This window comes from Streptomyces venetus, assembly GCF_039540295.1.
Classification (GTDB): Bacteria; Actinomycetota; Actinomycetes; order Streptomycetales; family Streptomycetaceae; genus Streptomyces; species Streptomyces venetus.
Genome location: NZ_BAABET010000007.1, coordinates 230,183 through 287,853 on the forward strand (window position 1 = coordinate 230,183; position 57,671 = coordinate 287,853).

The window sequence follows — 57,671 nt, forward strand, 5'->3', positions numbered from 1 at the left end:
TGGAGCGCTACCGCGCGGACAACGGCGACTGGCCCACGTCCGTCGGCCTCTCCCTCTGGGGCACGAGCGCGATGCGCACGGCGGGCGACGACGTCGCGGAGGCCCTCGCGCTGCTCGGCGTCCGCCCCGTCTGGGACGAGGCCTCGCGCCGGGTGACCGGTCTGGAGGCCGTCCCGCACGAGGAACTCGGCCGCCCCCGCATCGACGTCACCCTGCGCATCTCGGGCTTCTTCCGGGACGCCTTCCCGCACACGATCGGCCTGCTGGACGACGCCGTACGCCTGGCGGCCTCGCTGGACGAGCCGGCCGAGGTCAACCACGTCCGGGCCCACGTCCAGGCGGACCTCGCCGCGCACGGCGACGAACGCCGCGCCACCACCCGCATCTTCGGCTCCCGGCCCGGGACCTACGGCGCCGGCCTGCTCCAGCTCATCGACTCCCGCGACTGGCGCACCGACGCCGACCTCGCCGAGGTCTACACCGTCTGGGGCGGCTACGCCTACGGCCGCGAACTCGAAGGCCGCCCCGCCCGCGAGGAGATGGAGACCGCCTACAAGCGGATCGCGGTCGCGGCGAAGAACACCGACACCCGCGAGCACGACATCGCCGACTCCGACGACTACTTCCAGTACCACGGCGGCATGGTCGCCACGGTCCGCGCCCTGCGCGGCACCGCCCCCGAGGCGTACATCGGCGACTCGACCCGCCCCGAGACGGTCCGCACCCGCACCCTCGTCGAGGAGACGTCCCGGGTCTTCCGCGCCCGGGTCGTCAACCCGAAGTGGATCGAGGCGATGCGCCGCCACGGCTACAAGGGCGCCTTCGAACTCGCCGCCACGGTGGACTACCTGTTCGGCTACGACGCCACCACCGGCGTGATCGCCGACTGGATGTACGACAAGCTCACCGAGACCTACGTCCTGGACCCCGCCAACCGCGAGTTCCTCCAGCAGGCCAACCCCTGGGCCCTGCACGGCATCGCCGAACGCCTGCTGGAGGCGGAGTCCCGCGGCATGTGGGAGAAGCCCGACCCGGCGGTGCTGGAGGGGCTGCGGCAGGTGTACCTGGAGACCGAGGGGAACCTGGAGGACGACGGGTCCTGACCCCGGCGCTCACCACCCGGTGCGCAGCACGTGGTTGAGGAGCAGGGCGAGCAGGGCCTGGGCGGTGAGCCAGGCGCGGGGGCGGGGGAGGAGCGCGCAGGCCGGGAGGAGCCACACCGCGAAGGGCAGCCAGATGCGCTCCGTCTCCGCCTTGCTCATGCCGGACAGGTCGGCGAGCAGCAGGGCGAGGAGCGCGGCGCACACGAGCACCGCGAGGCGGACGCCGTCTCGCGGCTCGGTGTGCCGCCCCCTCAGCGCGGCGCCCGTCCGCCGCAGCCCCGCCGCCGTCGCCAGGCCCGTGACGGCCACCGCGCAGGCCAGGTTGGCCCACACCCAGTAGCCGTAGGGCCGGATGCCGCCCGCGCCCTGGTGATAGCGCGTCACCAGCAGGCGGTACGCCTCCCACCAGTCGAACCCGGCGAGCGTGAACGCCGTGGGGACCACCGCCAGTCCGGCGAGCAGCGGCAGCAGCAGGGCGGGGCGCTCCCGGATCCCGTCCCGGCCGAGTGCCAGTACCGCCGCCGCGATCAGCGCGACGAGCGTGAGTCCGTACGACAGATAGCAGGTCAGGCCGAACAGCAGCCCGGACGCGCCGGCCCACCGGAAGGACCGGCCGGTGACCGCCAGTGCCAGCAGCGCCACCGCCCATGCCGCCACCGCGGCGAAGTACGCGTCGGCCGAGGTGCCCATCCACACGGCGGCCGGGGCCAGTACGAGGAAGGGCGCCGCCCGGCGCGCGAGTGCCTCACTCGCCAGGGCGCGAACGGCGACCAGCACGGCCACACAGGCCGTCGCCCCGACGGCGATGCACCAGATGCCGGCCCAGCCCCCGCCCCGTAGCCCGGCCCGGTCGAGCAGAACGAAGGTGAGCGTGGCCGCGGGCGGGTGGCCGGCGACGTGGGCGGGCCAGTTGTCGGGGGAGTCGAGAAGGATGTGCCCGGTGAAGTCCCGCAGAGCCGCCGGGATGTCGTGGAAGCGGTCGATCACCTGGAGGTATTCGTAGCGGGTGGTGAGCCTGCGCGCGATGCCGCGCTGCCAGCCGTCGATCAGCGCGAGGGAGCAGATCCACGCCGTGCCCGTGACCCAGGCCACCGGCAGCAGGGCACGCCAGGGCAGACGGGCCGCGAGGGCGGGCCCGTACGCCACGGTGGCGATCGCGACCAGCAGGGCCGCCGGAGTACCGGGGCCCAGGTGCGGCCCCCAGGAGGCCAGCAGCGGGGGCCAGTCGACGAACAGTGTGTGGCTGGTGTCCTGGATGCGGCGGCCGGCCAGGACGGCCGCCGCCACGAGCAGCGCGGCGGCCACGGCGGCGTACAGGTCACGGCGGAGGGAGCGGGTCACACCGGAACGCTAGGCCGACAGGGCGGGCACGGGCCGCCGTCCGGGCCGGACGTCAGCGTTTCGTCATGGGTCGCGCACGCCTTCCCGGGGTCATCCCGGCCTACCGTCGGGCCATGCGAGACGACCCACGGCTTCCCTCCTCTCCCGGCTTCTGGCGCAGCCCCCTGCGCGGCCCCTGGTTCACCTCGGTGCTGGGCCTCGTCCTGCTCGTCGGCATCACCGTGCTCTTCGTGACGGGCCTGGTCTCGTACGCCGCCTACAACCCAAACCTGTCGCCGGTGAACGACAAGACCCCGGAGAAGGGCATCCTCGGCTTCTACCTCTTCGACTGGCCGACGAACCCGCACTGGCTGTACCGGCTCAACCAGGGCGTCCACGTCACCCTCGGCGTCACCCTGATCCCCGTTCTGCTCGCCAAGCTCTGGTCCGTGATCCCGAGGCTGTTCGCGTTGCCGCCGGCCCGCTCGGTCACACACGCCCTGGAGCGGATCTCGCTGCTGCTCCTGGTGGGCGGCGGACTGTTCGAGTTCGTGACCGGGGTGCTCAACATCCAGCTCGACTACGTCTTCCCCGGCTCCTTCTACCCGCTGCACTTCTACGGGGCGTGGGTGTTCTTCGCCGCCTTCGTCGCCCACGCGCTGCTGAAGACGCCCGTCGTCCTGCGCAATGTGCGGCAGCTGCGGGGGGAGAAGCGAGGGGAGCAGCGGGAGGAGACGAACGACCTGGTGACGCCGCGTCCCGCCGAGCCGACCGTCTCCCGCCGTGGTGCCCTGTGGTTCGTCGGGGGTGGCTCCCTGCTGCTGTTCGCGACGACGGTGGGGCAGAACTTCGACGGTCCGCTACGGCGCACCGCCCTCCTCGCACCCCATGGCGGCGAGGATCCCGGCAGCGGCCCGAACGGGTTCCAGATCAACAAGACCGCCGTGTACGCCGGGATCGACCCGGCCGAGACGGGCGAGGACGCCTGGCGGCTCGTGGTGACGGGGCGTACCGGCACCGTCCGCCTCAGCCGTGCCCGGCTCGCCGAACTGCCCCTGTACAGCTCGGCGTTGCCCATCGCCTGTGTGGAGGGCTGGTCGACGTCGGACCAGTGGTGGCGCGGAGTGCGGCTGCGCGATCTCGCGGCGCTCGTCGGCTACGAGGGCGACCCGCCGGACGTGTTCGTCCAGTCGCTGCAACGGCACGGCGCCTTCCGGAGCGCCGCCCTGAGCGCCGACCAGGTGGCCGACCCGCGTTCCCTCCTCGCCCTGTACGTCAACGGCGAGGAGCTGTCCCCCGACCACGGCCACCCGGCCCGGGTCATCGTGCCCGCGGCGCCCGGTGTGCTCAACACCAAGTGGGTGGCCCGGATGACGTTCGGAGACCTGTGATGCGCCGACCGCGGATCCCCGTGGGGAGTCCCCTCCCACTCCTCCTGCTCGCCTGCTCCTTCGCCCTCACCGCCTATGCCGGGGTGCGGCTGCTCGCGGACGACTGGTTCGGCGTGGCGCTGTGGGTCGTGGGGGCGGCGCTGCTGCACGACCTCGTGCTGCTGCCGCTGTACGCGGCGGCGGACCGGGCGGTCGTACGGGGGTTGGGGGCGCGCCGGGAGTGGGTGCCGTACGTGCGCGTACCGGCGGCCCTGTCCGGGCTGCTCCTGCTCGTGTGGTTCCCGCTGATCAGCGGCGCGGTCGAGCGGCGCTACCGGTCCGCCACCGGACTCTCCCCGGACGGCTTCCTCGCCCGCTGGCTGCTGATCAGCGCCGTCCTCTTCGGTGCCTCGGCGCTGCTGCTGGCGCTGCGGCTGCGCAGGGCGACGAAGGTGCGCCCGCCGGCCGTCCACTGACCGGCCCGCTCCCACCCCCGCGCGTGCCGGAGCAGTGCCGGCGTGCCGAGCCGCGCCCAGGGGAACGCGGCACCGGCGGCCGTGTGCGTGTCGGTGATGCGGACGTGGACGCGTTCGTCGACGTCCGCCGGGGCGGTCTCGGCGATGAGCAGGCCGCCGGGACGCAGGAGTTCGGCCGCCCGGTCCAGCAGGGCACGCGGGTCGCCGCCGATGCCGACGTTGCCGTCCATGAGCAGGACGGTGTCCCAGCGGCCCTCGCCGGGCAGCGCCTCGAACACCGAGCGCCGCAGCGCCTGGCCGCCGAGCCGCACGGTGTGGTCGACGGCGGCCTCGCTGACGTCGATGCCGAGGACGGCCCGGCCCCGGGCGGCGAGTTCCGCCACCAGCCGCCCGGGCCCGCAGCCCACGTCGAGCACGGTCCCCTCGCACCGGTCCAGCACGTCCAGGTCGACGCGGTCGGCCCGGGCACACCAGCGTTCCACCTCCAGCGGCAGCAACCAGCCGTCGGAGCGCCGCAGGAACAGCGGCCCGCGGCCCGCGCGCAGGGCGGCGGCATAGGGGTCGGCGCTCGCCCAGGCCAGGGCGGTGGCGGGCGGGGCGCTCATCGTGCGGTGACCGATGCGCACCGGGCCAGCCGGGCGGCGAACCGGCCGTGCGGGGCGAGGGCGGCGACGGCGTGGGCGTCGGCGGCGGTGTCGACGTCCCGGAGCGGGGGCAGCTCCCGCACCCGCAGCCCGGCCGCGATGAGCCGTTCCCGCTGGACGGCGCCGGTCACCGGTGTGGACATGGGCACGCCCCGCAGCAGAGCGGGGTCGGGAACCGCGAGGCCGAGGGCCCAGAAGCCGCCGTCCTCAGCCGGGCCGAAGCACGCGTCACAGCCCGCGAGGTCCAGCGTGAGCAACTCCGGCGTCACCTGCGGGGTGTCCATGCCGATCAGCAGGGCCGGTCCGTCGCACCGCGCGAAGGCGTCCGCCAGCCGCTCGTCCAGCCCGCCCGCGCACTGCCGCAGGACCTCGAAGCCGGGCGGCAGCCAGGGGCCGGGCTCCCCGTCGAGGACGAGGATCCGGCGGGTGGCCGGGGTCGCCGCGACCACGTCCAGGGTGTCGGCCAGCGAGGCCTCCGCCAGTGCCGCGGCCTCCCCGGGCGTGAACGGCGGGGTGAGCCGCGTCTTGACCCGGCCCGGCCGCGGCTCCTTGGCGATGACGAGAAGCGTGGTCACCGTACGGCCCCTTCCCCGGCCGGGGACTCGGCCAGGACGCGGCTCATGTCCCGTACGGCCTGCCAGGTGCCGCGCCAGGTGCCCGTCACCTTCGAGGTCCCGGTCCGCGGCAGGTACGGCACGTCGTGCTCGGCGATCCGCCAGCCCGCGTCGGCCGCGCGGACGACCATCTGGAGCGGATAGCCGCTGCGCCGGTCCGTGAGGCCGAGCGCGAGCAGCGGCTCGCGGCGGGCGGCGCGCAGGGGACCGAGGTCGTGCAGGCGCAGCCCGGTCCGCCGGCGCAGCATCCGCGCGAGCGCGAGGTTTCCGGCGCGGGCGTGCGCGGGCCACGCGCCCCGCCCCTGCGGACGCCGCCGGCCGAGGACCAGGTCGGCCCCGCCGTCGCGCACCTCGCGCACGAACGGGGCGAGCAGCGCCGGATCGAGGGAGGCGTCGCAGTCGCAGAAGCACACCACGTCCGCGGTGGCGGCGGTCAGCCCGGCGTGGCAAGCCGCGCCGAAGCCCCGGCGCGGCTCGCGCACCACGGTCGCGCCGTACGCGCGGGCGACCCGGTCCGAGCCGTCGGTGGAACCGTTGTCGACGACGAGTGCGCGCCAGCCCGGCGGGATCCGCTCGAGGACCCAGGGCAGGGCCTCGGCCTCGTTCAGGCAGGGCAGCACCACGTCGACGTCAGAAGGAGTCGTCGTCACGGGTCTCACCCTACGAACGCGAATCAGTACATACCGGACTGACGCTCCTTACGAAACGCGGACGTCGGCGACCCGGAGGCGTCCGGGCACGGCATCGCAAGCGGCCCGGTGCCAGGCTGGAGGCATGCAGCAGCCCCATCAGCACGAGGACACCCCCGACGGGCCCCCGCGGGTCCTGGTCGTCGACGACGATCCGACCGTCGCCGAGGTCGTCGCCGGATACCTGGACCGCGCCGGATACCTCGTCGACCGCGCGGACGACGGGCCCACGGCCCTCACCCGCGCCGCCGCGCACCGGCCGGACCTGGTGGTCCTCGACCTGATGCTGCCCGGGATGGACGGCCTGGAGGTGTGCCGGCGGCTGCGGGGGCACGGGCCGGTCCCGGTCATCATGCTCACCGCCCGCGGCGACGAGGACGACCGCATCCTGGGCCTGGAGGTCGGCGCCGACGACTACGTCACCAAGCCCTTCAGCCCACGCGAACTGGTCCTGCGCGTGGAGTCGGTGCTGCGCCGCAGCAGGCCCGCCACCCCCGGGCACCGACTGGGAGCGGCCGGTCTGACCGTCGATCCGGCGGCCCGCCGCGCCACCAAGAACGGCACCGAACTCGCCCTCACACTGCGCGAGTTCGACCTGCTCTCCTTCTTCCTGCGCCATCCGGGGCGGGCCTTCGGCCGCGAGGACCTGATGCGCGAGGTGTGGGGATGGGACTTCGGTGACCTGTCGACCGTCACGGTCCACGTCCGCCGTCTGCGCGGCAAGGTCGAGGACGACCCGGCCCGGCCCCGCCTGATCCAGACCGTGTGGGGCGTGGGCTACCGCTTCGACGCCACAGGAGGAGCCGGCGGAGCCGCCGGAGCAACCGAAGAGGGGTACGGATCGTGAACGACACCCTCCTCATCGCCCTGTACGCCTTCGCCGGCGCGGCGGCCACCGGTCTGGCCGGTGCGGGCGCACTGCGCCTGATCCGGCGCCGCTCGCTCACCGCCTCGCTCGCCGTGGTCGCGGCGGTCGGCGTCGTCGCGATGCTCGCCGGCACGCTCGCCGTCGCCTGGGCGATGTTCCTCTCCGCGCACGACCTGAGCGTCGTCACGACCGTCGTCGCCATGGCGGCCGTGGTCTCCCTGGCCACCGCGCTGCTGCTGGGCCGCTGGGTCGTGGCCCGCAGCCGTGCGCTCGCCGTGGCCGCGCGCTCCTTCGGCGACGGCGGGGCCTTCGCCGCCCCCGAGGGGCCGGCCACGGCCGAACTGGAGTCCCTGAGCCGCGAACTGGCCGCCACCAGCGCCCGGCTCGCCGAATCCAGGGAACGGGAACGCGCGCTGGAGACCTCCCGGCGGGAACTCGTCGCCTGGATCTCGCACGACCTGCGCACCCCGCTGGCCGGTCTGCGCGCCATGTCGGAGGCTCTGGAGGACGGCGTCGCCGCCGACCCCGACCGCTACCTGAAGCAGATGCGCACCGAGGTCGAACGCCTCAACGACATGGTCGGAGACCTCTTCGAACTCTCCCGCATCCACGCCGGCACGCTTCCCCTCGCCCCCACCCGCGTCTCCCTGTACGACCTGGTCGGCGACGCGCTGGCGGGGGCCGACCCGCTCGCCCGGCAGCACGGGGTGCGGCTGGTGGGCGGCCGTGTCGAGCCGGTGCCGGTGGAGGTGGACGGCAAGGAGATGAGCCGGGTGCTGGGCAACCTGCTGGTCAACGCCATCCGCCGGACCCCGGCCGACGGCACGGTCGCCATCGCCGCGGAGCGTTCCGCCGAGGGCGTGGTGCTGTCGGTGACGGACGCCTGCGGCGGCATCCCCGAGGAGGACCTGCCGCGTGTCTTCGACACCGGCTGGCGCGGCACGCACGCCCGGACGCCCCCGGCCGGCGCGGGCCTGGGCCTCGCCATCGTCCGCGGGATCGTGGAGGCCCACCAGGGCCGGGCGACGGTACGCAACATCCCCGGCGGCTGCCGTTTCGAGGTGGTGCTGCCCGCTGCCGCTTCTCTCTGATGCGGGCAGCACCACCGGCTCAAGGGGCTATGCGGTCCGCATCCCGGCCCGCGCGAACTCCGCCATGCCCTCCTCGAACCCGACCTCGGGCTTCCATCCCAGCCCGTCCCGCAGCCGTGCCGAGTCCGCGGTGATGTGCCGGACGTCGCCGAGCCGGAACTCGCCGGTGACGACCGGTTCGGGCCCGCCGTACGCGGCGGCCAGCGCACGCGCCATCTCGCCGACGGTGTGCGGGTCACCGCTGCCGGTGTTGTACGCCGTGAGCGCACCTGTGGGCGACGGGGCCTCCACGGCAGCCAGGTTGGCCGCCGCCACGTCCCGGACGTGCACGAAGTCCCTCCGCTGCCGCCCGTCCTCGTACACGCGCGGCGCCTCGCCCCGGGCGAGCGCCGAGCGGAAGAAGGAGGCGACCCCGGCGTAGGGGGTGTCGCGGGGCATGCCCGGTCCGTACACGTTGTGGTAGCGCAGCGACACCGCCGATCCGCCGGTGCAGCGGGCCCATGCGGCGGCCAGGTGCTCCTGGGCGAGCTTGGTCGTCGCGTACACGTTCCGTGGATCGGCCGGAGCGTCCTCGCCGACCAGCCCGGGGGCGAGGTCCGCCCCGCAGACCGGACACGGCGGCTCGAACCGCCCCGCGTCGAGGTCGGCGACGGCACGCGGCTCGGGCCGGACGACCCCGTGCCGGGGGCACTCGTACCGCCCCTCCCCGTACACCACCATCGACCCGGCCAGTACGAGACGCCGTACGCCTGCCTCCGCCATGCCGGCGAGCAGCACGGCGGTCCCGAGGTCGTTGTGCGAGACGTACTCCGCCGCGTCGGCGACCCCGTCGCCGAGCCCGACCATCGCCGCCTGGTGACACACGGCGTCCACACAGGACAGGGCGCGGCGGACGGCCGCCGGATCCCGCACGTCGGCTCCGGGGTCCTCCCGCACGTCGAACACGACCGTCTCGTGCCCCCGTTCCCGGAGCGTGGTGACGACGTGGGACCCGATGAACCCGGCACCGCCGGTGACCAGTACGCGCATACGGCCACGCTAGGCCCGCACCGGTCCCGGGCCACGGGGCCGCGCCCAGGCGTCATGACTCCGTAAGGTCGTGCACGGTGCGTCGAACCGGGACAAACGGGGCATCACTTGGGGCGCTGCCCCCATGACGACAGCCGCCTCCTCCGGTGACGCCGTGCCAGGGCCTGATCGACAAGAGCCGGGCCATCATGGACGCCGCCGGTGTGACCACCGACGTGATCCGTGCGGTCAACCATGACATCGCGCCCGGCGTCTACCCGGACGTGACCGAGCACGGCTTCGCCACGGACGCCTGGCCGGGCCTGTACGGGAAGGTGATGGCGGCGGACATCCTCGTCCTGGCCGGGCCGATCTGGCTGGGCGACAACAGCTCGGTCACCAAGCAGGTCGTGGAGCGTCTCTACGCCTGCTCCTCGCTGCTCAACGCCAGCTGAACGATCGTGGAAAGTCCCGGAACCGACCAACCTGGGGCACACCACTCCGATAACATGTTCGATCGTGCGACGATCACCTACGAGAGATGATCTACTCACTTAACAACACGCAAACCGAATAAGACAATTGATGCCTATATCCACGCGAATACCCTCGCCGACCAGACGCAGGGGCATACTGTGGGCCGCGGCGGGCGCCGTGGCCCTCGGCTTCCTCATAGCGCTCGAGTTCGTCGCGCGCCACTACGACGTGCCGGGGCCGATCACCCGCCAGGTGCGCGAAGTGATCGTCGCGCCGAAGTCGGGCGCCCTGCTGTACGCCGGCATGGCGTTGATGATGGTGGTGCTCACCTGGCGGCAGCGCTTCGTCGCGCTCGGCATCGCGATGGGCATCGACGTCGTCTTCCAGCTGGTGCGGTGGGCGGCCGGCATCAAGATCACCGAGGGCCACCCCTTCGGCAACGGCGCGTTGTGGGTACTGCTCGGCTACGGAGTCATCGCGCTCACCCGCCGCACCGGCGCGGAACGCGTCCTGCTGCTGAAGGGCGTCGGGCTGGGCCTGTTGCTGGTGGCCGGCCGCAAGACCGGCGACACCTGGCTGTTCATCACGTCCAAGGCCCGCCCGATGGTGCTCGACCAGTACGTGGCGACCGCCGACCAGGCGCTGGGCAACCCGTCGTGGCTGGTGGGCCGGATCGTCATGGCCAGCGGGTCGATCGGCTTCAACATCCTCGACCTCGTCTACGGGCAGCTCGCGGTGGCCGCGGTCCTCGTGGCGCTGTACCAGCTGCGCAACGTGGCGGTCGAGCGCCGCTTCCCGAGCCACCACCTGGTGCGCACCTTTCTCGTGATCGGCCTCCTGGGACCCGGCATCTACATGATCTTCCCGGTCGTCGGACCGATCTACGCCTACGGCACCGGCACCGAGCACTGGGACGGCATGAGCCTGTGGTGGTCGGACGCGCCGGCCACCTCGCACTGGGCGCTGGCCAACCTGTGGCCGGACGTTCCGCCGCCGGCCTACGCCCCGCAGGCGATGCCGTTCGACGGGATCACCCCCCGCAACTGCATGCCCAGCCTGCACACCGCCTGGGCCACCGCGATCTTCATCCACTCCCGCAAGGGCCCCCGCGCCCTGCGCTTCGCCGGCACCTTCTGGCTGATCGCCACGCTCACCGCGACGCTGGGATTCGGCTACCACTACGGCGTGGACCTCGTGGCCGGGGTGGTCTTCACGCTCACGATCGAGGCGGCACTGCGCTCGCTCGAACGCGGCTGGGACCGGTCGGGAACCCGGCTGGTCGCCTACGGGACGACGGTCTTCGGCGCGCTCCTGGTCTCCTACCGCTACCTGCCGACGGAGATGGCCGCACGTCCGTGGCTGTTCGGGCCGCTCGTCCTGCTGGCGATGGGCTCGGTGATCTACGGCTACGTACGGACCATCAACCTGTGGGAGCCGAAGGCCGTACCGGCGCCGCGGTCGGAACCCCAACCGGAACCCGGTCTGGCGACGGCCGAGTGAGCCGGCCCGTCACGGGTACTCCGCCCTCCACGAGGAGAGGGCGGCCATGTCAGGGACCACCGACAACCTCGCCGACGCCGCGGTCGACGTCCGTTTCATCGGCAACGCGACCGTCCTGCTGTCGTACGGGCCGCTCACCCTGCTCACGGACCCGAACTTCCTCCACCGCGGGCAGTACGCCCACCTCGGATACGGCCTGCTGAGCCGGCGCCTGACGGAACCGGCCCTCGACGTGCACGAGCTGCCCCGCCTCGACGGCATCGTGCTGTCGCACCTGCACGGGGACCACTGGGACCGCCGGGCCCGCCGGCACCTGGACCGCTCGGTGCCGGTGCTGACCACACCGCACGCGGCCCGCCGGCTCAGGGTGGTGCAGGGCTTCCGCCGCACCGCCGGACTGCGCGCCTGGCACGGGCTCAGTCTCCAGCGTGGTGGTGCACAGGTCAGGATCACGGCGCTGCCCGGCCGGCACGCCGGCCACGCGGTGCTGCGCGGGCTGCTGCCGCCGGTGATGGGCAGCATGCTGGAGTTCGGCCCCGTCGGGGGACCGGTCCGGATGCGGCTGTACATCTCCGGCGACACGCTCGTGTACGACGGCCTGGACGAGATCGCCAGGCGCTTCCCGGCCGCCGATCTGGCCCTCCTCCACCTGGGCGGCACCACGCTCCCCGGCGGGTTCGTGGTCACCATGGACGGCGCCCAGGGAGCGGAACTGGCCCGGCGCCTCGACCCCCGGCTGCTGCTCCCCGTGCACTACGGCGACTACACGGTCATGAAGTCGCCGCTGACGGCGTTCCTGGCCGAGGCGGACCGCATCGGGCTCGGCGACCGTGTCGTCCACTGCGGCCACGGCCGGACCGCCCGCGTCGCCTGCGAGCCAGGGGCGGCCCCGACGGTCCGGTGACCGGCGAAACGGCGCACTCGGGTATGTACGTGCCCGCCGGCCGCTGCCGGTCGAGGGCCGTATGGGTCCCGTCAAAGGGGCGGGCGTCGCCGTAAGGGAGCCGTCAACGGACGACCGGATCCGGCCACGGAGCGGTTTCCTCGAAGAGTCCGTTGCCCTCCCGAAACCCACTCCAGGAGTCCGCGATGGCCGATCTGGCCTTCGTCGTCACCACGATCGCGCTGTTCGCGCTCGTGGCCTTCGTCGCCAAGGGGGTGACGAAGCTGTGACCGCCGAGAACGCTGTCGGCCTGGTGGTGGCCGTCGCCCTGCTGGGCTATCTCGTCCTCGCTCTGCTCTTCCCCGAGAGGTTCTGAGCGGCGATGAGTCCCGTACTTGCCGGCGTGCTTCAACTGCTCGCCCTCGTGGCGGCCCTCGCGCTCGCCTGCATCCCCCTCGGCGCATACATGGCCCGTGTCTACTCCTCCGACCGGCACTGGCGGGTCGAGAGGTGGATCTACCGGAGCATCGGTGCCGACCCGGACACCCAGATGCGCTGGCCGGCCTACCTGAGGGGCGTCCTCGCCTTCTCGGCGGCCGGGGTGCTGTTCCTCTACCTGCTCCAGCGGCTCCAGGGCGTGCTGCCCGGCTCGCTCGGCTTCGACTCGGTGAACCCGGCGCAGTCGTTCAACACGGCCGTGTCGTTCGTGACCAACACGAACTGGCAGTCGTACTACGGCGAGCAGACCATGGGGCACGTCGTGCAGACGGCCGGTCTCGCGGTGCAGAACTTCGTCTCCGCGGCCGTCGGCATGGCCGTCGCGATCGCGCTGGTGCGGGGCTTCGCCCGATCGCGCACCGGTGAGCTCGGGAACTTCTGGTCCGACCTGGTGCGCGGCACCGTGCGGATCCTGGTGCCGCTGGCCGTGGTGGCCGCGATCGTCCTCATGGCGTCCGGGGTCATCCAGAACTTCTCCGGGATCCACGAGGTCGGCCAGTTCACGGGCGGCTCGCAGCAGTGGAACGGCGGTGCGGTCGCCTCGCAGGAGGCCATCAAGGAGCTGGGCACGAACGGCGGCGGCTACTTCAACGCCAACAGCGCCCACCCGTTCGAGAACCCGACGCCCTTCACCAACCTCTTCGAGATCTTCCTGATCCTGGTGATCCCGTTCGCCCTGACCCGCACCTTCGGGGTCATGGTCGGCTCGGTGAGGCAGGGCTACGCCGTCCTCGCCACGATGTTCACCATCTGGCTGGGATTCACAGCCCTGATGATGGGGGCCGAGTTCGCCCACCACGGCCCGGCGCTCCAGGCCGCCGGTGGCGCGATGGAGGGCAAGGAGGTCCGCTTCGGCGTCGGCTCCTCGTCGATCTTCGCCGTGTCGACCACGCTCACCTCGACCGGCGCGGTCGACTCCTTCCACTCCTCGTTCACCGGCCTCGGCGGTGGCGTCGCCCTGCTGGGCATGATGCTGGGCGAGATCGCGCCCGGCGGCACCGGCTCCGGCCTCTACGGCATGCTGATCATGGCCGTCATCGCGGTGTTCATCGCCGGCCTGATGGTGGGCCGTACGCCGGAGTACCTGGGCAAGAAGATCGGCACCCGCGAGATCAAGCTGGCGGCCTGCTACATCCTGATCACCCCGGCGCTGGTGCTCGTCCTCACCGCCGCCTCCATGGCGCTGCCGACCCCGCCGCACTCGATGCTGAACTCCGGCGCGCACGGCTTCTCGGAGGTGCTGTACGCCTTCACCTCCGCCGCGAACAACAACGGCTCGGCCTTCGCCGGCCTGAACGCGAACACCGACTGGTACAACACCATGCTCGGACTGGCGATGCTGCTCGGCCGCTTCCTGCCCATGGTGTTCGTGCTGGCGCTGGCCGGTTCGCTCGCCGGACAGAGACCGGTGCCGGTCACCGCGGGCACGCTGCGGACGGAGAAGCCGCTGTTCACCGGGCTGTTGGTGGGCGCGATCCTCGTCATCACCGGTCTGACGTACTTCCCGGCACTCGCGCTGGGCCCGCTGGCCGAGGGGCTGGCGTCATGACCCCCCGTACCGAACCCCGAGAGGACGCCATGTCCACTCCCACCCTCGCACCCCACAGGGACGACCCGACGGGCCGGAAGGCTCCCGAAGGCCGTGTCGGAGCGGGCCTGTTCGACCCCGGGCAACTGCTCACCTCGCTGCCCGAAGCCCTCCGCAAGCTCGACCCGCGGGTGATGGTCAAGTCGCCCGTGATGTTCGTGGTGTGGATCGGCTCCCTGCTGACCACCGTCTTCTCCTGCGCGCACCCGGGCGACTGGTTCGGCTGGACCATCAGCGCCTGGCTGTGGCTGACGGTCGTCTTCGCCAACCTGGCGGAGGCGGTCGCCGAGGGCCGGGGCAAGGCGCAGGCCGACACCCTGCGCAGGGCCAAGACGGACAGCGTGGCCCGCAAGATGGACGGCAGCGTCGTACCCGGCACCGAGCTGAGGATCGGCGACCTGGTCGCCTGCGAGGCCGGTGACGTCATCCCCGGCGACGGCGACGTCGTCGAGGGCGTCGCGTCGGTCGACGAGTCGGCGATCACCGGCGAGTCCGCCCCGGTCATCCGGGAGTCCGGCGGCGACCGCTCGGCCGTCACCGGCGGCACCAAGGTCCTCTCCGACCGGATCGTCATCAGGATCACCACGAGGCCGGGCGAGACGTTCATCGACCGGATGATCAATCTCGTCGAGGGCGCCGCCAGGCAGAAGACGCCCAACGAGATCGCGCTCAACATCCTGCTCGCCTCGCTGACGATCGTCTTCCTGCTGGCCTGCGCCACCCTGCCGCCCTTCGCCGGCTACGCGGGCACGCACCTGACGATGGTGGTGCTGGTGGCCCTGCTGGTCTGCCTCATCCCGACGACGATCGGCGCGCTGCTCTCCGCGATCGGCATCGCCGGCATGGACCGGCTGGTCCAGCGGAACGTGCTGGCCATGTCCGGGCGTGCCGTCGAGGCGGCCGGGGACGTGTCGACGCTGCTGCTGGACAAGACCGGCACGGTCACCTACGGCAATCGCAGGGCCGCCGCGTTCGTACCGGTGGCGGGCACCGCCGAGGCCGAACTGGCCGACGCGGCCCAACTGTCGTCGCTGGCCGACGAGACGCCGGAGGGCCGCTCCGTCGTCGTCCTCGCGAAGGAGAGATACGGCCTGCGCGAACGGCAGCTCGTCGGCGCCGACTGGATCGCCTTCACCGCGCAGACCCGGATGTCCGGCGTCGACATCGGCGGCCGCCGGGTCCGCAAGGGCGCGGCCGGGTCCGTCGCCGCCTGGGTGAAGGAGCGGGGCGGCACGGTCGCCGGGGACGCGGACGGCATCGCCGCCCGCATCTCCGAGGCGGGCGGCACGCCGCTGCTGGTGGCGGTCGAGGACTCCGACGGGGCACGCGTCCTGGGCGTCATCCACCTCAAGGACGTCGTCAAGGACGGCATGCGCGAACGGTTCGGGGAACTGCGGCGCATGGGCATCAAGACCGTCATGATCACGGGCGACAACCCGCTCACCGCGAAGGCGATCGCCGACGAGGCCGGGGTCGACGACTTCCTCGCCGAGGCCACCCCCGAGGACAAGATGGCCCTCATCAAACGCGAGCAGGCGGACGGCAAGCTGGTCGCGATGACCGGCGACGGCACCAACGACGCCCCGGCTCTCGCGCAGGCGGACGTGGGCGTGGCGATGAACACGGGCACGTCGGCCGCGAAGGAGGCCGGCAACATGGTCGACCTCGACTCCGACCCGACCAAGCTCATCGAGATCGTCGGGATCGGCAAGCAACTCCTCATCACCCGGGGAGCGTTGACGACGTTCTCCATAGCCAACGACGTCGCCAAGTACTTCGCGATCATCCCGGCACTGTTCGCTGCGGTCTACCCGGGCCTGGACAGACTCAACATCATGGGCCTGTCCTCGCCGGACTCCGCGATCCTCTCGGCGGTCGTCTTCAACGCGCTGATCATCATCGCGCTGGTGCCGCTCTCCCTGAGGGGCGTGCGGTACCGGCCGGTCAGCGCGGACCGCATGCTGCGGCGCAACATCACGATCTACGGGCTGGGCGGTCTGATCGCGCCGTTCATCGGCATCAAGCTCATCGACCTCCTCATCTCTTCGATCCCCGGGCTGTAACTTCTCGAAAGCGTGCTGAAGGACCATGAACAACTCCGTCGTGAACACGGCCCGACTGCTCGGGGCGGGCCTGCGCGCCCTCCTCGTACTGACCCTGCTGACCGGTGTCCTCTATCCGCTCGCGGTGACGGGCGTGGCGCAGGCGCTCTTCCATGACAAGGCGAACGGCTCGCAGGTCAGGGCGGACGGCAGGATCGTCGGCTCGTCCCTCATCGGCCAGCAGGACTACGGCCCGGGCTACTTCCAGCCGCGGCCGGCGAACGGACTGGGGACCAACTCGGTCAACACCCGGTACAAGCTGGTCCTCTCCGGTGCCACCAACCTCTCCGCCGACAACCCGAAGCTGATCAGGTCGGTGGAGGAGGCCAAGACCAAGGTCGTCGAGGAGAACTCCACCGCCCGGTTCAAGGTGAGGCCCTCCCAGGTGCCCGCCGACGCCGTCACCTCCTCCGGGTCCGGCCTGGACCCGGACATCTCGCCGCAGTACGCGGACCTCCAGGTCCACCGGGTCGCCGAGAGGAACGGCCTGTCCGTCGCCCGGGTCCAGAGGCTCGTGGACGACCACACCGAGGACCGCACCCTCGGCTTCATCGGCGAGCCCCGCGTGAACGTCCTGGAGCTCGACATCGCGCTGCGGGCCCTGCTGGCCAAGACCTGACGGCGGCACGACGGGAACACCGTACGGCTGCCGCCGCCGCGCCGGAACCGGACGAGACGCCCCGGCCCTGGCCGGACCGGGCTCCCGCCGGATCACGCCTCGCGGACGTCCTCGGCGCCTTCGTCCCGGCGGAAGGAGGCGCGCTGCTGGAGGATCGTCGCGGCAGCGGCCAGGAGGGGGAGCCGGACGAACTCGCGCAGCGCGTGGGCCGCGTGGTCCCGGGCGACCCACGCGGTGAGGTCCTCGCCGGACACGGACACGGGCCCGGTGCCGTCATCGCGCAGCAGCTCCCGGGCCGCGTGGACCTCCGCGGTCAGTGTGCGCATCCGTACGCCCAGGGGATCGCCCTGGTCACAGCGGACGGGCAGACCGCGGTGGATCCGGTCCAGGGCCTCGGCCACCTCCGGGTAGGCGTCGATGCCCGTCTCCGACGCCAGCCGGGACAGCTGGGCCGCGACGGCGACGCGCAGACGCTGAGGCGGCGTGCTCTCCACGAGCCGGGCCAGGTCGAAGTCCCCCACCCGCGCCGGTGGTTCGTCCTCCGCTTCCGGCAGGTCGTCCAGGAGGGGCAGCAGCAGCGCACCGGTCAGCTCCGTCGGTCCCTCCTCGGCCGGGTCGTAGATGATGCCGAACTCCTGTTCCAGCACGGCCAGGAAGCGGGTGTAGGCGGCGGTGGAGCCGGGCCAGAGGTCCACGCCGAGGCGCCGCGCCCAGGACCCGCCCGCGGTGTGGGGCTTCCGCGGCGACATGACGCGCCGGGTCCGCTCCTGCGGGCAGGGCACGCCGTCCTCGGCGAAGGTGAGAGCGACCTCCGGCCCCTGCCTGGTCAGGACCACCACCCGCGTGCCGGCCGACAGGGCGCGCAGCACCGCGGGCCGGGCGAACTGCGCGGCACCGCCCTCCAGTGTGGCGAACGCCCAGCCACCGCGCTCCCCGGCGCGGACCAGGGGCCGGTGCGCGGCCCACGCCGACTCCACCGCCCGCTGCGCCTGCCGTCGGTCGCGCGGCCGGACGGTGCCGGGGACCGCGCCGAGCCGGCGCAGCATCTCGTCCGGCGTCAGGCCGGCGGCGAACACGACGTCAGGCTGGTCCGGGAGCGGCGCGGGACGGGAGCGGCCGGTGCGGACGAAGGAGAGCCTCTGCGTCCCCGACCCCTGCGATGGCGGCGGGGTACCCGCGTCGTCCGGGAAGACCGGCCGCCGCAGGGCCGGCGGGTCCGACTCCGGTTCGGCGAGCGTGCCGGCGTGCGTGAGCGGGGAGACCGGGTCGGCGGGCACCGTCCTCTCCGTCTCCCACACGAGCCTTCCGTCCTCGGCCGAGGGGGTGTGCCCGAGAAAAGGGAAGCCGCCGTTCAGGGCTTCTGCCAAGTCGGCCAGAAAGTGACGCAGAGAAGGCGAGGGCGAGGGCGGAAGGCAGGGCACGAACCCGTCGAAGTAGCCCACCACCCGGCCGTGGTGAGGTCCGGGGCGACAGGCGAGGAACAGGGCGTCCGAGGCCCCTCGCGCGCTGCCCCGGGTGAGGGGCAGCCGCTCGGCGCCCTCTTCGGCTTCCTCCGTGACACCTCCGAGGAGAGTCGCGCTCCGCACGATGTCCGCGACTGCGCACAGCGCCCCGTAGGACGCCAACTCCATTGCGCCGTCACCGAGTTCCACCCCGTCGTGGCAGCGCAGCGACGCCACCAGGTCCGGAGGGAACGGCACCCCGAGGGTGCGCTCGGCCGCCTCGATGCCGGCCCGTGGCGCCGGTGGACGCAGGGTGGCGTGGGTGCGCGGAGCGTGCCGGGCCAGCCAGGCGTCGACGCGGGCCCAGGACTCCTCGACGGCGGGGATGCTCATGGCAGCGGACCCTAGCCGGGCCACTGACAGCGCCCCTGCCGCGCCCGGTGCGGCAGCGTCGTAATCCCGCCGATTTCACGGACGTGGCGCCGGTGAGGTGAGCGAGGAGTCGAGCGGCGGAAGAATGTGAAAGCAGGCTCCCCAGATGCGATCGCATCCTCTTCTGACCGGCACGCACGCGCCGGAACGGAGGACTGACTCATGGCCACTCCGCTCACCGCCGACCGGCTCGTCGCCGCGCTGAAGGCCGAGGGCTGCGCCGTACACGAGGTCGGTGGCTGGCGCACCAACAACCGCAACCACAAGGGCCCGTGGGGTCCCGTGCACGGTGTGATCGTCCATCACACCGTCACCGGCCCCGGCACGGACGTCGTCGACCTGATCTACCACGGCCACAGCGCCCTGCCCGGTCCGCTCGCCACCGGCTGCATCACCAAGGACGGCGTGGTCCACCTGACCGGCAACGGCCGGGCCAACCACGCCGGCGGCGGCGACGGCGACGTGCTGAACGCCGTCATCGGCGAGTCGTACGGCACGTACCCACCCGCCACGCACGAACATGACGGCTCGGCCGGCGCGGTCGACGGCAACGCCCGTTTCTACGGCTGGGAGTGCGAGAACAAGGGCGACGGCAAGGACCCGTGGCCGGAGGTCCAGTACGTCGCCATGGTCAAGGCCACCGCCGCCGTGTGCCGCGCGCACGGCTGGGGCGCCAAGAGCACGATCGGCCACCTGGAGTGGAGCGACTGGAAGGTCGACCCCCGCGGATTCGACATGGCCGACTTCCGCCGTGACGTCGCCGACGCCCTGGCCCGGCCGGCGGGCCGGTGGAAAGGAGAGGACCCCATGCCCCAGTACGTCAACCTCGGTGTCGCCGGGCAGTACCAGCTCGCGCCCGGCGCCTGGGACTCGATCGAGTTCACCTCGGAGTGGGCCGACGAGACCGGCGACCACGCCAGTGGCGGGAGCGTCTTCGCCCGTGGCCCGGCCCGATTCAGCGGGAGCCTCGGCCTGCACGTCGACGGGCTGCCGGCGGGCTCGGTCGTCCAGGCACGCATGTCGGAGTACGAAGGCGACCAGCACCGCGCGGACCACCCGATCCACGAGGTCGTCGGGACCGGTGGCGGCACCTTCGCGGTCGTACCCCTGACGAAGCGGCTCGCGTCCGGCCGCAGCATGCGCGTCCGGCTGCTGAACCAGTCCGCCGCTCCGGTCACCGTCGCGAGCGCGGTGCTGACCGTACTGGTGTGGAAGGAGACCTGAGCCGCCGTAGGGCACCGCCGCCCCCCCCGGGAGACGAACCCCGGTCCGGGCACGTATACGAGGGCATGAACCCAAGCGAGCCACTCCCGTTACGAGTTGAACGAAGGTACGGCCCTGTGATTAGGGTGCGGGCGATGTTCTGCGCAGACCCCACCCCTTTACTCCCGGCAAGACGAGGCACCGCCGCTTCGAGTCGCTTCGGGAGGGCTCGTGAGTGACACGGTGAGCACGGCCCGCCCGGCGGCCGAGGAAGCCCGGGAGTCCCGGAGTACGGAACAGGCCGCGCCGGCCCGCCCGGTGAGGCAGCGGGACGCGTTCTTCGACAACGCCAAGTACCTGGCGATCGTGCTGGTGGCCGTGGGGCACGCCTGGGAGCCGCTGCGGCCGGACAGCAGGGCCCTCACCGCCCTGTACATGATCGTCTACGCCTTCCACATGCCGGCGTTCATCATCATCTCCGGCTACTTCTCACGCACCTTCGACGGGAGCCCGGGGCGCCTCAAGCGTCTGGTCACCGGCGTCGTCGTGCCGTACGTGGTCTTCGAGACGGCCTACACCCTGTTCACCCGCGTCACGAGCGAGGACCCCGACCGGCCGATCAGCCTGCTGGACCCGCTCTACCTGACCTGGTTCCTGGCGGCGCTGTTCGTCTGGCGGCTGACCACGCCGATCTGGCGGCGGGTGCGGTGGCCGCTGCCGCTCGCCCTGGTCGTCGCGATGCTGGCGACGCTCTCCCCGTCCGTCGGCAACGACCTCGACCTCCAGCGCACCCTGCAGTTCCTGCCGTACTTCGTGTTCGGCCTGCTGCTGCGGCCGGAGCACTTCCGGCTGGTGCGCCGCCGCGAGGCACGGATCCTCGCCGTGCCGGTGGCCGGGTGTGCCCTGGGAGTGGCGTACTGGGCGGTGCCGCGGATGAACTACGCCTGGTTCTTCCACGCCGACAGCGCCAGGGGCCTGGCCGCCCCCTCCTGGTACGGGCCGGTGATGACACTGGCCGCCTTCGGCTGCTCGGTCGTCCTGGTCGCCTGTTTCCTGGCCTGGGTGCCCGGGCGCAGAACCTGGTTCACGGTGCTCGGCGCGGGCACGCTGTCCGGCTATCTGCTGCACGGCTTCCTCGCGCAGGCCGCGAAGTACTGGGGCTGGTACGAGCCGGCCTGGGTGCGGGAGCCGGTGGGCGTGGTCGTCGTCACGGCCGTGGCGGCCGCGGTGATGACCGCGCTGTGCACACCGACCGTACGGCGGTTCTTCCGTTGCGTGACCGAACCCGGGATGGAGTGGGCTTTCCGCCGAGCTGCGGGGTGACCGGCCGGCCCGCACGCTGGAGAGACAGCACACATCTCCGCGAGGGAGCACGGGCATGGCGAATCACCGCGGTGGGAGCGGGAAGCCCGAGAAGGGCGACAAGGTCACCTGGAGCAGTCACGGCAGCCAGGTCGAGGGCGAGGTGGAGCAGGAGATCACCGAGCGGACCCGGGCAGCTGGCCGCACGGTCGACGCCTCGCCCGAGGATCCGCAGTACGAGGTCCGCAGCGACAAGTCCGGCAGGACCGCCGTGCACAAGCCGTCCGCGCTCAAGAAGAAGAAGTGAGGCGGCGTGGACGGCGGGGAGCGCGAGGAGACCTGGAGCGACTTCCGTGAGCTGGTGAACATGTCACCGGCCGAACTGGAGAAGTGGCTGGCCTCCGACCGGTCGCGGAACGCCGGACAGAGTCAGGACGGGGGCGAGTCCACCGGGCACGCCTCCGGCCGGCGGATCGTGGCGATCCTGCGGGCCAGGAAGGGCGACCTCACGGACGACGACTACCAGCACATGCGCAAGGTCGTCGGCTACGTCCGCCGGCACCTGGCCCAGCGGCCCGCCGGCGACGTCCGGGACACCCGGTGGCGCCACTCACTCATGAACTGGGGGCATGACCCGCTGACGTGACACCGTGCAGTGCCTGCGTCGCCTGGTGCTGCGTCTCCTCGGACACCACGCGAGCCTCCTGCACGACGTCACCGCGTTCGCGTACGAGGCTCTCGTAGATGGGAAGTTCTTCGTTCCGGGTCGAGTCGGGTTTCACAGGGATGGTCCTATCGCTTTACAGCCGGGTCTGAGGGGCCCGTGTAAGTCTGCGTCATTCCCTTCCGCGGTGTTACCCACCCCCGTCGTGTACATATTTCCGTCACGTGCTTCGCGAATTCCCCAACATTGCGACCGTGGGCAGCACGAAGGGCCCCGGGAATCGATCCCGGGGCCCTTCGCAGGGGGTTCGTCAGAGCGAGGCCGTGTGAATGCCCGCGCTGCCGCCGGCCGTGGCGCCCTCCGTCGACAGCGCCGCCTGCAGACCACCGCAGACCTCGGCGGTCAGCGGGCCGACCAGGCCGGCGGAGAGGCCGCCCGCGAGGCCGCCCGCAAGACCCGCGGAGGCACCGGCGCCCGCGTTGCCGCCGGAGACCTGCTCCAGGTCCGCGTCCGACAGCTCGGCGATGTCGACCCGGGGGGTGTTGTTCATGGGGGTGTTTCCCTTCGCGTGAATGTCGCATTGGCGAGGAGCGTCGGTGATCGCCGGTTCGAAGAACCGGGTTTCCGTACCGGCGGCTCCGCCGTGCGGAGGATCAAAGCACTCCCCGCCGCTCGACGGCCAGTCGGATGCCCGCGCCGCGTCCCACTTTTCGCCGAACGCCTTCACTGTCATGACCGAGGGCACACCGAACAGGCGCATTTCTTCACACGCCCCGTCGACGGGCCGTGGGCGGGGGTATTGCGCCCCGAATTCCGAAGCGGGCACTTCGGCGCCAAGTTCCCATGACGTGCCCCGGACTTGGTGCCCGAAACGGGCCGCACCGCGGCATCCTGGCCCGCGGTGTGCAGATGTGCTGGAGGTTCGGCCCCCGCCTCCGTGAGGCCACCCCTGTGAGGCCGCCCCCGTGAGGCAGCCCTCGTCAGGCCGCCGCCGTCATGCCGCCCTCGTCAGGCCGCCGCCGGCTGCATCAGCCGGGCCAGCAGGTCGTCCAGGGTGACCAGGCCGGTCAGCCGGCCGCCGCTGTCGCGGACGACGGCCAGGGACGACCGGCGGCGGCGCAGCACCTCGATCGCGTCGGCGACCGTGGTGGCCTCCGTCAGCTCGGGCACCGGGCGGGCCAGCTCGCGGGCGGTCCTGGCCCGGCCCCGGGCCCGGGCCACCAGGGCGTCACGGGCGTGCACGGAGCCGAGGACGGCGCCGTCCTCCCGGACGAGCAGCCGGGTGCGGTCATGGCCGGCGGCCAGCCGCAGCAGGGCGTCGACGTCCGCGCCGCCCTCGACCCAGGTGATCCGCGCGGCCGGTACGGCCAGCGTGGCGATCGGCGTCTCCGGCTCGGTCAGCGAGCGGGTCAGCAGCTCCGAGTCGGTCGCGCTGATCAGCCCGAGCCGCTCCGACTCCTCCACCAGGTGGGTCAGCTGCTCCCGGTCGTGCACCGGGGCCAGCTCGTCGCGCGGGGCCACCCGGCACAGCCGTACCAGCGCGTTGCTCACCGCGTTGAGCAGCCGGATCAGCGGACGCACGGCCCGCACCACGGCCCGGAAGGGCGGCGACAGCAGCATCGCCGAGCGCTCCGGGTGGGCGATCGCCCACGACTTCGGGGCCATCTCACCGACCACCATGTGCAGGAACACCACCACGACCATCGCCAGGGCGAACGCCACGCCGTAGCTCACGGCGCTGGGCAGCCCCAGCGTGTGCAGCAGCGGGTCCAGCTCGTGCGAGATCGCCGGCTTCGACACCGAACCGAGGCCCAGCGTGCACACGGTGATGCCCAGCTGGGCACCGGCCAGCATCAGCGACAGCTCACGCATACCGGCCAGCGCCGCTCCGGCCCCGCGCCGCCCCTCGGCCGCCGCCTTCTCCATGCGGTGCCGCTTGGCGGCGACCAGGGCGAACTCGGCCGCCACGAAGAAGCCACTGCCGATCAGCAGCAGCACGGTCACGAAGACCGCCATCGGGAAACTCACGCCATCTCCTCGGCTTCCACCAGCGGGCTGATCCGCACCCGGTCGGCCACGTGCCGGTCGAGCGTGCGGACGTCGATCACGGCCCGGCCGCCCTCGGGCAGCTCGACCGTGACCCGGTCGCCCACCGTCGGGAACCGGCCGAGCCGGTCCACGACCAGGCCGGCCACGGTGTCGTAGTCGTCGTCCTCCGGCAGCCGGACACCGGTCGCCTCGGCGACCTCGTCCAGCCGGCGTCCGGCGTCCACCAGCCAGCCGTCGCCGTCCGCGACGGCGAGCACGGTGACGGTGTCGGACTCGTCCGCGATGTCACCGACCAGCTCCTCGGCGATGTCCTCGTACGTGACGATGCCCGCCACGCCGCCGTGCTCGTCGAGGACGACCGCGAACTCGTCGTCCTGCTCCCGCATCCGTGTCACCGCGTCCGGCAGCGCCAGGGTGTCCGGCAGCAGCAGCGGACGGCGCGCCACCGCACCGGCGGTGGCGGTGGCGAGGCGGGCGGCGGGCAGCGCCATCAGCTCGCGCACCCCCAGCACGCCCACGATGTCGTCCGGGTGGTCACCGAGGACCGGGTAGTTGGAATGGCCGTGCGCGGCGATCAGGCCGACCGCCTCGTCGGCGCCGGCGTCCGTGCGGACGAAGACGGCGTCGGCACGCGGCACCATCACCTCGTGCAGGGTGCGCTCGGAGAACTCCAGCGCGTGGTCCAGCAGCGCGGCGGTGTCCTTGGGCAGCGCGCCCTGCTCGTGGGACTCGCCGATCAGATGGCCGAGCTCCTCCAGCGTCGCGCCGTGGTGCAGTTCCTCGACCGGCTCGATGCCGACCTTGCGCAGCAGCTTGTTCGCCGCGTTGTCGAAGATCCGCACCACCGGGCCGACGATCTTCAGATACGCCAGCGTGGACGGGGCCAGCGCCTTCGCCAGCCGCTCCGGCACGGCGATCGCGAGGTTCTTCGGCGCCAGCTCGCCCAGCACCATCTGCACGACCGTGGCCAGTACGAAGGCGAGCACGACGGCGATGCCGCTCACGGCCGCGTCGGGCAGGCCCAGCCCGGACAGGGCGGGTCTGAGCAGCGCGGACACCGAGGGTTCGGCGATGAAGCCGACGACCAGTCCGGTGACGGTGATGCCGAGCTGGGCGCCCGACAGCATGAACGACAGCCGCTCCAGCACCTTCAGGGCGCGGACGGCCCCGCGGTCCCCGGCCTCGGCCGCGCGGGCGAGGGCCAGCCGGTCGGCGGAGACGTAGGCGAACTCCTGGGCGACGAAGTAGCCGGTGCCGGCGGTCAGCACGAACACGGCGAGCAGGCCCAGCAGAGCCTGGACGGCACTCACAGAACACCACCCCGCCGTGTGCCGCGATCACTGGTGTCGAGGCGGGATGGTCGGGGACTGTGCCCCGGGGGGTCCGTCGGTCTGGCGGACAAGGAGTCGCTCCTTAAGAGAGGTGTGCACTCGGGCCAACGCTCGTCGGCGTCCCCGTGTTCCCGCCCGAATTCTACGACGCTGTAGAGACGGCCGCTCGAGCGCCCCGGTGGCGCAGCCCGCGCACCAGCCCGGCGGTGACACCCGCGGCGGCCAGTCCCGCACCGGCCAGCGCCAGCGCCCTGGCCCCCCGGCCCGGGGGCGCGGGCCGGGCACCGGGGGCGACGCCGTACGCGCTGCCCGGGGCGCCTGGCAGCGCCGAGGCCAGGAGTTCCGCCAGGTGCACGCCCTCGTGGCCGCCGCTGTCCAGCTCGTGGATCTGCGTACGGCAGCTGAAGCCGTCGGCCAGGACCACCGTCTGCGCCTCCTCGGCGCGCAGCCGGGGCAGCAGCACGCGTTCCGCGCACGCCTCGCTGACGTCGAGATGACCGCGTTCGAAGCCGAAGTTGCCGGCCAGTCCGCAGCAGCCGGCCTCCAGCCGCTCCGCGTCCACCCCGGCCCGGCGCAGCAGCTCCCGGTCGGCGTCCCAGCCGAGTACGGCGTGCTGGTGGCAGTGCACCTGTGCCAGCGCCCGCGCGGACCGCTCGGGGACCTGTGGGGGCTCGTAGCCGGGGGAGTGCTCGGTGAGCAGTTCCGCGAGGGTCACCGTCTGCTCGCGCAGGCGGCGTACATCCCGGTCGCCCGGGAACAGCTCCGCGGCGTCGGAGCGGAACACGGCCGTGCAGCTCGGCTCCAGCGCCACCACCAGGCCGCCCGCGCGGACGTGCTCGGCGAGATGCCGGACGGTCCGGGTGAGGACGCGTTCGGCGATGCCGAGCTGGCCGGTGGAGATCCAGGTCAGACCGCAGCACAGCGGCTCGGTGGGCAGCTCGACCCGCCAGCCCGCGTGCTCCAGCAGCGCGACGGCCGCCCGGCCGATGTGCGGGTGGAAGTGGTTGGTGAAGGTGTCCGGCCACAGCAGGACCGTGCCGCGCCGCCCGTCGCCCTCCGGCCCGCGGTCGCGGAACCACTGCTGGAGCGTCTGCCCCGCGAACAGCGGCACCTCCCGGTCCGCGACCCCGGCCGCGGCGACCGCGGCCCTGGACAGGGGCGGGGTGTGGGTGAGCGCGTTGACGACCGGCCCGAGCCGGGTCCGTCCGACCGCCTGGGCGAGCGCCGGCAGCCAGCCCATCGACAGGTCCGAGCGCGGCCGGCGCCAGGGCCGCCCCTGGTAGTGGTGGGACAGGAACTCCGCCTTGTACGTCGCCATGTCGACATCGGCCGGGCAGTCCTGCTTGCAGCCCTTGCACGCGAGGCACAGGTCGAGGGCGTCCTTGACCTCCGCCGAGCGCCAGCCGTCGCCGATGGCGCTGTCGCCGTGCCCGTCGAGCATCTCGAACAGCAGCCGGGCGCGTCCGCGCGTGGAGTGCTCCTCCTCCCGCGTCACCTGGTACGAGGGGCACATCACCGAGCCGCCGTCGTTGGTGAGCTGCCGGCACTTGCCGACGCCGACGCACCGGTTGGCCGCCTCCGCGAAGGACCCGCCGTCGTGCGGGAAGCGGAAGTGCAGGTCGCGCCGGTCCTCGGGCGCCCAGTCGCCGCCCAGGCGCAGATTGCGGTCCAGCCCGTACGGCGCCACGACCTTCCCGGGGTTCATCCGGTTCAGCGGGTCGAAGACGGCCTTGAGCCGCCCGAACGCCTCGACCAGTTCCTCCCCGAACATCCGGGGCAGCAACTCGCCCCGGCTCTGGCCGTCGCCGTGCTCCCCGGAGAACGAGCCGCCGAACTCGGCGACCAGATCGGCCGCCCGCTCCATGAACCGCCGGTAGGCGGCCACGCCCTCGGCGCTGTACAGGTCGAAGGGGATCCGGGTGTGCACGCAGCCCTGCCCGAAGTGGCCGTAGAGGCTGGGCCCGGTGTCGCTGAGGTAGCCGAACTCCTCGTACAGCCGGCGCAGTCGGCGCAGGTACTCGCCCAGCCGTTCCGGCGGCACGGCCGAGTCCTCCCAGCCCTCGAAGGTGTCGGGTCGGTGCGGCACGTGCGCGGTGGCGCCGAGCCCGGACTCCCGGACCTGCCACAGCTCCTGTTCGTGGCCGGGGTCGTCGAGGAACGCCACCTCGGGGTCGTGGTCGCTCTCGTGCAGCGCGTCCAGCATCCGGTGGGCCCGGTCGTCCGCCTCCTCGACGGTGTCGGCGCCGAACTGCACCATCAAGAAGGCCCGGCCGTCGGGGAGTTCGCCGAGGGCCTCGGGGTTGAGGTGCTTGAGCCGCTGGTCGTGGATCAGCCGGTGGTCGACGCCCTCCAGCGCGATCGGCTCGTGCGGCAGGATGTCCGGCACGGCCTCGGCGGCCTCGTCGATCCGGGGGAACCCCAGCACCACCAGGGTGCGTTCCTTCACCACCGGCACGAGTTCCAGTTCGGCACGGAGTACGGTCACGAGCGTCGACTCGCTGCCGACCAGCAGCCCGGCGACGTCGAAACCGTGCTCCGGCAGCAGGGAGTCGAGGTTGTAGCCGGAGACGCGGCGCGGGATGTCGGGGAAGCGGCGCCGGACCTCGTCCCCGTACCGGTCGCGCAGCGCCCGCAACCGCCGGTACACCGACGCCCGCGGATCCCCCTGCCGCTCGATCTCGGCGTACTCCTCGTCGTCGGTCTCGCCGCACCAGAACCGGGTGCCGTCGTAGAGCAGCACCTCCAGCCGGGCGATGTTGTCGACGACCTTGCCGTACGCCTGGGCGGTGGCGCCGCAGGAGTTGTTGCCGATCATGCCGCCGAGGGTGCAGTTGGGGTGGGTGGCGGGCTCGGGGCCGTAGCGCAGTCCGGTCGGGGCGAGTTGCCGGTTGAGTTCGTCCAGGACGATGCCGGGCTGCACGACGCAGGTGCGCCCTTCGGCGTCCACCGACTCCAGCCGGTCGCAGTACTTCGACCAGTCGATCACCACGGCGGTGTTGGTGCACTGTCCGGCCAGACTGGTCCCACCGCCCCGGGACAGCACCGGCGCCCCGTGCTCGCGGGCCACGGCCACCGCCTCGACCGCCGCCTCGGGCGTCCTCGGCACCACCACACCGATCGGCGTCTGCCGGAAGTTGGAGGCATCCGTCGAGTACGCGGCCCGGCTTCCCCCGTCGAACCGCACCTCACCGTCGACCCGGGCCCGCAACGCCTCCGCGAGCGCCCCCACGTCGACCGGCGGACCGCCCACCTGGTGGCGGACGACAGGATCGGGCAGGTCCAACGCGCCCATGAGGCCTCCTGCTGATGTCGGGACGAGCAGGCGCCGGGTACCCCCGAGCGCGTGGCGGTGAACCGCCCGGTCCCTCACCCCCGGTGGGGCTCCTGGGCGAGGTCCGGCACCAGCCCGCGCATCGCCGCGCACTGGTCCGGCCCCATGAAGCGGGCCAGGCCCTCGGTGACCGTCTCGGCGAGTGCGCCGGAGGTCTCGGTCAGGAGGCGGCGGGCCTTGTCGGTGAGGGCGACCTCGATGCCGCGTTTGTCGCCGCAGACCGACCGGCGGGTGACGAGGCCGGCGTGCTGGAGACAGGCGATCTGGTAGGTGAGGCGGGTCTTGGGGCGGCCGAGGAGTTCCGCGACCCGGGTCATGCGCAGGCCGCCCTCGGGCTGTTCGGCGAGCAGGCACAGCACCAGGAACTCGTCGTGCGAGACGTCCAGCTTCTCCTTCACGACCGTGCGCAGCCGCTGTTCCACGGCTCCCGTCGCGGCGAGCAGCAGCATCCAGGCGCGCAGCTCGGCGGGCAGCAGTCCGGTGCCCTCGGTGGGGCATCCGGGCAGGTCGGCGGGTTGCTCCTGGGGGTCGGCCATGGCTTCGAGTCTACCTGTCGTCCAAATTTGGAGCAGAAGGGTTGTCCAATTTTGGATGAGCGGCTAGCGTGCCGAGTAGTCATCCAAATTTGAACCACTTGCTGGGAGAACGATCATGACCGTCGCCGTGGAAACCGGACTGTGGCAGCTCGACACGACCACCTCGACCGTCGGCATCCGGCACAGGACCATGTGGGGCCTGGTCACCGTCAAGGGAGGCTTCGGCGCCGTCAGCGGCACCGGCGAGGTCCGGCCCGACGGGTCCGCCGTCGGCACCCTGACGCTCGACGTCGCCACCCTCGACACCGGCAACGCCAAGCGCGACACCCATCTGAAGTCCGCCGACTTCTTCGACGCCGGGAACCACCCCGAGATCACCTTCGCGGCCGACAGCGCCGAGCTCCGCGACGGCGACCAGGTGCACGTCGTCGGCCGGCTCACCGTGCGCGGCGTCAGCAGGCCGCTCTCCCTCACGGCACGGCTGAGGGACGGGGACACGGCGGGGCTCACCCTGGAGGCGGAGTTCAGCGTGGACCGCGAGCAGTTCGGCATGGGCTGGAACCAGCTGGGCATGATCCGCGGCCGGACCACCGTCACCGCCACCCTCCGCTTCGTCCGGGCCGCGGCCTGAATCCGACCTCAGGCCGCCGCACGCACCCACCCGCCGCACGTCCGTGCTCGACAGCGTCCGCGGCGACGAGGTGAACGCGCGCAACCGATCCGGACACCCGGGCCGGGGCTCAGTACACGTCCCGCACGTACCGCTTGTCCGCCGCGAGTTGCTTCACGTACGCGGCGGCCTCCGCCTCGCTCAGCCCGCCGTGCGCCACCGCGATGTCCCGCAGCGCCCGGTCCACGTCCTTCGCCATCCGCGAGGCGTCGCCGCACACGTAGAAGCGGGCGCCGTCCCGCAGCCAGTGCCACAGTTCCGGCCCGTGCTCGCGCATCCGGTCCTGCACGTACACCTTGTTGCGCTGGTCGCGGGAGAAGGCGGTGTCCAGGCGGGTGAGGGTGCCCTCGTCGAGCAGCGCCGTCAGCTCCTCCTCGTAGTAGAAGTCCGTCGCACGGTGCTGCTCGCCGAAGAACAGCCAGTTGGGGGCCCGGTGGCCCAGCGCCCGCCGCTCCTGGAGGAACCCGACGAACGGCGCGACGCCGGTCCCGGGGCCGACCATGACCATCGGTGCCGACGCGTCGGCCGGAGGCCGGAAGTGCGCAGAGCGCTGCACGAACACCGGGACCTCGGTGTCCGGCCCGGAGTCGGCGAGGAACGGCGAGCACACCCCGCCGCGGGCCTGCCCGCGCAGGTTCTCGTACCGCACCACGGACACCGTCAGCGACACCTGCCGCGGGTCGACCAGGGGGCTCGACGATATGGAGTACAGCCGAGGCTGGAGTGTGCGCAGCACCCCCACCCACTCCTGGGCACTCGCCCGCGCCGCGTACTCGGCGACGACGTCCACGGCCTGCCGGCCCCAGCTCCACTGCGCGAGACCGTCCTTGTTGTCGGGCCGCAGCAGCCTGCGCAACTCGTGGTCGTCCCGGGCCCGTTCGGCGACGAAGCGCAGCAGGTCGGGGGTGATCCTGGTGATGTCGAGGTGCCGGCGCAGCGCCTCGGCGAACGGCACCTCGCCCGCACCGCCCACCTCGACGGCCGCCCCGGCGTCCAGTCCGGTCACCGCCAGCCACTCCGCCACGAGGGCGGACGAGTTGACCGGCCGCACGCCGAGCGCGTCCCCGGCCTCGTACGCCAGGTCCGTCCCGCTCGTGTCGAAGGTGAACCGCCGGACCTCCTTGCCCGCGCCGGGCCGGCTGAGCAGCCGGTTGCCGACGAGCCGGGCGGTGGTGGCCGGCGGCTTGGACCTGGCCTCGGGCCGGGGTGCGGGCGTCGGCTCCGGTTCCTGCGTGGTGGTCCCGCCCAGCGCCGACAGCACCTGGTCGAGCCACGCCCCGGCGGAGCTGTCGTAGTCCGGCTCGCAGTCCGTACGTGGGGCCAGCCGCACCCCGCCCAGTTCGTCGAGGCGCGCGTCGAGCCGTCGCCCGTGCCCGCAGAAGTCGTCGTACGAGGAGTCGCCGAAGGCGAGCACGGCGTACCGCACGCCGTCCAGCCGGGGTGCCTGCTCGGCGGCGAGTTCGTCCCACAGGCCGGAGCCGTTGTCCGGCGCGTCGCCGTCCCCGAAGGTGCTGGTGATGAAGAGCAGGTCGGCGGTGCGGGCGAGCGTGCCGAGTTCGATCTCGTCCATGCCGACGAGGGTCGTACGGTGCCCGGTCGCCGTCAGCCGCTCGGCGGTGGCGGCGGCGAACTCCTCGGCGTTGCCCGTCTGCGACGCCCACAGCACCACGACCTCACGGCCGGCCGGCTCCTGCGGCGCCGCGGTCGTGCTCCGCGAGTACATACCGGCCAGGACGCCGTTGACCCACAGGGCGTGCTCGAGGGAGAAGGGCGCGTCGGGCGGGAGCACCGGCACGCCCGGGGCGCCCGAGCCGAGCCCGGCGAGGAAGCCCGTGAGGTACCGCCGCTCCTGTGCGGAGAGCACCGGCGGCGGGGAGGGTTCGAGCCCGAAGGGGTCGGCTCCGCGCGGCGTCACGGCCGTGGGGACGACGGCCGCCGGTTCCTCGTCGCCGGGCGTCGCCACCTTCGCCAGCGACACGGCGCACACCTTGAACTCCGGCTGGAACGACAGCGGATCCACCGCGTCGCTCGTCACCGCGTTGATGCTCAGGTACTCGCCGAACAGGTCGTTCCAGTGGAACGGCGCGAAGCAGCACCCCGGCCGCACCCGGTCCGTCACGACCGCCGGCAGCACGGCCCGCCCACGCCGTGAGGCGACCTCGACCAGATCGCCCTCGGCGACGCCGAGCGCGTCCGCGTCCCGCGGGTGCACCTCCACGAAGGGCCCGGAGTTCAGCTTGTTGAGCTTGGCGACCTTCCCGGTCTTGGTGAGCGTGTGCCACTGGTGCTGCACCCGCCCCGTGTTGAGGACGAACGGATAGTCGTCGTCGGGCATCTCCTCGGCGGGCAGATGGGGCCGGGCGAAGAAGACGGCACGACCGCTCTCGGTCGGGAAGCGCGGTTCACCGTCCCCGACGTACCGGATCGGATTGCGCGCCGGCCCGTCCTCCCGGGCGGCCGGCCACTGCACGGATGTCTCGCGCAGCCGCGCGTAGGACACCCCGCGCAGATCCCACCCGGTCTTCGGGTTCCAGAACCGCCGGATCTCGTCGAAGACCTGCTCGGCGCTGTCGTACGAGAACGCCTTCTCGTACCCCATCGCGCACGCCACCTCCGCGATGATCCGCCAGTCGGCCATCGCCTCCCCGGGCGGGTCCGCGGCCCGCCCCGTCAGCGTGAGGTTGCGCTCGCTGTTGACGAAGACGCCCTCCGACTCGGTCCACATCGCGCCCGGCAGGACGACGTCGGCGTACGCGTTCGTCTCGGTGTCCGTGAACACGTCCTGCGTGACGACGAACTCGGCGGCCTCCAGGCCCTCGATGACCGTGCGGCGGTTGGCGACGGAGGCGACGGGGTTGGTGCAGATGATCCAGCAGGCCTTGATCTCCCCCTCGGCCATCTTCCGGAACATCTCGACCGTGCCCTGCCCGGCCCCGTCCGCGCGCAGCGTCCCGGGCGGCAGCTCCCACACCTCCTCGGTGAACGACCGTTCCTCCGCCACGAGCAGCGACCGCTGGCCCGGCAGACCCGGGCCCATGTAGCCCATCTCGCGCCCGCCCATGGCGTTGGGCTGGCCGGTGAGGGAGAACGGCCCGGCGCCGGGCCGGCAGATCGCCCCCGTCGCCAGGTGCAGGTTGACCAGGGCGTTGGTGTTCCAGGTGCCGTGCGTGGACTGGTTGAGGCCCATGGTCCAGCAGCTCATCCACCGCCGGCCGGCCGCGCCGATCAGCCCTGCGGCCTCGCGCAGGTCGTCCTCCGCGAGCCCGGTGATCTCCGCGACCGCCGCCGGGGTGTAGTCGGCGAGGAATTCGGGCAGGGCCTCCCAGCCCTCGGTGTGCGCCGTGACGAACTCGTCGTCGGTGTGCCCGCCGGCGTGCAGCAGATGCAGCAGGCCGTTCAGCAACGCGAGGTCGGTTCCCGGCCTGACCTGGAGGAACAGGTCGGCCTTCGCTGCGGTGGCGGTCCGGCGCGGATCGACGACGATCAGTTTGGCGCCGGCCTTGACCCGCTCCATCATCCGCAGGAAGAGGATCGGGTGGCAGTCGGCCATGTTCGACCCGATGACGAGGAAGGCGTCGGCCTGCTCGAAGTCCTCGTACGAACCGGGCGGCCCGTCCGCGCCCAGCGACAGTTTGTAGCCGGTGCCCGCGCTCGCCATGCACAACCGCGAGTTCGACTCGATCCGGTTCGTCCGCACGAACCCCTTGGCCAGCTTGTTCGCCAGGTACTGGGCCTCCAGGCTCATCTGCCCGGAGACGTAGAGGGCGACCGCGTCCGGCCCGTGCGTCTCGACGATCTCGCGCAGCCGCCGGCCGGTCTCGGCGATCGCGTCGGCGGCGGGGGAGAGCACCGGCTCCTCGCCCCGGTCGTTTCGGACCAGCGCGGTGGTCAGCCGGCCGGGCGCGGCGAGCATGTCGGCCGTGGTCGCGCCCTTGGTGCACAGCCGGCCTGCGTTCGCCGGATGGGCCTTGTCGCCGGAGGCCTTCAGGACCGTGCGCCGCCCGTCCGGCCCCGTCCCGACATCGAGGACGAGGCCGCAGCCCACACCGCAGTACGAGCAGACGGTGCGCACCTGCCGCGTCTCCGGCCGCGGGCGGGGGGTCGTGGTCATGCCGTCGACGGTACGAACGTCCCGTTACGCGGGTGTCACTTCGCTTGATCACTACGAGTTACGCCCGTCACACAGCCGCCTTCCGGCCGTTGTGAGGTGCTTTGGCGTCGCGGAGCGTGTCGCTGTTGGGCCGAACGGGTGACCGTGCGCAACAATTGGCCGATGCAGACAGCCAGTGCGAGCCAGGACGGAGCATGCCGGTGAACAGCCACGATGTCACCGACGAACAGTGGGAGGGGCTCGCCCAGGTCGTGCCGCTGCGGGGCCGGGACGCCTGGCCCTCCTCCGTCGGCCGGCGGTCCATACCCGAGGCCGAGACACAGACCCGCCGCCGCTTCGTGGTCCTGCGCGTCAATGTCTTCGCCGACGCGCGTGACGTCGCCGAGAGGCTGATGGCGGGCGTGCCCGTGCTGCTCGACCTGACCGGCGCGGAGACGGATGTCGCCAAGCGGGTTCTCGACTTCAGCACGGGTGTGGTCTTCGGCCTGGCGAGCGGTATGCACCGGGTGGACCGCAACGTGTTCCTGCTGACTCCGGCGGGGACCGAGGTGACCGGGCTGATGGAGGGGGTCGGCCTTCCGGGGATGTGACTCCCCGCCCCGGGGCCGGGTCGCTCGATCGTAGGAAGGCCCCGCAGACGGAACGGTTCGTCCTGCCGGGGGTGCTCCGCGACGCCCTACCGTCCGGATATGACCCAGCCCCCCGCTCCCGCCCACCTCGTACAGCCCGGCCCTCCCGCGGACGGCGCCGTGCGCACCGGCCGCCCCCGGATCACCGAGCTGCGGCTGTCCGCCTTCACCACCCACCGCCGTGCCGTGCTCCCGCTCGGGCCGCTCACCCTGTTCGCCGGTCCCAGCGGCAGCGGCAAGTCCAGCGCGCTGCGGGCGTACGAGGCGCTCGCCCGGCTCGGGGGCGGCGCCGGGCTCGGTGAGGCGTTCCCGGACCCCGTCGCCTGTGTGCCGGAGCGGGCCCGGCCCGACGCGCAGCGCCGGCGCGGCTTCCGGATCGGGTGCACGGCCGACGGCCCGGCCGGACCCGTCCGGCTCGACGTCGCCGTACAGGCCGAGCCCGAACTGCGCGTCGTGGGGGAGCGGTTGACCGCCGACGGACTGGTCCTGCTGGAGACCGCCCTGCGCGACCCCGGCAAACGTGCCGTGCAGGCCGCCTGGCACACGGCCGGACCGACGCCCGTCACCCGCGGTCCGCTGCCGGACGACCGGCTCGGTACCGCCCTGCTGCCGCTGCGCGTGGCCGGCAAGACGCCCGGGCAGCGCAGGGTGCTGGCCGCGGCCGAGCAGATGGTGGTCGCCCTGCGCTCCGTCTTCGCCTGCGACCCCGATCCGGCCCGGATGCGCGGCCCGGTTCCGGCCGGCTCCGGACGGCTGCTCGGCGGCTGCGGAAACCTCGCCGACGTCCTGTGGCGCACCCGCGCCGAATGCGCACGCCGGCACGCGCAGTTCGTCGCCGCGGTACGCGCCGGCTGCGCGGGACCGGTGGCGGACGTCCTTGCTGGGCCTGCGTCGGACGTCCTCGCCGGACTTGCGTCGGACGTCCTCGCCGGACCTGCGTCGGACGTCCTCGCCGGACCTGCGTCGGACGTCCTCGCCGGACCCGCGCCGGCCGTCCTGCCCGGGCCGGCGCGGGACGCGCGGGCCCGGCCGAACGGCACCGGCAGCCGGGCCGGGGCCCTCCGTGCCGCCCTCGACCGGGGCGACGGCACCGCGACGGACCTGCGGCGGCTCGGCGACGGCGAACTGCGGTACCTGGCCCTTGCGCTGGTCCTCTTCACCGGCCCCGGTGTCCTGGAGGTCGACCCGGCCGGAGAGGTGCCCGCCGCCCTCCAGACGCTCACCGTCCTCGCCGACGGCTTCGACCGGAACCTCGACACAGGGCAACGCCACGAACTGCTGCGGCTGGCGGCCCGGATGTGCGAGCGCGGGCACATCCGGCTCGTCGGTGCGGTCAGCGACGCCTCGTGGGCCGACGGGGCGGAGGGCGTCACGGTGGTACACCTGAGCCGTGACTGATCCCCGCGACGAACCGCAGCCCGGACCCCACGGCGAGCCCCTGGACGTGGCGCGACTGCAACGCCGGCTGGCCGAGTTCGCGGCCGCGCGGAACTGGCAGCCGTACCACACCCCCAAGAACCTGGCCGCCGCGCTCAGCGTGGAGGCGTCCGAACTGGTCGAGATCTTCCAGTGGCTGACGCCCGAGGAGTCGGCCCGCGTCATGACCGACCCGGACACCGCGCACCGCGTCGCCGACGAGGTCGCCGACGTGCTCGCGTATCTGCTCCAGCTGTGCGAGGTGCTCGGCATCGACCCGCTGGCGGCGCTGGACGCCAAGATCGACCGGAACGAGCGGAGGTTCCCCCTCTAGGATTCGGATCGTCCGCTTGTACAGTGAGTAACCAAAACGCGGCCCGAAGCCGAATTGTTGTCCGCTAATTTCCGTCTTCCTCTGGCTTTTCGTCTCAGAGCCCTTCACTCTGGGTAGTGAACAAGGGAGTTCGGGCGGATGGACGCGCCAAGCGCGTCGCGACAGGACGGGGGCAGCGCATGGAAGCGGTGCGGCTCATCGTGACGAGCAGGCGGTCCCTGGCCGCGGGCGGCGACGTGCCGGAGATCCTGGCCGAGGTGTGGCAGGCGCAGGCTCTCGCACAGGCCATAGGGAGTCGGCTGGCCGTCTCAGGCCCGCCCGAACTGCGGGGCGAGGCACTGGGGTTGACCGAACTGGCGGGCCGTGGCTGCGGCGTCCTCGACCCGCCCGAACTGGCCCCCGGCGAGCTGCGGGCGGGCCAGCTCACCGAGTTGGGCGACGCCCGTCAGACCCTGATGTGCCTCGGCGGCCTCCTCGGCGAGGTCGGTATCGCCCTGGTCGGCCTCGCCTGCGCCGCGGACGACGAGGGCACGTACTGGCAGTGCATGGAGGCCATCGACGCGGCGGACGAGTCCCGCGACCGCGTCCTGGAGATGCTCCGCAGACTCGCGGACCGGGAGCAGGTCTTACCGGAGATGGAGGCGGGATAGGGCGCAGCGGGGGGCGGGTCTCAGCCGGCCTGCCCCTCCTCGCCCGAGCCGGCCCCCCGGCCGCCGTCCCCGGCCGCCTGAAGGTCCGCGTCCAACGCCGACAGATCCGCGTTCAACGCCGCCATCAGCTCCTCCATCTGCTGCAACAGCCCTTTCGGCTGCCCGCTCCCGCCCTGCTGCGGCACTGTCTCTTCGGACATGACGGCCTCCTCGGCCCATGGCCCCACGGGGAGGCCGACGCGGGTGACGCCCCGGCGTTCACCGCCCGGCGCGGAAGCCGGGGGCTCCGGCTCCGCCCGAGCCAACGATCACCGCCGGGGCCGGTCACTGGCCCGGTCACGGGGCAGACCCGGTATGGACGTAATTTCACCCGACCGGGGACGGGGAGGCGCGGGGGACCGACCTCGTGGTCCCGCGCCCCGGCGTGCAGGATGGGATCATGGACCTTCGCATCTTCACCGAGCCCCAGCAGGGGGCGACCTACGACACTCTGCTCACCGTGGCCAAGGCCACGGAAGACCTCGGATTCGACGCGTTCTTCCGTTCCGACCACTATCTCCGCATGGGTTCCGTGGACGGCCTGCCCGGCCCCACCGACGCCTGGATCACCCTGGCCGGACTCGCCCGTGAGACCAAGCGCATCCGGCTCGGCACCCTGATGACCGCCGGCACCTTCCGGCTGCCCGGCGTGTTGGCCATCCAGGTCGCGCAGGTCGACCAGATGTCCGGCGGCCGTGTCGAGCTCGGCCTCGGCGCCGGCTGGTTCGAGGACGAGCACAAGGCCTACGGCATCCCCTTCCCCAAGGAGAAGCTGGCCCGCCTCGAGGAACAGCTGGAGATCGTCACCGGCCTGTGGGCGACGGAACTCGGCAAGACCTACGACTTCCACGGCACGTACTACGACCTCACGGACTCGCCCGCGCTGCCCAAGCCCGCGCAGGCGAAGATTCCCGTGCTCGTCGGCGGTCACGGCGCCACCCGCACCCCGCGGCTGGCCGCGAAGTACGCCGACGAGTTCAACATGCCCTTCGCCTCGATCGAGGACAGCGAGCGCCAGTTCGGCCGGGTACGCGCCGCCGCCGAGGCGGCCGGCCGCGGCGGCGACGACCTGACGTACTCCAACGCCCTCGTGGTCTGCGTCGGCCGGGACGAGAAGGAGGTGGCCCGCCGGGCCGCCGCCATCGGCCGTGAGGCCGACGAGCTCAAGCTCAACGGCCTGGCCGGTTCCCCGGCCGAGGTCGTCGACAAGATCGGCCGCTACGCCGAGATCGGCGCGAGCCGCATCTACCTCCAGATCCTCGACCTGGACGACCTCGACCACCTGGAGCTGATCTCCTCGCAGGTGCAGTCGCAGCTGTCCTGAGGACGGACGCGGCGTGACGGCCGTCCGGCGGATCGGCCCGTGGGGCACGATCCGCCGGGGGCCGTTTCGTCACGGCTTGCGGGCGACCGCCACGCAGAGGGGTGGCCGGTCGAAGTCGAGGGTCTCCCGGGCCGCCGGCGAAAATTCCCGGGTGCTGCCGGTGCCCACTCGGTACCGTGTGCGTATCCGCAGTTCAGACCACTGATCGAGGTCGACCCACCGTGTTCCTGACCCTCACCACCACCGGCACCCCGGAGCGTCCCGCCACCGATCTCGGCTTCCTGCTGCACAAGCATCCCGAGAAGGCGCAGGCGTTCTCCACGTCCTACGGCACGGCCCACGTCCTCTACCCCGAGGCGGACGCCGAACGCTGCACGGCGGCGCTGCTGCTGGAGGTGGACGCGGTGGCTCTGGTCCGGCGGGGCAAGAGCAAGGGCCGCGGCGGCGCCCCGGACGCGGCTCTCGCGCAGTACGTCAACGACCGCCCCTACGCCGCCTCCTCCCTCCTCGCCGTGGCGCTGAGCGGTGTGTTCTCCAGCGCGATGCGCGGCGTGTGCCAGGCCCGGCCCGAACTGCCCTCGACACCACGGCCGTTGCGGATCGAGGTGCCCGCGCTGCCGGCCCGCGGCGGCCCCGCGCTGGTACGAGCGCTCTTCGAGCCGCTCGGCTGGACGGTCACGGCCGAACCCGTTCCGCTGGACACCGAGTTCCCCGCGTGGGGCGACTCCCGCTACGTCCGACTCGAACTGGAGTCCGCCGACCGCACCGTCGCCGAGGCCCTGCGGCACCTGTACGTCCTCCTCCCGGTCCTGGACGACGCCAAGCACTACTGGGTCTCCCCCGACGAGGTCGACAAGCTGCTGCGCGCCGGCGAGGGCTGGCTGGCCGGCCACCCGGAGCAGAAGCTGATCACCAGCCGCTACCTCTCGCGCCGCTGGTCGCTGACCCGGCAGGCGACCGAGCGGCTGGAGCTGGTGCGGCTCGCGGAGACGGACGACAGCGAGGTCGAGGAGATCGACAACGCGGTCGAGGCGGAGACCGAGACCGAGGAGCGGCCCACCCCGCTGGCGGTCCGGCGCCGGGAGGCGATCACCGCCGCGCTCAAGGCCTCCGGGGCCGCCCGGGTGCTCGATCTCGGCTGCGGCCAGGGCCAGTTGGTGCAGGCGCTCCTCAAGGACCCGGCGTTCACCGAGATCGTGGGTCTCGACGTGTCGATGCGGGCGCTGACCATCGCCTCCCGGCGGCTGAAGCTGGACCGCATGGGGGAGCGGCAGGCCGCGCGCGTCCAGCTCCTCCAGGGCTCGCTCGCGTACACCGACCGCCGGCTCAAGGGGTACGACGCCGCCGTGCTCAGCGAGGTCATCGAGCACCTCGACCTGCCCCGGCTGCCCGCCCTGGAGTACGCCGTGTTCGGCTCGGCCCGCCCGCGCACGGTCCTCGTGACCACCCCGAACGTCGAGTACAACGTGCGGTGGGAGAGCCTCCCGGCCGGCCATGTCCGGCACGGCGACCACCGCTTCGAGTGGACCCGCGCGGAGTTCCGCGCCTGGGCCGAGGCGGTGGCCGCACGCCACGGCTACGACGTCGGGTTCGAACCCGTCGGCCCCGACGACCCGGAGGTGGGACCACCCACCCAGATGGCCGTGTTCACCCTGACCACCCCGAAGGAGGCGAAGGCGGCATGACCGACGTACAGAACAAGGCCGACGCCCCGAAGGGGCGCGTGCTGCCCGTCACCGACCTCTCCCTGGTGGTGCTCGTCGGCGCCTCCGGCTCCGGCAAGTCCACCTTCGCGCACCGGCACTTCAAGCCGACCGAGATCATCTCGTCCGACTTCTGCCGCGGTCTCGTCTCGGACGACGAGAACGACCAGAGCGCCACCAAGGACGCCTTCGACGTCCTGCACTACATCGCGGGCAAGCGCCTCGCCGCGGGCCGCCGCACCGTCGTGGACGCGACCAGCGTGCAGCCCGACGCCCGACGGCAGCTGATCGACCTGGCCAAGCGGCACGACGTCCTGCCCATAGCCATCGTGCTCGACGTGCCCGAGGCGGTGTGCGCCGAGCGCAACGCGGGCCGCCGCGACCGCGCGGACATGCCCCGCCGGGTCATCCAGCGCCACACCCGCGAACTCCGCCGCTCTCTCAGGCACCTGGAGCGCGAGGGCTTCCGCAAGGTGCACGTCCTGCGCGGTGTCGAGGAGGCCGAGCACGCCACCGTCGTCACCGAGAAGCGCTTCAACGACCTGACCCACCTCACCGGCCCCTTCGACATCATCGGCGACATCCACGGCTGCTCCGCCGAACTGGAGGCGCTGCTGGCCAAGCTCGGCTACACCGACGGCGTCCACCCCGAGGGCCGTACGGCCGTCTTCGTCGGCGACCTGGTCGACCGCGGCCCCGACAGCCCGGGCGTGCTCCGCCGCGTGATGGCGATGGTGAAGTCCGGCAACGCCCTGTGCGTGCCCGGCAACCACGAGAACAAGTACGGGCGTCACCTCAAGGGCCGCAAGGTCCAGCACACCCACGGCCTCGCCGAGACCGTCGAGCAGATGGCGGGCGAGAGCGAGGAGTTCCGCGCCGAGGTGCGGGAGTTCATCGACGGCCTCGTCAGCCACTACGTCCTCGACGGCGGCCGGCTGGTCGTCTGCCACGCCGGGCTGCCCGAGAAGTACCACGGCCGCACCTCCGGCCGGGTCCGCAGCCACGCCCTGTACGGCGACACGACCGGGGAGACGGACGAGTTCGGCCTGCCGGTGCGCTACCCGTGGGCGGAGGAGTACCGGGGACGGGCCGCCGTGGTCTACGGCCACACCCCGGTCCCGGAGGCCACCTGGCTCAACAACACGATCTGCTTGGACACCGGCGCCGTCTTCGGCGGCAGGCTCACCGCGCTGCGCTGGCCGGAGCGCGAACTGGTCGACGTACCGGCCGAGCGGGTCTGGTACGAGCCGGTGAAGCCGCTGCGCACCGAGGCCCCCGGCGGGCACGACGGGCGCCCGCTGGACCTGGCGGACGTGCACGGCCGGCGGGTCGTGGAGACCCGGCACCAGGGCCGGATCTCGATCCGCGAGGAGAACGCGGCGGCGGCCCTGGAGGTCATGAGCCGCTTCGCGGTGGACCCGCGGCTGCTGCCGTACCTCCCGCCGACCATGGCCCCGACGGCCACGAGTCACCGCGAGGGTTACCTGGAGCACCCGGCCGAAGCGTTCGCGAAGTACGCCGAGGACGGTGTCGCCCGGGTCGTGTGCGAGGAGAAGCACATGGGCTCACGGGCGGTGGCCCTGGTGTGCCGCGACGCGGAGGCGGCCCGCAAGCGCTTCGGCGTGGACGGGCCGACCGGGTCCCTCTACACCCGTACCGGCCGCCCGTTCCTCGACGACGACGCCCTCACCGAGCAGATCCTCGACCGGGTGCGCACGGCGGCCGGCGAGGCCGGGCTCTGGGACGAGCTGGAGACGGACTGGCTGCTGCTCGACGCCGAACTGATGCCCTGGTCGCTGAAGGCGTCCGGGCTGCTCAGGTCGCAGTACGCCGCCGTGGGCGCCGCGTCCGGCGCGGTGCTCCCGCAGGCGCTGGCCGCCCTGCGGGGCGCGGCGGCGCGGGGCGTGGACGTGACGGACCTGCTGGCCCGCACCGGCGAACGGTCGGCCGACGCCGCCGCGTTCACGGACGCGTACCGCCGCTACTGCTGGACCACGGACGGCCTGGACGGCGTCCGCCTGGCGCCGTTCCAGCTCCTCGCGGTCCAGGGCCGCAGCCTCGCCGCGCTGCCGCACGACGAGCAGCTCGCCCTGCTCGACCGGCTCGTCGAGCACGACGGCAGCGGCCTGCTCCAGACCACCCGGCGGCTGTACGTCGACACCGGCGACCCGGAGTCCGTCCGGGCCGGTGTCGACTGGTGGCTGGAGATGACCGGCCGGGGCGGCGAGGGCATGGTCGTCAAGCCGGTCGGGGCGCTGGTCCGCGACAGGGAGGGCCGCCTGGTGCAGCCCGGCGTCAAGTGCCGCGGCCGCGAGTACCTGAGGATCATCTACGGCCCCGAGTACACGCGCCCGGAGAACCTCGCCCGCCTGCGCTCGCGGTTCCTGAACCACAAGCGGTCGCTGGCGATCCGCGAGTACGCGCTGGGACTGGAGGCCCTGGACCGGCTGGCGGAGGGCGAGCCGCTGTGGCGGGTGCACGAGGCGGTCTTCGGGGTGCTGGCACTGGAGTCGGAGCCGGTGGACCCGAGGCTGTGACCCCGATCCCAACAGTCCCTGGTTAACCGCTGGTTGCCGTGCTAACTTCGCAGGTCGGTCAGGCAGGTGAACCGACTCAGGGGGAAAGTCGGTGCAGACAGGTGCGGCGCCCGGCGGGTCCAGACGCGAATCCGGACAGCAGCCCGATTTCGAGCTGCTGTTGCAGCTCACCGACGTCCTCTGCGAACTGGGTTGCGTGGAGGACGCGCCGAGCCGGGTGCAGTTCGCCAGTCTGCTGGGGGGCCAGCTCCACCGGCAGGTGGACGTACGCGGTGTCAGGCTCCGTGAGGACGTGGTGAGTCTGGTGACCGCCGCGATGAGCGTGGCGGGCGGGGAGCACGTACTGGTCGGAGTGGTCCGCATCCTCGAAGGCGCTCCGGCCGGAGACGAACTCGCACGGCTGATCGCTCCCGTGCCCGCCGTGGCCGGACCGCTGTCCAAGGAGGACGAGAAGAGCGCCCGCGTCGCGCTCTCCCGCGGGGACCTGCCCGCCGCGCGATTACGGGACGGGCTGGCCGAGGAGCTCGTGGGCCTCGACCTCCCCGACGGACTCACCCCCGAGCAGCTCTTCGCGTACCTCTTCGAATGGAACGCGCAGGACGACGGCCTGCCGCCCGTCGTCGTCCTGCTCGACCACGCGGCCCGTCTCGCCCGGACCGTCGAACACCGTCTCGCGCTGACCGCGTGGGTCGACGACTGGGCCGGGCGCGCGGGGCTGGTCGCGGAGCTGGCGCGGCGCCGGGAGAGGCGCGCGGCGGTGGTGTGGTCGCCCGACATCCCCCGCACCCTCGTCGTCGCCGTGGAACCGGCCCGGGACGGCAGCTCGGACGTGGTCGTGCGGACCTGGACGAACGCGACCCCAGGTCGCTGGGACCCACGCCCCGGCGAGCCGGAGACGATTCCCCTGGACGACCTCGGCCGGGCGGTGGACAAGGCGCTCCGGCGCGGCACCCGGCTCTGGCTGGTGCCGCGCGAGCCGGACACGAGCGGACTCCGGGAACCGCCTGCGTACATAGAGTTCCTCCTTCCGTACGACCTGATGAACCACGATGTGGCGGGGTTGACGTTCGCCATCGGCGACGGTGAGCCCACTCCGCTCGGCCTGCGGTACGGGGTGCATCTACGCAGCCTTGAACGCATGCGTACGGACAACGCCGTGGTCCGGCAGCAGTGGCAGCGGCGCTGGGCGGCTCTGAAGCAGCATGGCATCACGGTGCATTCCTGGAGGGAGGCGGACGCCCGGCGGCTGCGCGCGTGGCAGATCGCGCTCGCGGGGGAGTCGAGGAGTACGGCGGTGCTGCTGGACGCGCCGTCGGGGGCGTCCGCGCTGGAGGCACTCAAAGCGGCGATCGCGGAGGGGGTCGGGCTGGCCGTATGGGACCGCAGAGGTGTGTTCAAGGAGGAGCGGCGCGAAGTGGTGACCGCGGTCTTCGCGGCCGTCACGCTGCCCGTGCAGCTTCCTTCCGTGATTCACCGCATGCGTCTGAACGCCGAGAGCGGAGCGGAGGACGCGGTGCAATATCTTGCCAGAAATGTCGGATTCTTATGGGACGACCCCACGCGCGTCGTCGACACCCTGACCACCGACCCCGGCGGTCTCGCCAGCTGAGCTAGGAGGCTTCGGCATGAGCGCACAGGAACGGACGGCCGCGGACGACTGGCGCGTCTTCCACGCCACCGGACACCCGCAGGACACCCCACCCGTGCTGCCGGACCCGCCGCCGTGGCGGAGGTTCCGTGGCGGCCCGGTCGAGGCCCCGCCCCCGGACGACACCGAGGCCGCGCTGCGCCGCCTGGGACCCGGCGGCCTCACGCCCCAGCTCGACGGGGAGCAGATAGAGACGGTCAACGCCGCCCTGCTGCTGCGCCGCCCCCTGCTGATCACCGGCCCGCCCGGCGTCGGCAAGTCGACGCTCGCCTACCTGATCTCGCGCGAACTGGGGCTCGGCCGGGTACTGGAATGGAACATCGTGAGCCGGACCAGCCTGCGGGACGGCCTGTACGTCCACGACGCCATGGGCCGCGCCCAGGCCATCGCCGCCTGGCAGGCGGGACTGCGCGACGCGGCCCGCCCGGAGCCGGTGTTCGAAGACGGCGAACAGCCCGTCAACCCGTCGCCCCTGTCAAATGATCGTCAACTTGCGCCGGTTATAGGCGAGTTCATTACACTGGGCCCGCTGGGCACCGCCCTGCTGCCCTACGAACGGCCCCGGGTGCTTCTCGTCGACGAACTCGACAAGAGTGACATCGACCTGCCGAACGACCTGCTGCACGTTCTGGAGAATGGAAGTTATGAGGTTCCGGAGCTGGTGCGTGACGCCGCCGACGCGGCGAGCGTACACACCAGTGACCCCGGAAGCCGGGCCGTGGTGCGGCGCGGACGGGTCGAGTGCCGGGAGTTCCCGGTCGTGGTGATCACCAGCAACGGGGAGCGGGAATTTCCCGCCGCCTTCCGCCGCCGCTGCCTGCCGATGGAGATGCACACCCCCACCCGGGAGCAACTACTGGCCATGGTGGAAGGCCATCTGGGACTCAGGCCGCGAGGCACCGAAGACCTCGTCGACCTGTTCGTTCAGCGGGTCCAGGCGGGCGGCGTCCACTCCCTCGACCAGTTGCTCAACGCTGTCCAGATGACTACCGCGGGTGGTTTCCAGGCGGACGGTGACGGGCGTAAGCTCGTCGAACTGCTGCTCCGCGACCTCGCGAAGGGCCGCTGATGACCCGGGAGCGCGCATCCGGATCGGGCGACGGGGATCCCGCATCGGGACCGCCGCCTCCTTCGGTGTACCCCGAGCCGCTCGCCCGCACGAGCGAGCGCGGAGACCGGGTTCCGGCCGCTCCCGATCACTACGTACCGCGCTGGCAGGAGTTCGCCGACGCGGTATGGCTCGCCGCGCACCGCAGCCGGTACGGCGGTTCCGGCGACGCGCCCGAGGAGACGCCCGCCCCGGCCCCGGCGGCCGAACTCCCGCAGGACGAGCAGACCGCACGGCCGGCCCGGCCGCCCGTGACCGACGACGCGCTCCCCGGCCTGCCCCCGGCCGGCGACGAGGACACCGGCCCCGAGCCGCCGTCGAAGAGCCGCGCCCCCGCCCCACCGGCCCCGCCCGCCGACCGCGCCGCCGCCCGGGCCGCCGACCGCTTCTTACCCCACCCCGAAGGCCGCTTCACCCTGCACCTCGGGCCGCCGCTGCTGCCCCGGCCCGAACCCGACCCGTCCGGCCCCGGCCGCGTCACGGCCCTGCTCGCGCGCGCCCTGCACCATCTGGCCCGCCGCATCCCGTCCCGGGACCACCTGGAGCTGGACGAGGAGACCACCGCCGAACAGGGCCTCGTCGACGGACTGTGGATGCCGTTCCTGCGGCCCGCCCGGATCTCCGCCTTCGACCTCGTGCTCCTGCTCGACGACGCGCCCACGATGCGGATCTGGGAGGAGAGCGCCGCGCGCCTGGCCCGCGCCGCCGAGCACAGCGGGGCCTTCCGGAGCGTGCGCACCCTCCGGGCGACCGTGCCGCGCACCGGCACCGCCACCCTGCGCTGGTCCACGGGACGGGCGGTCTCCGACCCCGCCGAACTGCTCGACGGCCGGGGCAGCCGGATCTTCCTCGTCGTCACCGACGGACTCGCCCACGGCTGGGCCGCCACCGCGGCGGACGAACTCCTCGGCCGTCTCGCCCACGCCGGCCCCACCGCCCTCGTCCACCTGCTGCCGCCGCATCTGCGCCACCGGTCCTCGCTCTACCCCTACCCGGCCGTTCTGGAGGCCGGCGGCTTCGGCGCCCCCAACGACGGCCTCGGCCACTGGGCGCCGCCCGGCGGCCCCGATCCCATGCGGCCGCTGCCCGAGGCGGGCGACGGCTCCGTCGCCGTCCCGGTCCTCTCACTGAAACCGGCCTCCCTCGCCGCCTGGTCCGACCTGGTCACCGGCGGGCGCGGTGTGCGGCGTTCGCTGCCCGTGGTGCTGGCGGGCGCCCTGAGCAAGGGCGCGCCCGCTCTCGGTCTGCGCGCCCCGCGCCTCCCACGCGCCGCCACCGCCGCCGTACGACGCTTCTTCAGTCTCGCCACCCCCTCCGCGCGCCGGCTAGCCACCCAACTGGCCGCCATTCCCTTCGACTTCGACCTCGTCGAGCAGTTGCGGCGACGCGTCATGCCGGAGACCGGCCCCGATCACCTCGCCGAGATCCTCATGGGCGGGCTGATCGACTGGGAGGGCGGAGAGGAAGGGCGCCCCGAGTTCGCCGAGGGCGTCCGTGAGGCACTGCTCGCGACCACCACCCGCAGCCAACTCGCCCACACCGTCAGCGTGGTGGGCGAGCTGCCCGCCGCCGGGAAACGGGGCGTCGCCCTGCGGGCCGCCCTGCACGACCCGCTGCGGACCAGCCTGCCCGACCCCGCCGAGCGCGGCTGGGCGCGCAGCGAACTGGCGGTGATGCGAGCCCTGTCGGGCCCCTACTCCGAGCGGGCCAGGCGCATCGAACCGAATCTGTCCAGGCACGCGCCCCCCGCGGCCGAGCGAGTCGAGACCAGCGCGCCCGCACATCCACCCCCACAGGTGAATAACACGGGCGATACGACTCCATCCAGCCCAGCGGGCAGTGAACCGGATTCGGGAAATTCCGATCTGACTGGAGAATCCGCGCCGTCTCCGACGGCCGGTGCGCATCGACAAGAGACCCCGGAGGCAGAGCCGCTCATGCAGAGCACCACGACCGCGACGCCGGCCCTACTGGTGAACGTCCCCATGCGTAACACCTCGTTCGTCGGCCGCCAGGCGCTGCTGAGGGCCGTGGAGGAGCAGCTCGCCGCCCAGGACACCGCGGCCGTGCTGCCCAACGCCCTGCACGGCCTCGGGGGCGTCGGCAAGTCGCAACTGGCGCTGGAGTACATCTACACCCACCAGCGCGACTACCGGATCATCTGCTGGATCCCCGCCGAACGCGAGAGCCTCATCCTGGCCGCGCTGTCCTCCCTCGCCTCCCAGCTGGGCGTCGCCCCGGCCGGCCAGGACAGCGTGGGCGCCGCCGCGGCCAACACCGCCGTGCCCGCCGTCCTGGAGGCGCTGCGCACCGGATCGCCGTACGACAACTGGCTGCTGGTCTTCGACAACGCCGAGGACATCGACGCGGTACGCGGCTACTTCCCCCACAACGGGCCGGGCAAGGTCATCGTCACCTCCCGGAACCGGGGCTGGGAACGGGTGGCCAGCTCGCTGCCGGTGAACGTCTTCGAGCGCGACGAGTCCATCGAGCTGCTCCAGAAGCGCGCCCAGGACCTGCCGCGGGAGGACGCCGACCGGCTCGCCGAGGCGCTCGGCGACCTGCCGCTCGCCGTGGAGCAGGCCGGTGCCTGGCTCGGCGTCACCGGCATGGAGGTCGACGAGTACCTCGACCTGCTCGCCCAGCGCAGCCCGGAGATCCTCGAGATCGAGCAGAGCCCCGACTATCCGGTCTCCGTCGCCGCCGCCTGGGACATCTCCCTGGAGCGCATCAAGGAGAACAACCCGGGCGCCCGGCAGCTCCTCGACATCTGCGCCAGCATGGCGCCGGAGCCGATCCCGAGGTCGATCCTGCGCAGCAGCCGAGGCGTCAACATCACGCCGCAGATCGACCCGATGCTGCGCGAGCCGATCAAACTGAACCGGGCCATCCGCGACCTCAGCCAGTTCTCCCTGATCAAGGTCGACCCGCGCGCGGGCACCCTGCAGATGCACCGCCTGCTCCAGACCGTGCTCCTCGCCAAGCTGAGCGAGGAGGAGCGCGAGCGGATGCGGGACGCCGCCCACCAGCTGCTGTCCGCCGCCAACCGGGGCTCCTACGGGGCTTCCCAAGGCTGGCGTGACTACCAGGCGCTGCTGCCCCACGTCCTCGCCTCCCAGGCGGTGACCAGCACCGACCCCTATGTGCGCGACCTGGTCTACGACACCATGTGGTTCCTCTACTACTGGGGCGACCACGAGGGCGCCGCGGTGTTCGGCCGGCAGGCGTGGAGCGCCTGGCTCGCCGCCTCCGGCGAGGAGGACATCTATGTCATCCGCATGACCAAGGGCCTGGGCTTCCTGCTGCGCCAGGTCGGTCAGATCGCCGAGTCGATCCCGCTCACCGAGAAGGCGCTGGAGGTCTCCCGCCGGGTGCAGGTCGAGCCGGAGGAGCTCATCGACTCCCTGTGCGAGATGTCCGACGCCCACCGGTACCAGGGTCGCTTCCAGGAGGCGCGGGACCTGGGCAAGGAGGCCACGGAACTCGCCCGTTCGCTGTTCGGCCCCGACGATCCCGCCGCCCTGCGCAGCAGCCACAGCTGGGGCGTCGACCTGAGACTGTGCGGGGAGTTCAAGGAAGCGCTGCCGCTGGACCAGGAGACCGCCCGCCAGCGCGACCTGCTGCTGGGCGACGCCAGCTTCTTCACGCTCAACACCCTGCACTGCGTCGGCATCGACACGCGGGAGGCGGGCCAGTACCCGAAGGCGCGCGAATGGCAGGAGGACGTCTACCGCCGGGCACTCACCGCGCTCGGCGACAAGCACCCGCTGACGCTGCGCATCGCCCGTGACCTCGCGGTCTGCCGCCGCAGGGACGGAGACCTCGCCGAGGGGGCCAAGCTCGCCGAGGAGACCCTGCGCAACTTCAAGTCCCGCTACGGCGACGAGCACATGGACTCGCTGACCACGGCGACCAACGTCTGCGTCGACCGGCGTCTGGCCGGGGACCTGGAAGGATCCCTGCGGATCGCCGAGTCCACGGTGAACAGGCTGGTGCGGCGTCTCGGCGCGGACCACGCGCACACCTTGGTCACCAGGGCGAACCTGGCCGCCACCGAGCGGGCCCTGGGCTCCCTGGACACCGCGCAGGAGCTGGAGGACGACGTGGCACGCCGGCTGAGCGCCACCGTCGGGGCCCGCCACATCCTCACCCTCACCGTCGGCATCGGCCAGGCCAACACCGCTTACGCGCGGCTCGACTTCGAGCGGGCGCACGCGATCGACTCGGCCAACCTGCCGCTGCTCACCGAGGTGGCGGGCGAGGACCATCCGCTGACCCTCTCCTGCACCTCGAACCTCGCCCTCGACCTGCGGGGCCTCGGGCGCGGTGACGAGGCCGACGTGATCCAGCGCAAGGCGGTGGAGGGTCTCGCCGCGGTGCTGCGCAACGACCACCCCTGGCTCCAGGCCGCCCGCCAGCGCCGCCGCATCGAGTGCGACCTCGCTCCCATGCCCATGTGACACGGACAGCCGAAAGGCCCGCCGCCCGGGAGCCCTCCCGGGCGGCGGGCCTCTTTGATTGCTTTCCTCCAACTCCCTTGTCATAGTGGTCAGTTGGCATAAGAGGGCAATCGTGCAACGGGGGGCTCATGGCGACGGTCGTCTTCGTCCACGGGACCGGGGTCCGTGAGCCGGGCTTCTCCGCGCTGCTGGGACGGGTGACGGCCGGACTGGCCGCACAGCGCGACGGACTGCGTGTCCTGCCCTACTACTGGGGCGCTGCACACGGTGCCACGCTCGCGGCCGGCGGGGCGAGCCTGCCGCCCCCGTCCGGCACCACACGCGGCCTCGGCGAGGGCCCCGCGGGGCCGGACCGGAGCGACGGGACGACCGCCGCATGGGCCGTCCTCTACGACGACCCGTACGCCGAACTGGCCCTGGCCGCCGCCGGATCCGGCCTGCCCGTCGAACGGCCACCCGGCTCCGTACCACCGCAGCAGTCCTTCCGGGCGCTGCTCGCCGCACTCGCCGCCCGAGGCGACGCGTCCGCCGCGGAACTGGGCCCCGGACTGGCCCGGGCGGCCACCGACCTGGCCGCCCACCCCCTGCTCGGCCCCGCCGCCGACGCCCTCGACCCGGCGGACCTCGCCGTTCTCGCCGCCCGTTCCCTGACCGCCCGGATCGTCGCCGACGCCCTCGACGCCGACTCCCCGCTGGTACCGGTCGGCGCGACCCGTGACGCCGTCACCGACCGCCTCGCCGAGGCCCTCGGCGCACCGCCCCGGGGCACGGAGCGAGGGCTGCGCTCCTACCTGCTGCGGACGGCCGGAGCAGTGGCCTCTCGGGCCGTCGAGCGCCGCCGGCGAGCCCTCACCGAGGCCGCCCACCCCGCCGCCGGTGACATCCTGCGCTACCTGAGCCGGGGCACGGCCTTCCGGGACGGCCTGCGCGACCTCATCGCCGGCCTGGAGCCGCCCGTCACCGTGGTCGGCCACAGCCTCGGCGGCATCATCGCCCTGGACACGCTGATCTCCGCCCCGCTGCCCCAGGCCGGGCTCCTGGTCACGGTGGGCTCGCAGGGGCCCTTCCTCTACGAGTCGGGCTCCCTGCCGTCCCTCGAACACCCCGCGCCCCTGCCCTCGCACGTCCCCGCCTGGCTGAACCTGTACGACCCGCGCGACCTGCTCGGCCATCTCGGCGCCGGACTCTTCCCCGGCCGTGTCACCGATGTCGCGGTCGACAGCGGCCAGCCGTTCCCCGCGGCGCACAGCGCCTACTGGACGAACCCCGCCGTGTACCGCCACATCGTGGACCACCTGCCGTGACCGGGCCGACGCCGCCCGTCGACCCCGCCCGGGTGCACGCCCTCGTGGTCGGGATCGAGGCGTACGAGGCCGGGGACGCCTGGCGGCTGCCCGGACCCGCCCGGGACGCCGTGCGCTTCTGGCGGCTGCTGCGGGACGCCGGGGTGCCCGAGTCCCAACTGCGGCTGCATCTGGCCCCGCTGCCGCCGTACGAGCCGGAAGTCCCCTACGGGCGCGCCGACCGGGCGACCCTGCGCCGGGTGCTCGTCCGCGAACTGTCCCCGGCCCAGGGTGACGTGCTGTGGGTGTGGTGGGGCGGGCACGGTGTGCTGGACCGGGCCGGGCGGCTCCGGCTGTTCTGCGCGGACGCGGGCGTCGCCGACAAGGTGGGCATCGACCTGGACTCCGCGCTCGCCCGGTACACGGGGGACGCCGTGCCCGGTCTGCGCGAGCAGATGTGGATCGTGGACGCCTGCGAGACCTTCGAGGAGGACCTCGCCTTCCAGGAGGCGCTGCCCGCCGACGCCCTGCCCGTGGGCCGGCCCGGCCATCTGCACCGGCAGACCGTGCTGCGCGCCGCCGGCCGGGGCAGGGCGGCGGCCAACGATCCCGTCCGTGCCACCGGCCTGTTCTCCGACGTCCTGCTCGGTCTGCTGGCCGACCGGGCGGCGGTTCTGCCCGCTCCGCCCGATCCGGAAGAACTGTTTCCGGCCGTTCGGGCGCGCATCGCGTCCCTCAGGGACGAGGGCCGTACCCTTCAGCATCCCGAGATCCGGCTCCAGGGGCCCGACCGCACCGAGATCCTGCCCCCGGCCGTGCCCCCCGCCGCGCCGGGCCCCCTCACGGCGATGCAGCGGGCGGTGGAGGCCCTGCTCGCCTACCCCCTGATGCACGATCCCGACGAGCGCCAGACGGTCGTCGCCATGCTGAACCCGCGTGTCACAGCCGTACTGCGCCGTCACAGCAGGGCACGCACCGACGTCGTCAACATCCTCGGGGGTCTCGCCCGGCGGGATCCTGAGGCCCTGTGGGACCTGTTCGACGCCGTGGTGTCCGTCGACGACGATCCGAAGCTGAAGAACGAACTCGCCGCCGCGCTCGGCGCATTGGCGGGCGGGTCCACGCGTCGGCGTGATCCGGGATGATCAGTGGCGTGATCGTACGGTTTTCGCCCTGGGGGGTATTGGCCATGATGGAGAGACACGGGGCATCGCGTGCCACCGTGCGAGAAGGGGGAGCATCTTGGACCAGCCGCCCGCTCTGCACCACGCCGGAGCCGCCCCACCTGAACCGGTCGTCGCCGCGGCGGGGACCGATGTCTGGGAATCCGACCTGGCGGACCTCGCGGCGCTGCCCCTGAGCGCCGTGGACGGTCTTCCCACGCTGCCCCTCACCACGCGCCTGCTGACCGAGGTGCTGCGCGCCCGCAGCAGCATGAGGAGCGGCGAAGGGGGAAACCAGGGCGCCCGCGCCGACTAGCCGCGTCGCGTCCCGACGGCAGAGCCCCGGTGCGACACCCGCACGCGCACCGGGGTCCCCGCATGCCCGCCAACCCGACCGGAGGTCCGCGACGATGACCAGCGAGCAGCACCTCGCTCCCTTCCGCATGCCGGACCGGCTCTTCGCGGAGCTGGCCGCCGGAGGCGGCTCGGCAGCGGCTGTCGCCTTCCTCGAACGGGCCGAACGCGCACGGCGGTTGCTGCTCCTGCGCACCCTCCTCGACGATCTCGCCGCCCTGCCCACCCCGCTCACCCCCGTCGCCGAGGCCTGGCGGGTGCTCAAGGAGGCGGCCGAGACGTCGCCCGAGCCGGTCGAACGCCTGCTGCTCGCCCCGGCGACCGGCGGCTGGATCTCCCACATGCTGCGCCGGGTGCACGGCACGGCGACCGGGCCGCCGCTGTGGGTGGAAGCGGGCCACCTGAGCGCCCTGGCCCTCTCGGCCTCTGTGCAGGCGGGCACCGAGGCGGCCCTCGACGTTCCTCTCACCAGCGGACGGTTGCACCTGCCCGGTCTCGGCATGGTCCGGCTCCCCGGCGGAGAAGACGGCTTGACGGTCGGCCGGGCCACGACGGCCGGGGGAGAGCTCACGGTCACGGCACCGGGCGGCGCGACAGGACCGGTGCGGGTGACCTGTCGACCGCGCAGGCGGCCCGCGGACGCCGACGGGACGGCGACCGACGCGGACGTCTGGCTTCCGCTGCGGACGCTCACCCACACCGGCCCCGACGGCACGGCCCCCTTCACCGTCCTGCTCGAAGACCTCGACCCCTACCGTGATCTCGACGACCACCTGCCCCCCGCCCGGCTCGACGACGAGGAGGCGCGGGAGTGGCAGCGGTTGTTCACCGAGGCCGCGCGGCTCCTCGCGCACCCGGACGGGCCGGGCCCCGGGCGGGTCGACCCCGCCATGATCCGGGCGATCGTGCCCTTCGGGCGCACCGCCGTCAGCCCGCCCCCGCCGCCCTTCGTCCAGGTGTCGGCCTCCAGCGGCGACTCCTTCGGCGGCATGCTCATCGTCCGCCCCTCCTCCCCGCTCGCCCTCGCCGAGACGCTGGTGCACGAGCTCCAGCACAGCAAGCTGGCCGCCCTCCTCCACCTGTTCCCGCTGCTGGAGGACGACCGGGCCGAGCGTTACTACGCCCCCTGGCGCACCGACCCCCGCCACCTCACCGGCCTGCTGCACGGCGTGTACGCCTTCACCGGCGTCGCGGGCTTCTGGCGGGACCGGCTGGCCGGGGCGCCGGACGAGCGGACGGCGGACACGGCCGGGTACCACTTCGCGCTGCGCCGCCTGCAGAGCCGCCTGGTCGTGCGCACCCTGCTGACGGAGGGCCGGCTCACCCCGCAGGGACGGGCCCTGGTCTCCGGTCTCGCCCGCACACTGGACGGCTGGCTGCGTGAGCCGGTCCCGGACGGCGCCCTCACGCGTGCCCGCACGGCCGCGGCGCTGCACCGCACCGAGTGGCGGCTGCGCAACGTCGACCCCGCGGCACAAGCACCGTCGGACGGCCCCCGCTTCCGCCCCGACCGCACCCTCTGGCCCGACGTCCGCACCCACGCCTTCGCCCCCCGCCCCGTCGCCCCGCGCACCGCCGACGAGCACCTCGCCGCCGGTGACGCGGCCGCCGCGCTCGCCGGATACGCGGAGCAACTGGCCGCCGACCCCGCCGAGCCGCACGCCCTGGCCGGGTGGATCGTCGCCCGGGCCGCGCACGATCCGGGGCGGGCGACCCGGCGCATGCTGGCCCGGCCCGAACTGCTCCAGCCGCTGCCGAGCGGCTGAGCGCGACGTACCCCTCCGGCGCCTTGTCGTCAGGGGGACGCGAACAAGAGTCCGCGGAAACGCGCGAGCAGCGCGTCAACGGGCGCCGTGATGGTCAGGATGGAGGCATGGCATACCACGTCCACTCCGAGGCCGGGCGGCTGCGCCGCGTCATCCTGCACCGGCCCGACATCGAGCTCAAAAGGCTCACCCCGAGCAACAGGACCTCGCTGCTCTTCGACGACGTGCTCTGGGTGCGCAGGGCCCGCGCCGAGCACGACGGGTTCGCCGACGTGCTGCGCGACCGCGGTGTCACCGTCCACCTCTTCGGTGATCTGCTGGCCGAGACCCTGGAGGTCCCGGCGGCCAGAACCCTCGTCCTGGACCGGGTCTTCGACGAGAAGGAGTACGGCCCGCTGGCCACCGACCACCTGAGAGCCGCCTTCGAGCACCTGCCCGCGCGGGAACTGGCCGAGCTCCTGGTCGGCGGCATGACCAAACGCGAGTTCCTGGACGTGCACCCGGAGCCGACCTCGGTGCGCTTCCACGTGATGGACCTGGACGACTTCCTGCTGGGCCCGCTGCCCAACCACCTCTTCACCCGGGACACCTCCGCCTGGATCTACGACGGCGTCTCCATCAACGCCATGCGCTGGCCCGCCCGGCAGCGCGAGACCGTGCACTTCGAGGCGATCTACCGGCACCACCCGCTGTTCCGCGACGAGACCTTCCACGTGTGGTCCGAGGGGCAGCCCGACTACCCGTCCACCATCGAGGGCGGGGACGTGCTCGTCATCGGCAACGGGGCCGTCCTCATCGGGATGAGCGAGCGCACCACGCCCCAGGCCGTGGAGATGCTCGCGCACAAGCTGTTCGCCGAGGGCTCCGCCGAGACGATCGTGGCCCTCGACATGCCCAAGGGGCGGGCCTTCATGCACCTCGACACCGTGATGACCATGGTCGACGGCGACACCTTCACCCAGTACGCGGGCCTCGGCATGCTCCGCTCGTACACGATCGAGCCGGGTGTCGGCGAGAAGGAGCTGAAGGTCACCGACCATCCGCCGGAGCACATGCACCGCGCGATCGCCGCCGCGCTCGGCCTGAGCGAGATCCGGGTGCTGACCGCCACCCAGGACGTGCACGCGGCCGAACGCGAGCAGTGGGACGACGGCTGCAACGTCCTGGCCGTCGAACCCGGTGTGGTGGTCGCCTACGAGCGGAACGCCACCACCAACACCCACCTGCGCAAACAGGGCATCGAGGTGATAGAGATCCCGGGGAGCGAGCTGGGACGGGGGAGGGGCGGGCCGCGGTGCATGAGCTGCCCGGTCGAACGGGAGCCGGTGTAGGCCCTCGACGGCTCCCGTATATACATGCTGAGCTTCGTATAGTATTCCAGGAGTCGTTGTTCCCCATCCGCATCCCTGGAGCGCCCCCATGGCGACAGTCCCGACCGCCCTCGCCGGCCGCCACTTCCTCAAGGAGCTGGACTTCACCGAGGAGGAGTTCCGCGGTCTGGTCGAGCTGGCCGCCGAGCTGAAGGCCGCCAAGAAGGCCGGGACCGAGACCCAGTACCTGCGGGGCCGGAACATCGCGCTGATCTTCGAGAAGACCTCCACCCGCACCCGCTGCGCCTTTGAGGTCGCGGCCGCCGACCAGGGTGCCTCGACGACGTACCTCGACCCGTCCGGCTCGCAGATCGGCCACAAGGAGTCGGTCAAGGACACCGCGCGGGTGCTGGGCCGGATGTACGACGGGATCGAGTACCGGGGCGACAGCCAGAGCAAGGTGGAGGAGCTGGCCGCGTACGCCGGTGTCCCCGTCTACAACGGGCTCACCGACGACTGGCACCCCACCCAGATGCTCGCCGACGTGCTGACGATGACGGAGCACTGCGCCAAGCCGCTCGACGAGATCGCCTTCGCGTACCTGGGCGACGCCCGCTTCAACATGGGCAACTCCTACCTGGTCACCGGCGCCCTGCTCGGCATGGACGTGCGGCTGGTCGCCCCGAAGGCGTACTGGCCGGCCGAGGAGGTCGTCGACCGGGCCCGCGCGCTCGCCGAGCACAGCGGCGCCCGCGTCACGCTCACCGAGACCCTGGACGAGGGCGTCCGCGGCGCCGACTTCGTCGCCACCGACGTCTGGGTCTCCATGGGTGAGCCGAAGGAGGTCTGGGAAGAGCGCATCACCGCCCTCGCCCCGTACGCCGTGACCATGGACGTCCTGCGCGCCACCGGCAACCCGGACGTGAGGTTCCTGCACTGCCTGCCGGCCTTCCACGACCTCGGCACCAAGGTCGGCCAGGAGATCCACGAGGCCCACGGCCTGTCGTACCTGGAGGTGTCGGACGAGGTCTTCGAGTCGGCGCACTCCGTCGTCTTCGACGAGGCGGAGAACCGCCTGCACACCATCAAGGCCGTCCTGGTCGCGACGCTCGGCTGACGCCGGCGGCCCTCAGGCCGAAGGGCGCCGCTGAGCCGGCACCGCCGGCAGCCTGAACCACACGGCCTTGCCGGCCTCGGTCGGGCGGTGCCCGCACGACGAGCTCAGGGCGCGGATCAGCAGCAGACCGCGCCCGTGTTCCTGCCACGGGTCGGGCGCCCCGATGGTCGGACAGGTGAGGTTGCCGGGCGGCGCCGGGTCGGTGTCGTGCACCTCGACCTGGCAGCCCGACGCCATCAGCTCCACGACCAGCTCGATCGGGGTCTCGCCGGAGGTGTGCTCCACGGCGTTGGCCACCAGCTCCGCCGTGAGCAGCTCGGCGGTGTCGCAGTCGGCCGCGTGGTCCCGCTCCGCCAGCGCCGAACGGACCAGGGCACGGGCCACCGGCACGGCCGCGGCGGTTCGCGGCAGCGCGACGCGCCAGGAGGCGGGGGCTGAGGAGAGTTCGTACACGGCGGGTCCGTTCATGGAGCAGGACATCCTGCTTTCAACCTTATGAATGGTACGGGGCCACTTCTCGGACGTGACCGAGGGGCGCCGCAGAGGAGCCGTCGGCTCCCTTGCCGCACGGCTTACCCAGGTCAACGCGGTGCCGCGCACGGCTGCGCCCGTTGTTACGCCGGTGTGGATGATCTGTGACGGATGTGACCGGCCCGGCGCACACCCGGGCTCACACCCATCCCTACCCGGACGGCCTATCGCGCAGTCATGACGACAGTCACGGATGAGTGATAACTTCATGGGGTAGAGCTCAGTGAGGCAGTGCCCGCCCGAGGAGGCCGCACGTCATGAGTCCCTTCACCGGCTCCGCCGCCCGCACCCCGAGCTGGGAGCACCTGCGCGTCGACATCACCGACGGCGTCGCCACCGTCACCCTCGCCCGCCCCGAGAAGCTCAACGCGCTCACCT

Annotated in this window: 46 protein-coding genes and 1 pseudogene (2 of these 47 running past the window's edge); 33 read left to right on the forward strand and 14 right to left on the reverse strand. The window is 72.6% G+C overall.

The window, feature by feature from the left end; genetic code table 11:
* Window positions 1–1,103, forward strand: the 3' portion of a protein-coding gene (gene cobN / locus ABEA82_RS23780; protein WP_345663640.1) for a cobaltochelatase subunit CobN. It extends 2,494 nt beyond the left edge of the window; the window shows 1,103 of its 3,597 coding nt (coding positions 2,495–3,597); its start codon lies off the left edge, out of view; it ends in the stop codon at window positions 1,101–1,103.
* Window positions 1,104–1,112: 9 nt separating this feature from the next.
* On the opposite strand, the gene ABEA82_RS23785 is transcribed toward cobN, so the two are convergent.
* Entirely contained in the window at window positions 1,113–2,444 is a 1,332-nt protein-coding gene (locus ABEA82_RS23785) for a hypothetical protein (RefSeq protein ID WP_345663641.1), read from the reverse strand.
* Between the two features lie 113 nt (window positions 2,445–2,557).
* Here ABEA82_RS23785 and ABEA82_RS23790 point away from each other — a divergent pair, with 113 nt between their 5' ends.
* On the forward strand, window positions 2,558–3,814 hold the full coding sequence (locus ABEA82_RS23790) for a molybdopterin-dependent oxidoreductase (protein WP_345663642.1): 1,257 nt from the start codon (window positions 2,558–2,560) through the stop codon (window positions 3,812–3,814).
* A gap of 310 nt (window positions 3,815–4,124) precedes the next feature.
* Here the strand turns inward: ABEA82_RS23790 and ABEA82_RS23795 are convergent, their stop codons facing one another.
* Genes ABEA82_RS23795 through ABEA82_RS23805 form a run of 3 tightly spaced genes read right to left on the reverse strand, consistent with a single transcriptional unit; the run spans window position 4,125 to window position 6,186 of the window.
* A complete protein-coding gene (locus tag ABEA82_RS23795; RefSeq protein ID WP_345663904.1) occupies window positions 4,125–4,874 on the reverse strand; it encodes a class I SAM-dependent methyltransferase in 750 nt (249 codons plus the stop codon).
* Window positions 4,871–5,488, reverse strand: a complete 618-nt coding sequence (locus ABEA82_RS23800) for a TIGR04282 family arsenosugar biosynthesis glycosyltransferase (RefSeq protein ID WP_345663643.1) — start codon at window positions 5,486–5,488, stop codon at window positions 4,871–4,873. The genes ABEA82_RS23795 and ABEA82_RS23800 overlap by 4 nt, the downstream gene beginning before the upstream one ends.
* Entirely contained in the window at window positions 5,485–6,186 is a 702-nt protein-coding gene (locus ABEA82_RS23805) for a glycosyltransferase family 2 protein (protein ID WP_345663644.1), read from the reverse strand. Before ABEA82_RS23805 ends, ABEA82_RS23800 begins: the two co-directional genes overlap by 4 nt.
* A gap of 115 nt (window positions 6,187–6,301) precedes the next feature.
* Here ABEA82_RS23805 and ABEA82_RS23810 point away from each other — a divergent pair, with 115 nt between their 5' ends.
* Complete coding sequence (locus ABEA82_RS23810; protein WP_345663645.1) at window positions 6,302–7,063, forward strand: response regulator transcription factor; 762 nt, start codon at window positions 6,302–6,304, stop codon at window positions 7,061–7,063.
* On the forward strand, window positions 7,060–8,175 hold the full coding sequence (locus ABEA82_RS23815; protein WP_345663646.1) for a sensor histidine kinase: 1,116 nt from the start codon (window positions 7,060–7,062) through the stop codon (window positions 8,173–8,175). The genes ABEA82_RS23810 and ABEA82_RS23815 overlap by 4 nt, the downstream gene beginning before the upstream one ends.
* A 27-nt stretch (window positions 8,176–8,202) precedes the next feature.
* On the opposite strand, the gene ABEA82_RS23820 is transcribed toward ABEA82_RS23815, so the two are convergent.
* Window positions 8,203–9,204, reverse strand: coding sequence for an NAD-dependent epimerase/dehydratase family protein (locus ABEA82_RS23820; protein ID WP_345663647.1), 1,002 nt, complete (start codon window positions 9,202–9,204; stop codon window positions 8,203–8,205).
* A 155-nt stretch (window positions 9,205–9,359) separates the two neighbouring features.
* On the opposite strand from ABEA82_RS23820, the pseudogene ABEA82_RS23825 reads away from it, so the two are divergent.
* The 7 genes and pseudogenes from ABEA82_RS23825 to ABEA82_RS23855 all read left to right on the forward strand — a co-directional run.
* Window positions 9,360–9,629: pseudogene (locus ABEA82_RS23825) on the forward strand (flavodoxin family protein); the annotation flags it as partial.
* Window positions 9,630–9,768: 139 nt separating this feature from the next.
* Entirely contained in the window at window positions 9,769–11,160 is a 1,392-nt protein-coding gene (locus ABEA82_RS23830) for a phosphatase PAP2 family protein (RefSeq protein ID WP_345663648.1), read from the forward strand.
* A 46-nt stretch (window positions 11,161–11,206) separates the two neighbouring features.
* Window positions 11,207–12,064 carry an MBL fold metallo-hydrolase gene (locus ABEA82_RS23835; protein ID WP_345663649.1) on the forward strand — a complete coding sequence of 286 codons (858 nt, stop codon included), beginning with the start codon at window positions 11,207–11,209 and terminating at the stop codon, window positions 12,062–12,064.
* Between the two features lie 265 nt (window positions 12,065–12,329).
* The gene (kdpF, locus tag ABEA82_RS23840) at window positions 12,330–12,419 is read left to right on the forward strand and encodes a K(+)-transporting ATPase subunit F (RefSeq protein WP_345663650.1); all 90 of its coding nucleotides are present in this window, start codon (window positions 12,330–12,332) and stop codon (window positions 12,417–12,419) included.
* Window positions 12,420–12,425: 6 nt separating this feature from the next.
* Window positions 12,426–14,090, forward strand: coding sequence for a potassium-transporting ATPase subunit KdpA (kdpA, locus tag ABEA82_RS23845; protein WP_345663651.1), 1,665 nt, complete (start codon window positions 12,426–12,428; stop codon window positions 14,088–14,090).
* Window positions 14,087–16,192: a potassium-transporting ATPase subunit KdpB gene (gene kdpB / locus ABEA82_RS23850; RefSeq protein WP_345663652.1), complete on the forward strand. Its 2,106-nt coding sequence runs from the start codon at window positions 14,087–14,089 to the stop codon at window positions 16,190–16,192. Before kdpA ends, kdpB begins: the two co-directional genes overlap by 4 nt.
* Before the next feature lie 25 nt (window positions 16,193–16,217).
* Entirely contained in the window at window positions 16,218–16,850 is a 633-nt protein-coding gene (locus ABEA82_RS23855; protein WP_345663653.1) for a potassium-transporting ATPase subunit C, read from the forward strand.
* A 92-nt stretch (window positions 16,851–16,942) separates the two neighbouring features.
* Here ABEA82_RS23855 and ABEA82_RS23860 read toward each other — a convergent pair whose 3' ends face one another.
* On the reverse strand, window positions 16,943–18,685 hold the full coding sequence (locus ABEA82_RS23860) for a hypothetical protein (protein WP_345663654.1): 1,743 nt from the start codon (window positions 18,683–18,685) through the stop codon (window positions 16,943–16,945).
* 201 nt (window positions 18,686–18,886) lie between these two features.
* On the opposite strand from ABEA82_RS23860, the gene ABEA82_RS23865 reads away from it, so the two are divergent.
* The 4 genes from ABEA82_RS23865 (at window position 18,887) to ABEA82_RS23880 (ending at window position 21,875) form a co-directional block, all read left to right on the forward strand.
* A complete protein-coding gene (locus ABEA82_RS23865; RefSeq protein ID WP_345663655.1) occupies window positions 18,887–19,948 on the forward strand; it encodes an N-acetylmuramoyl-L-alanine amidase in 1,062 nt (353 codons plus the stop codon).
* A gap of 210 nt (window positions 19,949–20,158) precedes the next feature.
* Window positions 20,159–21,250 carry an acyltransferase family protein gene (locus ABEA82_RS23870; protein ID WP_345663656.1) on the forward strand — a complete coding sequence of 364 codons (1,092 nt, stop codon included), beginning with the start codon at window positions 20,159–20,161 and terminating at the stop codon, window positions 21,248–21,250.
* A gap of 55 nt (window positions 21,251–21,305) precedes the next feature.
* Window positions 21,306–21,536, forward strand: a complete 231-nt coding sequence (locus ABEA82_RS23875; protein ID WP_345663657.1) for a hypervirulence associated TUDOR domain-containing protein — start codon at window positions 21,306–21,308, stop codon at window positions 21,534–21,536.
* Between the two features lie 6 nt (window positions 21,537–21,542).
* On the forward strand, window positions 21,543–21,875 hold the full coding sequence (locus ABEA82_RS23880; protein ID WP_345663658.1) for a DUF3140 domain-containing protein: 333 nt from the start codon (window positions 21,543–21,545) through the stop codon (window positions 21,873–21,875).
* Window positions 21,876–22,203: 328 nt separating this feature from the next.
* Here the strand turns inward: ABEA82_RS23880 and ABEA82_RS23885 are convergent, their stop codons facing one another.
* From ABEA82_RS23885 to ABEA82_RS23905, 5 genes are all read right to left on the reverse strand, one after another.
* A complete protein-coding gene (locus ABEA82_RS23885; RefSeq protein WP_345663659.1) occupies window positions 22,204–22,443 on the reverse strand; it encodes a hypothetical protein in 240 nt (79 codons plus the stop codon).
* Window positions 22,444–22,901: 458 nt separating this feature from the next.
* Window positions 22,902–23,921 (reverse strand): hemolysin family protein, encoded by a 1,020-nt coding sequence (locus ABEA82_RS23890; protein ID WP_345663660.1) that lies wholly within the window; start codon window positions 23,919–23,921, stop codon window positions 22,902–22,904.
* Window positions 23,918–25,252 carry a hemolysin family protein gene (locus ABEA82_RS23895; RefSeq protein ID WP_345663661.1) on the reverse strand — a complete coding sequence of 445 codons (1,335 nt, stop codon included), beginning with the start codon at window positions 25,250–25,252 and terminating at the stop codon, window positions 23,918–23,920. Before ABEA82_RS23895 ends, ABEA82_RS23890 begins: the two co-directional genes overlap by 4 nt.
* Before the next feature lie 163 nt (window positions 25,253–25,415).
* Entirely contained in the window at window positions 25,416–28,565 is a 3,150-nt protein-coding gene (locus ABEA82_RS23900) for an FAD-binding and (Fe-S)-binding domain-containing protein (RefSeq protein WP_345663662.1), read from the reverse strand.
* 74 nt (window positions 28,566–28,639) lie between these two features.
* A complete protein-coding gene (locus tag ABEA82_RS23905) occupies window positions 28,640–29,140 on the reverse strand; it encodes a MarR family winged helix-turn-helix transcriptional regulator (RefSeq protein WP_345663663.1) in 501 nt (166 codons plus the stop codon).
* A 115-nt stretch (window positions 29,141–29,255) separates the two neighbouring features.
* Between ABEA82_RS23905 and ABEA82_RS23910 the strand changes: the two genes are divergently transcribed.
* Complete coding sequence (locus ABEA82_RS23910; protein ID WP_345663664.1) at window positions 29,256–29,771, forward strand: YceI family protein; 516 nt, start codon at window positions 29,256–29,258, stop codon at window positions 29,769–29,771.
* Window positions 29,772–29,880: 109 nt separating this feature from the next.
* On the opposite strand, the gene ABEA82_RS23915 is transcribed toward ABEA82_RS23910, so the two are convergent.
* A complete protein-coding gene (locus tag ABEA82_RS23915) occupies window positions 29,881–33,921 on the reverse strand; it encodes a bifunctional nitrate reductase/sulfite reductase flavoprotein subunit alpha (protein WP_345663665.1) in 4,041 nt (1,346 codons plus the stop codon).
* Window positions 33,922–34,115: 194 nt separating this feature from the next.
* Between ABEA82_RS23915 and ABEA82_RS23920 the strand changes: the two genes are divergently transcribed.
* The 4 genes from ABEA82_RS23920 (at window position 34,116) to ABEA82_RS23935 (ending at window position 36,950) form a co-directional block, all read left to right on the forward strand.
* Window positions 34,116–34,511 (forward strand): cell division protein SepF, encoded by a 396-nt coding sequence (locus tag ABEA82_RS23920; protein ID WP_345663666.1) that lies wholly within the window; start codon window positions 34,116–34,118, stop codon window positions 34,509–34,511.
* Window positions 34,512–34,610: 99 nt separating this feature from the next.
* Window positions 34,611–35,948 (forward strand): AAA family ATPase, encoded by a 1,338-nt coding sequence (locus ABEA82_RS23925; protein WP_345663667.1) that lies wholly within the window; start codon window positions 34,611–34,613, stop codon window positions 35,946–35,948.
* Entirely contained in the window at window positions 35,941–36,300 is a 360-nt protein-coding gene (locus ABEA82_RS23930; protein WP_345663668.1) for a nucleotide pyrophosphohydrolase, read from the forward strand. Before ABEA82_RS23925 ends, ABEA82_RS23930 begins: the two co-directional genes overlap by 8 nt.
* 179 nt (window positions 36,301–36,479) lie before the next feature.
* The gene (locus ABEA82_RS23935; protein WP_345663669.1) at window positions 36,480–36,950 is read left to right on the forward strand and encodes a DUF6099 family protein; all 471 of its coding nucleotides are present in this window, start codon (window positions 36,480–36,482) and stop codon (window positions 36,948–36,950) included.
* 20 nt (window positions 36,951–36,970) lie between these two features.
* Here the strand turns inward: ABEA82_RS23935 and ABEA82_RS23940 are convergent, their stop codons facing one another.
* The gene (locus ABEA82_RS23940) at window positions 36,971–37,150 is read right to left on the reverse strand and encodes a hypothetical protein (RefSeq protein WP_345663670.1); all 180 of its coding nucleotides are present in this window, start codon (window positions 37,148–37,150) and stop codon (window positions 36,971–36,973) included.
* Between the two features lie 239 nt (window positions 37,151–37,389).
* On the opposite strand from ABEA82_RS23940, the gene ABEA82_RS23945 reads away from it, so the two are divergent.
* From ABEA82_RS23945 to argF, 12 genes are all read left to right on the forward strand, one after another.
* Window positions 37,390–38,313, forward strand: coding sequence for an LLM class F420-dependent oxidoreductase (locus ABEA82_RS23945; protein ID WP_345663671.1), 924 nt, complete (start codon window positions 37,390–37,392; stop codon window positions 38,311–38,313).
* Between the two features lie 221 nt (window positions 38,314–38,534).
* Window positions 38,535–39,998: a 3' terminal RNA ribose 2'-O-methyltransferase Hen1 gene (locus ABEA82_RS23950; protein ID WP_345663672.1), complete on the forward strand. Its 1,464-nt coding sequence runs from the start codon at window positions 38,535–38,537 to the stop codon at window positions 39,996–39,998.
* Window positions 39,995–42,553 carry a polynucleotide kinase-phosphatase gene (locus ABEA82_RS23955; RefSeq protein ID WP_345663673.1) on the forward strand — a complete coding sequence of 853 codons (2,559 nt, stop codon included), beginning with the start codon at window positions 39,995–39,997 and terminating at the stop codon, window positions 42,551–42,553. The genes ABEA82_RS23950 and ABEA82_RS23955 overlap by 4 nt, the downstream gene beginning before the upstream one ends.
* A 91-nt stretch (window positions 42,554–42,644) precedes the next feature.
* Window positions 42,645–44,162: a VMAP-C domain-containing protein gene (locus ABEA82_RS23960; protein WP_345663674.1), complete on the forward strand. Its 1,518-nt coding sequence runs from the start codon at window positions 42,645–42,647 to the stop codon at window positions 44,160–44,162.
* 16 nt (window positions 44,163–44,178) lie between these two features.
* Window positions 44,179–45,270 carry an AAA family ATPase gene (locus tag ABEA82_RS23965; RefSeq protein WP_345663675.1) on the forward strand — a complete coding sequence of 364 codons (1,092 nt, stop codon included), beginning with the start codon at window positions 44,179–44,181 and terminating at the stop codon, window positions 45,268–45,270.
* Window positions 45,270–49,769 (forward strand): FxSxx-COOH system tetratricopeptide repeat protein, encoded by a 4,500-nt coding sequence (fxsT, locus tag ABEA82_RS23970; protein ID WP_345663676.1) that lies wholly within the window; start codon window positions 45,270–45,272, stop codon window positions 49,767–49,769. Before ABEA82_RS23965 ends, fxsT begins: the two co-directional genes overlap by 1 nt.
* A gap of 128 nt (window positions 49,770–49,897) precedes the next feature.
* Window positions 49,898–51,073 (forward strand): hypothetical protein, encoded by a 1,176-nt coding sequence (locus tag ABEA82_RS23975; protein ID WP_345663677.1) that lies wholly within the window; start codon window positions 49,898–49,900, stop codon window positions 51,071–51,073.
* Window positions 51,070–52,197 (forward strand): effector-associated domain 2-containing protein, encoded by a 1,128-nt coding sequence (locus tag ABEA82_RS23980; RefSeq protein WP_345663678.1) that lies wholly within the window; start codon window positions 51,070–51,072, stop codon window positions 52,195–52,197. Before ABEA82_RS23975 ends, ABEA82_RS23980 begins: the two co-directional genes overlap by 4 nt.
* Window positions 52,198–52,294: 97 nt before the next feature.
* On the forward strand, window positions 52,295–52,531 hold the full coding sequence (locus tag ABEA82_RS23985; RefSeq protein WP_345663679.1) for a hypothetical protein: 237 nt from the start codon (window positions 52,295–52,297) through the stop codon (window positions 52,529–52,531).
* 94 nt (window positions 52,532–52,625) lie between these two features.
* Complete coding sequence (locus ABEA82_RS23990) at window positions 52,626–54,335, forward strand: HEXXH motif domain-containing protein (protein WP_345663680.1); 1,710 nt, start codon at window positions 52,626–52,628, stop codon at window positions 54,333–54,335.
* Window positions 54,336–54,442: 107 nt separating this feature from the next.
* Window positions 54,443–55,666 carry an arginine deiminase gene (locus ABEA82_RS23995; RefSeq protein WP_345663681.1) on the forward strand — a complete coding sequence of 408 codons (1,224 nt, stop codon included), beginning with the start codon at window positions 54,443–54,445 and terminating at the stop codon, window positions 55,664–55,666.
* Between the two features lie 88 nt (window positions 55,667–55,754).
* A complete protein-coding gene (gene argF, locus ABEA82_RS24000) occupies window positions 55,755–56,762 on the forward strand; it encodes an ornithine carbamoyltransferase (protein ID WP_345663682.1) in 1,008 nt (335 codons plus the stop codon).
* 12 nt (window positions 56,763–56,774) lie between these two features.
* Here argF and ABEA82_RS24005 read toward each other — a convergent pair whose 3' ends face one another.
* The gene (locus ABEA82_RS24005; RefSeq protein WP_345663683.1) at window positions 56,775–57,242 is read right to left on the reverse strand and encodes an ATP-binding protein; all 468 of its coding nucleotides are present in this window, start codon (window positions 57,240–57,242) and stop codon (window positions 56,775–56,777) included.
* Window positions 57,243–57,550: 308 nt separating this feature from the next.
* On the opposite strand from ABEA82_RS24005, the gene ABEA82_RS24010 reads away from it, so the two are divergent.
* Window positions 57,551–57,671: the start of an enoyl-CoA hydratase family protein gene (locus ABEA82_RS24010; RefSeq protein WP_345663684.1), read on the forward strand. The gene runs 707 nt beyond the window's last position; only the first 121 of its 828 coding nucleotides appear in the window; the start codon lies at window positions 57,551–57,553; the stop codon falls past the right edge of the window.

Bases quoted from the DNA above. Each gene is read 5' to 3' on its own strand.
- ABEA82_RS23790 (WP_345663642.1), top strand. From the start codon at position 2,558: ATGCGAGACGACCCACGGCTTCCCTCCTCTCCCGGCTTCTGGCGCAGC.
- ABEA82_RS23795 (WP_345663904.1), bottom strand. From the start codon at position 4,874: ATGAGCGCCCCGCCCGCCACCGCCCTGGCCTGGGCGAGCGCCGACCCC.
- ABEA82_RS23810 (WP_345663645.1), top strand. From the start codon at position 6,302: ATGCAGCAGCCCCATCAGCACGAGGACACCCCCGACGGGCCCCCGCGG.
- ABEA82_RS23820 (WP_345663647.1), bottom strand. From the start codon at position 9,204: ATGCGCGTACTGGTCACCGGCGGTGCCGGGTTCATCGGGTCCCACGTC.
- ABEA82_RS23830 (WP_345663648.1), top strand. From the start codon at position 9,769: ATGCCTATATCCACGCGAATACCCTCGCCGACCAGACGCAGGGGCATA.
- ABEA82_RS23835 (WP_345663649.1), top strand. From the start codon at position 11,207: ATGTCAGGGACCACCGACAACCTCGCCGACGCCGCGGTCGACGTCCGT.
- kdpA (WP_345663651.1), top strand. From the start codon at position 12,426: ATGAGTCCCGTACTTGCCGGCGTGCTTCAACTGCTCGCCCTCGTGGCG.
- kdpB (WP_345663652.1), top strand. From the start codon at position 14,087: ATGACCCCCCGTACCGAACCCCGAGAGGACGCCATGTCCACTCCCACC.
- ABEA82_RS23855 (WP_345663653.1), top strand. From the start codon at position 16,218: ATGAACAACTCCGTCGTGAACACGGCCCGACTGCTCGGGGCGGGCCTG.
- ABEA82_RS23860 (WP_345663654.1), bottom strand. From the start codon at position 18,685: ATGAGCATCCCCGCCGTCGAGGAGTCCTGGGCCCGCGTCGACGCCTGG.
- ABEA82_RS23865 (WP_345663655.1), top strand. From the start codon at position 18,887: ATGGCCACTCCGCTCACCGCCGACCGGCTCGTCGCCGCGCTGAAGGCC.
- ABEA82_RS23875 (WP_345663657.1), top strand. From the start codon at position 21,306: ATGGCGAATCACCGCGGTGGGAGCGGGAAGCCCGAGAAGGGCGACAAG.
- ABEA82_RS23885 (WP_345663659.1), bottom strand. From the start codon at position 22,443: ATGAACAACACCCCCCGGGTCGACATCGCCGAGCTGTCGGACGCGGAC.
- ABEA82_RS23900 (WP_345663662.1), bottom strand. From the start codon at position 28,565: ATGGGCGCGTTGGACCTGCCCGATCCTGTCGTCCGCCACCAGGTGGGC.
- ABEA82_RS23905 (WP_345663663.1), bottom strand. From the start codon at position 29,140: ATGGCCGACCCCCAGGAGCAACCCGCCGACCTGCCCGGATGCCCCACC.
- ABEA82_RS23910 (WP_345663664.1), top strand. From the start codon at position 29,256: ATGACCGTCGCCGTGGAAACCGGACTGTGGCAGCTCGACACGACCACC.
- ABEA82_RS23915 (WP_345663665.1), bottom strand. From the start codon at position 33,921: ATGACCACGACCCCCCGCCCGCGGCCGGAGACGCGGCAGGTGCGCACC.
- ABEA82_RS23920 (WP_345663666.1), top strand. From the start codon at position 34,116: ATGCCGGTGAACAGCCACGATGTCACCGACGAACAGTGGGAGGGGCTC.
- ABEA82_RS23925 (WP_345663667.1), top strand. From the start codon at position 34,611: ATGACCCAGCCCCCCGCTCCCGCCCACCTCGTACAGCCCGGCCCTCCC.
- ABEA82_RS23935 (WP_345663669.1), top strand. From the start codon at position 36,480: ATGGAAGCGGTGCGGCTCATCGTGACGAGCAGGCGGTCCCTGGCCGCG.
- ABEA82_RS23940 (WP_345663670.1), bottom strand. From the start codon at position 37,150: ATGTCCGAAGAGACAGTGCCGCAGCAGGGCGGGAGCGGGCAGCCGAAA.
- ABEA82_RS23945 (WP_345663671.1), top strand. From the start codon at position 37,390: ATGGACCTTCGCATCTTCACCGAGCCCCAGCAGGGGGCGACCTACGAC.
- ABEA82_RS23955 (WP_345663673.1), top strand. From the start codon at position 39,995: ATGACCGACGTACAGAACAAGGCCGACGCCCCGAAGGGGCGCGTGCTG.
- ABEA82_RS23965 (WP_345663675.1), top strand. From the start codon at position 44,179: ATGAGCGCACAGGAACGGACGGCCGCGGACGACTGGCGCGTCTTCCAC.
- fxsT (WP_345663676.1), top strand. From the start codon at position 45,270: ATGACCCGGGAGCGCGCATCCGGATCGGGCGACGGGGATCCCGCATCG.
- ABEA82_RS23975 (WP_345663677.1), top strand. From the start codon at position 49,898: ATGGCGACGGTCGTCTTCGTCCACGGGACCGGGGTCCGTGAGCCGGGC.
- ABEA82_RS23990 (WP_345663680.1), top strand. From the start codon at position 52,626: ATGACCAGCGAGCAGCACCTCGCTCCCTTCCGCATGCCGGACCGGCTC.
- ABEA82_RS23995 (WP_345663681.1), top strand. From the start codon at position 54,443: ATGGCATACCACGTCCACTCCGAGGCCGGGCGGCTGCGCCGCGTCATC.
- argF (WP_345663682.1), top strand. From the start codon at position 55,755: ATGGCGACAGTCCCGACCGCCCTCGCCGGCCGCCACTTCCTCAAGGAG.
- ABEA82_RS24005 (WP_345663683.1), bottom strand. From the start codon at position 57,242: ATGTCCTGCTCCATGAACGGACCCGCCGTGTACGAACTCTCCTCAGCC.